The sequence below is a fragment of the Cellulosimicrobium sp. BMG9.22 genome (assembly GCF_059159975.1).
The window spans coordinates 1-56,277 of record NZ_JBZGBY010000023.1; the positions used below are offsets into that span (position 1 = coordinate 1).

The 56,277-nt window shown below is 72.9% G+C and carries 51 protein-coding genes and 1 pseudogene; 22 read left to right on the plus strand and 30 right to left on the minus strand.

Translation table 11 applies throughout. The features are described from left to right. Positions 1-66: 66 nt before the first annotated feature. The 5 genes and pseudogenes from AC4H2H_RS14715 to AC4H2H_RS14735 form a co-directional block, all read right to left on the minus strand. A complete protein-coding gene (locus AC4H2H_RS14715) occupies positions 67-1,203 on the minus strand; it encodes a bifunctional 2-methylcitrate synthase/citrate synthase (protein WP_494371560.1) in 1,137 nt (378 codons plus the stop codon). 142 nt (positions 1,204-1,345) lie between these two features. Then, the gene (gene prpB / locus AC4H2H_RS14720; protein WP_494371561.1) at positions 1,346-2,263 is read right to left on the minus strand and encodes a methylisocitrate lyase; all 918 of its coding nucleotides are present in this window, start codon (positions 2,261-2,263) and stop codon (positions 1,346-1,348) included. 152 nt (positions 2,264-2,415) lie between these two features. Then, a pseudogene (locus AC4H2H_RS14725) lies at positions 2,416-3,930 on the minus strand (MmgE/PrpD family protein); the annotation flags it as partial. 57 nt (positions 3,931-3,987) lie between these two features. After that, positions 3,988-4,695 carry a GntR family transcriptional regulator gene (locus AC4H2H_RS14730; RefSeq protein ID WP_494371617.1) on the minus strand — a complete coding sequence of 236 codons (708 nt, stop codon included), beginning with the start codon at positions 4,693-4,695 and terminating at the stop codon, positions 3,988-3,990. A gap of 81 nt (positions 4,696-4,776) precedes the next feature. After that, on the minus strand, positions 4,777-5,373 hold the full coding sequence (locus AC4H2H_RS14735; RefSeq protein WP_494371562.1) for a TetR/AcrR family transcriptional regulator: 597 nt from the start codon (positions 5,371-5,373) through the stop codon (positions 4,777-4,779). Between the two features lie 87 nt (positions 5,374-5,460). Here AC4H2H_RS14735 and AC4H2H_RS14740 point away from each other — a divergent pair, with 87 nt between their 5' ends. The 3 genes from AC4H2H_RS14740 (at position 5,461) to AC4H2H_RS14750 (ending at position 7,462) form a co-directional block, all read left to right on the plus strand. Next, positions 5,461-6,396 carry an aldo/keto reductase gene (locus AC4H2H_RS14740; RefSeq protein WP_494371563.1) on the plus strand — a complete coding sequence of 312 codons (936 nt, stop codon included), beginning with the start codon at positions 5,461-5,463 and terminating at the stop codon, positions 6,394-6,396. A gap of 68 nt (positions 6,397-6,464) precedes the next feature. Further along, positions 6,465-6,779, plus strand: a complete 315-nt coding sequence (locus tag AC4H2H_RS14745; RefSeq protein WP_494371564.1) for a DUF2316 family protein — start codon at positions 6,465-6,467, stop codon at positions 6,777-6,779. A 110-nt stretch (positions 6,780-6,889) separates the two neighbouring features. Beyond that, the gene (locus AC4H2H_RS14750; protein ID WP_494371565.1) at positions 6,890-7,462 is read left to right on the plus strand and encodes a hypothetical protein; all 573 of its coding nucleotides are present in this window, start codon (positions 6,890-6,892) and stop codon (positions 7,460-7,462) included. 81 nt (positions 7,463-7,543) lie between these two features. Here the strand turns inward: AC4H2H_RS14750 and AC4H2H_RS14755 are convergent, their stop codons facing one another. Continuing rightward, a complete protein-coding gene (locus AC4H2H_RS14755) occupies positions 7,544-8,284 on the minus strand; it encodes a DUF2625 family protein (RefSeq protein ID WP_494371566.1) in 741 nt (246 codons plus the stop codon). A 213-nt stretch (positions 8,285-8,497) separates the two neighbouring features. Between AC4H2H_RS14755 and AC4H2H_RS14760 the strand changes: the two genes are divergently transcribed. Then, positions 8,498-9,979, plus strand: coding sequence for a DUF4232 domain-containing protein (locus tag AC4H2H_RS14760; protein ID WP_494371567.1), 1,482 nt, complete (start codon positions 8,498-8,500; stop codon positions 9,977-9,979). Positions 9,980-10,049: 70 nt separating this feature from the next. Here the strand turns inward: AC4H2H_RS14760 and AC4H2H_RS14765 are convergent, their stop codons facing one another. Then, positions 10,050-11,996, minus strand: a complete 1,947-nt coding sequence (locus tag AC4H2H_RS14765; protein ID WP_494371568.1) for a cytochrome c biogenesis protein DipZ — start codon at positions 11,994-11,996, stop codon at positions 10,050-10,052. 141 nt (positions 11,997-12,137) lie between these two features. Here AC4H2H_RS14765 and AC4H2H_RS14770 point away from each other — a divergent pair, with 141 nt between their 5' ends. Further along, positions 12,138-12,833, plus strand: a complete 696-nt coding sequence (locus tag AC4H2H_RS14770) for a fasciclin domain-containing protein (protein WP_494371569.1) — start codon at positions 12,138-12,140, stop codon at positions 12,831-12,833. A 108-nt stretch (positions 12,834-12,941) separates the two neighbouring features. Here the strand turns inward: AC4H2H_RS14770 and AC4H2H_RS14775 are convergent, their stop codons facing one another. The 3 genes from AC4H2H_RS14775 to AC4H2H_RS14785 all read right to left on the minus strand — a co-directional run bounded on the left by AC4H2H_RS14775 (position 12,942) and on the right by AC4H2H_RS14785 (position 15,590). After that, the gene (locus AC4H2H_RS14775) at positions 12,942-13,745 is read right to left on the minus strand and encodes an NAD-dependent epimerase/dehydratase family protein (protein ID WP_494371570.1); all 804 of its coding nucleotides are present in this window, start codon (positions 13,743-13,745) and stop codon (positions 12,942-12,944) included. A 142-nt stretch (positions 13,746-13,887) separates the two neighbouring features. Further along, positions 13,888-14,955: a magnesium and cobalt transport protein CorA gene (locus tag AC4H2H_RS14780; protein ID WP_494371571.1), complete on the minus strand. Its 1,068-nt coding sequence runs from the start codon at positions 14,953-14,955 to the stop codon at positions 13,888-13,890. After that, complete coding sequence (locus AC4H2H_RS14785) at positions 14,952-15,590, minus strand: TetR/AcrR family transcriptional regulator (protein ID WP_494371572.1); 639 nt, start codon at positions 15,588-15,590, stop codon at positions 14,952-14,954. The genes AC4H2H_RS14780 and AC4H2H_RS14785 overlap by 4 nt, the downstream gene beginning before the upstream one ends. A gap of 119 nt (positions 15,591-15,709) precedes the next feature. Here AC4H2H_RS14785 and AC4H2H_RS14790 point away from each other — a divergent pair, with 119 nt between their 5' ends. After that, a complete protein-coding gene (locus AC4H2H_RS14790; RefSeq protein WP_494371573.1) occupies positions 15,710-17,458 on the plus strand; it encodes a CocE/NonD family hydrolase in 1,749 nt (582 codons plus the stop codon). A gap of 127 nt (positions 17,459-17,585) precedes the next feature. Here AC4H2H_RS14790 and AC4H2H_RS14795 read toward each other — a convergent pair whose 3' ends face one another. Genes AC4H2H_RS14795 through AC4H2H_RS14805 form a run of 3 tightly spaced genes read right to left on the minus strand, consistent with a single transcriptional unit; the run spans position 17,586 to position 19,732 of the window. Next, entirely contained in the window at positions 17,586-18,245 is a 660-nt protein-coding gene (locus tag AC4H2H_RS14795) for a class I SAM-dependent methyltransferase (protein ID WP_494371574.1), read from the minus strand. 24 nt (positions 18,246-18,269) lie between these two features. Next, positions 18,270-19,550, minus strand: a complete 1,281-nt coding sequence (locus AC4H2H_RS14800; RefSeq protein WP_494371575.1) for an MFS transporter — start codon at positions 19,548-19,550, stop codon at positions 18,270-18,272. Continuing rightward, positions 19,547-19,732, minus strand: a complete 186-nt coding sequence (locus AC4H2H_RS14805) for a hypothetical protein (protein ID WP_494371576.1) — start codon at positions 19,730-19,732, stop codon at positions 19,547-19,549. Before AC4H2H_RS14805 ends, AC4H2H_RS14800 begins: the two co-directional genes overlap by 4 nt. 131 nt (positions 19,733-19,863) lie before the next feature. On the opposite strand from AC4H2H_RS14805, the gene AC4H2H_RS14810 reads away from it, so the two are divergent. Beyond that, a complete protein-coding gene (locus AC4H2H_RS14810; protein ID WP_494371577.1) occupies positions 19,864-20,454 on the plus strand; it encodes a helix-turn-helix domain-containing protein in 591 nt (196 codons plus the stop codon). A 117-nt stretch (positions 20,455-20,571) separates the two neighbouring features. On the opposite strand, the gene AC4H2H_RS14815 is transcribed toward AC4H2H_RS14810, so the two are convergent. The 5 genes from AC4H2H_RS14815 to AC4H2H_RS14835 all read right to left on the minus strand — a co-directional run bounded on the left by AC4H2H_RS14815 (position 20,572) and on the right by AC4H2H_RS14835 (position 25,179). Continuing rightward, positions 20,572-20,910 (minus strand): hypothetical protein, encoded by a 339-nt coding sequence (locus AC4H2H_RS14815; RefSeq protein WP_494371578.1) that lies wholly within the window; start codon positions 20,908-20,910, stop codon positions 20,572-20,574. Between the two features lie 79 nt (positions 20,911-20,989). Beyond that, positions 20,990-21,757: an anti-sigma factor gene (locus AC4H2H_RS14820; protein WP_494371579.1), complete on the minus strand. Its 768-nt coding sequence runs from the start codon at positions 21,755-21,757 to the stop codon at positions 20,990-20,992. Further along, on the minus strand, positions 21,750-22,328 hold the full coding sequence (gene sigK, locus AC4H2H_RS14825) for an ECF RNA polymerase sigma factor SigK (protein ID WP_494371580.1): 579 nt from the start codon (positions 22,326-22,328) through the stop codon (positions 21,750-21,752). Before sigK ends, AC4H2H_RS14820 begins: the two co-directional genes overlap by 8 nt. Positions 22,329-22,406: 78 nt before the next feature. After that, on the minus strand, positions 22,407-23,936 hold the full coding sequence (locus AC4H2H_RS14830; RefSeq protein WP_494371581.1) for a glycoside hydrolase family 76 protein: 1,530 nt from the start codon (positions 23,934-23,936) through the stop codon (positions 22,407-22,409). 139 nt (positions 23,937-24,075) lie between these two features. Next, on the minus strand, positions 24,076-25,179 hold the full coding sequence (locus AC4H2H_RS14835) for a 3-deoxy-7-phosphoheptulonate synthase (protein ID WP_494371618.1): 1,104 nt from the start codon (positions 25,177-25,179) through the stop codon (positions 24,076-24,078). A gap of 381 nt (positions 25,180-25,560) precedes the next feature. Here AC4H2H_RS14835 and AC4H2H_RS14840 point away from each other — a divergent pair, with 381 nt between their 5' ends. Further along, positions 25,561-26,058 (plus strand): NUDIX hydrolase, encoded by a 498-nt coding sequence (locus AC4H2H_RS14840; RefSeq protein ID WP_494371582.1) that lies wholly within the window; start codon positions 25,561-25,563, stop codon positions 26,056-26,058. Here AC4H2H_RS14840 and AC4H2H_RS14845 read toward each other — a convergent pair. Together AC4H2H_RS14845 and AC4H2H_RS14850 are read right to left on the minus strand one after the other, a co-directional pair. After that, a complete protein-coding gene (locus AC4H2H_RS14845) occupies positions 26,032-27,597 on the minus strand; it encodes a PP2C family protein-serine/threonine phosphatase (RefSeq protein ID WP_494371583.1) in 1,566 nt (521 codons plus the stop codon). The genes AC4H2H_RS14840 and AC4H2H_RS14845 overlap by 27 nt on opposite strands. Then, positions 27,597-28,397, minus strand: coding sequence for an alpha/beta fold hydrolase (locus AC4H2H_RS14850; protein WP_494371584.1), 801 nt, complete (start codon positions 28,395-28,397; stop codon positions 27,597-27,599). Before AC4H2H_RS14850 ends, AC4H2H_RS14845 begins: the two co-directional genes overlap by 1 nt. 86 nt (positions 28,398-28,483) lie before the next feature. Between AC4H2H_RS14850 and AC4H2H_RS14855 the strand changes: the two genes are divergently transcribed. Then, positions 28,484-28,942 (plus strand): RrF2 family transcriptional regulator, encoded by a 459-nt coding sequence (locus AC4H2H_RS14855; protein WP_494371585.1) that lies wholly within the window; start codon positions 28,484-28,486, stop codon positions 28,940-28,942. A 456-nt stretch (positions 28,943-29,398) separates the two neighbouring features. After that, positions 29,399-30,349 carry a sulfite exporter TauE/SafE family protein gene (locus AC4H2H_RS14860; RefSeq protein WP_494371586.1) on the plus strand — a complete coding sequence of 317 codons (951 nt, stop codon included), beginning with the start codon at positions 29,399-29,401 and terminating at the stop codon, positions 30,347-30,349. A gap of 102 nt (positions 30,350-30,451) precedes the next feature. Here AC4H2H_RS14860 and AC4H2H_RS14865 read toward each other — a convergent pair whose 3' ends face one another. The 3 genes from AC4H2H_RS14865 to AC4H2H_RS14875 are packed head-to-tail and all read right to left on the minus strand — an operon-like array spanning position 30,452 to position 31,962. Beyond that, the gene (locus AC4H2H_RS14865) at positions 30,452-31,186 is read right to left on the minus strand and encodes a glutamine amidotransferase (RefSeq protein WP_494371587.1); all 735 of its coding nucleotides are present in this window, start codon (positions 31,184-31,186) and stop codon (positions 30,452-30,454) included. Between the two features lie 10 nt (positions 31,187-31,196). Beyond that, a complete protein-coding gene (locus AC4H2H_RS14870) occupies positions 31,197-31,394 on the minus strand; it encodes a hypothetical protein (RefSeq protein WP_494371588.1) in 198 nt (65 codons plus the stop codon). Continuing rightward, positions 31,387-31,962: a dihydrofolate reductase family protein gene (locus tag AC4H2H_RS14875; RefSeq protein ID WP_494371589.1), complete on the minus strand. Its 576-nt coding sequence runs from the start codon at positions 31,960-31,962 to the stop codon at positions 31,387-31,389. The genes AC4H2H_RS14870 and AC4H2H_RS14875 overlap by 8 nt, the downstream gene beginning before the upstream one ends. A 124-nt stretch (positions 31,963-32,086) precedes the next feature. Here AC4H2H_RS14875 and AC4H2H_RS14880 point away from each other — a divergent pair, with 124 nt between their 5' ends. Continuing rightward, positions 32,087-32,977, plus strand: coding sequence for a LysR family transcriptional regulator (locus tag AC4H2H_RS14880; protein WP_494371590.1), 891 nt, complete (start codon positions 32,087-32,089; stop codon positions 32,975-32,977). Between the two features lie 21 nt (positions 32,978-32,998). Here the strand turns inward: AC4H2H_RS14880 and AC4H2H_RS14885 are convergent, their stop codons facing one another. The 5 genes from AC4H2H_RS14885 to AC4H2H_RS14905 form a co-directional block, all read right to left on the minus strand. Beyond that, positions 32,999-33,829: an ABC transporter permease gene (locus AC4H2H_RS14885; protein WP_494371591.1), complete on the minus strand. Its 831-nt coding sequence runs from the start codon at positions 33,827-33,829 to the stop codon at positions 32,999-33,001. Continuing rightward, positions 33,826-34,893 carry an ABC transporter ATP-binding protein gene (locus tag AC4H2H_RS14890; RefSeq protein WP_494371592.1) on the minus strand — a complete coding sequence of 356 codons (1,068 nt, stop codon included), beginning with the start codon at positions 34,891-34,893 and terminating at the stop codon, positions 33,826-33,828. The genes AC4H2H_RS14885 and AC4H2H_RS14890 overlap by 4 nt, the downstream gene beginning before the upstream one ends. A 103-nt stretch (positions 34,894-34,996) precedes the next feature. After that, on the minus strand, positions 34,997-35,788 hold the full coding sequence (locus AC4H2H_RS14895; protein WP_494371593.1) for a hypothetical protein: 792 nt from the start codon (positions 35,786-35,788) through the stop codon (positions 34,997-34,999). Beyond that, complete coding sequence (locus AC4H2H_RS14900; RefSeq protein ID WP_494371594.1) at positions 35,785-36,756, minus strand: ATP-binding cassette domain-containing protein; 972 nt, start codon at positions 36,754-36,756, stop codon at positions 35,785-35,787. The genes AC4H2H_RS14895 and AC4H2H_RS14900 overlap by 4 nt, the downstream gene beginning before the upstream one ends. 5 nt (positions 36,757-36,761) lie before the next feature. Next, positions 36,762-37,160 (minus strand): GntR family transcriptional regulator, encoded by a 399-nt coding sequence (locus tag AC4H2H_RS14905; protein ID WP_494371595.1) that lies wholly within the window; start codon positions 37,158-37,160, stop codon positions 36,762-36,764. 305 nt (positions 37,161-37,465) lie between these two features. On the opposite strand from AC4H2H_RS14905, the gene AC4H2H_RS14910 reads away from it, so the two are divergent. Further along, positions 37,466-38,149: a hypothetical protein gene (locus AC4H2H_RS14910; RefSeq protein ID WP_494371596.1), complete on the plus strand. Its 684-nt coding sequence runs from the start codon at positions 37,466-37,468 to the stop codon at positions 38,147-38,149. 141 nt (positions 38,150-38,290) lie between these two features. On the opposite strand, the gene AC4H2H_RS14915 is transcribed toward AC4H2H_RS14910, so the two are convergent. Further along, positions 38,291-40,123, minus strand: coding sequence for a hypothetical protein (locus tag AC4H2H_RS14915; RefSeq protein ID WP_494371597.1), 1,833 nt, complete (start codon positions 40,121-40,123; stop codon positions 38,291-38,293). A 352-nt stretch (positions 40,124-40,475) separates the two neighbouring features. Here AC4H2H_RS14915 and AC4H2H_RS14920 point away from each other — a divergent pair, with 352 nt between their 5' ends. The 5 genes from AC4H2H_RS14920 to AC4H2H_RS14940 all read left to right on the plus strand — a co-directional run bounded on the left by AC4H2H_RS14920 (position 40,476) and on the right by AC4H2H_RS14940 (position 46,561). After that, positions 40,476-40,982, plus strand: coding sequence for a GNAT family N-acetyltransferase (locus AC4H2H_RS14920; RefSeq protein WP_494371598.1), 507 nt, complete (start codon positions 40,476-40,478; stop codon positions 40,980-40,982). 104 nt (positions 40,983-41,086) lie between these two features. Next, positions 41,087-41,413 carry a type II toxin-antitoxin system TacA family antitoxin gene (locus tag AC4H2H_RS14925; protein ID WP_494371599.1) on the plus strand — a complete coding sequence of 109 codons (327 nt, stop codon included), beginning with the start codon at positions 41,087-41,089 and terminating at the stop codon, positions 41,411-41,413. 104 nt (positions 41,414-41,517) lie between these two features. Continuing rightward, a complete protein-coding gene (locus AC4H2H_RS14930; protein ID WP_494371600.1) occupies positions 41,518-44,829 on the plus strand; it encodes a DEAD/DEAH box helicase in 3,312 nt (1,103 codons plus the stop codon). A 221-nt stretch (positions 44,830-45,050) separates the two neighbouring features. Next, on the plus strand, positions 45,051-45,629 hold the full coding sequence (locus AC4H2H_RS14935) for a DUF6318 family protein (RefSeq protein ID WP_494371601.1): 579 nt from the start codon (positions 45,051-45,053) through the stop codon (positions 45,627-45,629). Then, positions 45,626-46,561: a hypothetical protein gene (locus AC4H2H_RS14940; RefSeq protein WP_494371602.1), complete on the plus strand. Its 936-nt coding sequence runs from the start codon at positions 45,626-45,628 to the stop codon at positions 46,559-46,561. Before AC4H2H_RS14935 ends, AC4H2H_RS14940 begins: the two co-directional genes overlap by 4 nt. 97 nt (positions 46,562-46,658) lie before the next feature. On the opposite strand, the gene AC4H2H_RS14945 is transcribed toward AC4H2H_RS14940, so the two are convergent. Then, positions 46,659-47,378 carry an LAVTG motif-containing sortase-dependent surface protein gene (locus AC4H2H_RS14945; protein WP_494371603.1) on the minus strand — a complete coding sequence of 240 codons (720 nt, stop codon included), beginning with the start codon at positions 47,376-47,378 and terminating at the stop codon, positions 46,659-46,661. A 309-nt stretch (positions 47,379-47,687) separates the two neighbouring features. Between AC4H2H_RS14945 and AC4H2H_RS14950 the strand changes: the two genes are divergently transcribed. The 5 genes from AC4H2H_RS14950 to AC4H2H_RS14970 are packed head-to-tail and all read left to right on the plus strand — an operon-like array spanning position 47,688 to position 56,017. Beyond that, positions 47,688-51,560 (plus strand): TIGR03773 family transporter-associated surface protein, encoded by a 3,873-nt coding sequence (locus tag AC4H2H_RS14950; protein ID WP_494371604.1) that lies wholly within the window; start codon positions 47,688-47,690, stop codon positions 51,558-51,560. Beyond that, entirely contained in the window at positions 51,557-53,173 is a 1,617-nt protein-coding gene (locus AC4H2H_RS14955) for an anchored repeat ABC transporter, substrate-binding protein (protein WP_494371605.1), read from the plus strand. Before AC4H2H_RS14950 ends, AC4H2H_RS14955 begins: the two co-directional genes overlap by 4 nt. A 29-nt stretch (positions 53,174-53,202) precedes the next feature. Continuing rightward, positions 53,203-54,234, plus strand: a complete 1,032-nt coding sequence (locus tag AC4H2H_RS14960) for a choice-of-anchor M domain-containing protein (RefSeq protein WP_494371606.1) — start codon at positions 53,203-53,205, stop codon at positions 54,232-54,234. Next, positions 54,231-55,076, plus strand: a complete 846-nt coding sequence (locus AC4H2H_RS14965; protein WP_494371607.1) for an anchored repeat-type ABC transporter ATP-binding subunit — start codon at positions 54,231-54,233, stop codon at positions 55,074-55,076. The genes AC4H2H_RS14960 and AC4H2H_RS14965 overlap by 4 nt, the downstream gene beginning before the upstream one ends. Further along, on the plus strand, positions 55,073-56,017 hold the full coding sequence (locus tag AC4H2H_RS14970) for an anchored repeat-type ABC transporter permease subunit (RefSeq protein WP_494371608.1): 945 nt from the start codon (positions 55,073-55,075) through the stop codon (positions 56,015-56,017). The genes AC4H2H_RS14965 and AC4H2H_RS14970 overlap by 4 nt, the downstream gene beginning before the upstream one ends. Positions 56,018-56,277 lie beyond the last annotated feature (260 nt).

The following is a 56,277-nucleotide window of genomic DNA, read 5'->3' on the forward strand; positions in this document are numbered from 1 at the left end:
CACCACGCGCCGTCCGACACGAAGAACCACGGTTCTACTTCGACAGACCAGAGTTCTCCCTCGACGTCAGGGCAGGTCGCGCTGGTCCGGGCCGACGTACTCGCTCAGCGGGCGGATGAGGGCGTTGGCGGCGCGCTGCTCCATGACGTGCGCCGTCCACCCGACGACGCGCGACGCGACGAACAGCGGCGTGAACATCGGGGTGTCGAAGCCCATGAGGTGGTAGGCCGGACCGGCCGGGTAGTCGAGGTTGGGCAGGATGTTCTTGCGCTCTGTCATCGCGGACTCGAGCGCGGTGTACAGGTCGAGCAGGTCCTGGCGGCCGTAGTGCTCGACGAGGCCGTCGAGCGTCGCGCGCATGGTCGGGACACGGGAGTCGCCGTGCTTGTAGACGCGGTGCCCGAAGCCCATGATCTTGCGCTTGCTCGCGAGCGCGTCGTCGAGCCAGGCCTCGGCGCGGTCGGCCGTGCCGATCTCGGCGAACGTCGCCATGACGGCCTCGTTCGCGCCGCCGTGCAGCGGGCCCTTGAGCGCGCCGACGGCGCCGGTCACGGCGGAGTGCAGGTCGGAGAGCGTCGAGGTGATGACCCGGGCGGCGAACGTCGACGCGTTGAACGAGTGCTCGGCGTACAGCACCATCGACACTTCGAACGCCCGCACGACGGCGGGCTCGGGCTCCTCGCCGAACGTCATCCAGAGGACGTTCTCGGCGTAGGTGAGGTCGTCGCGCGGCTCGACGAGCTGGAGGCCGCGACGGCGGCGCTGGTCGAGCGCGACGACGGCGGGCAGCACGGCCCACAGGCGCAGCGCCTTGGCCTGCTCGGCCTCGGGCGAGGAGTCCTCGGCGTCGGGGTCGTGCGCGCCCAGCTGTGAGATCGCGGTGCGGCACACGTCCATGGGGTGGCACGTCGTCGGGAGCTCGAGGATCGCGTTGCGCACGTTCCCGGGCAGGGCGCGGTGCGCGCGCTCGACGGCGGTCTGCTCGGCGAGCTGCTCGGGCGTCGGGAGCTCGCCGTGCCACAGGAGGTGGGCGACCTCCTCGAAGGTCCGGTGGGCGGCGAGGTCCTGCACCGGGTAGCCGCGGTAGAGGAGCGAGTTCGTGTCGGGGTTGACCTTGGAGATCGACGTGACGTCGACGACGACGCCCGCGAGCCCCTTGCGGATCTCGGGCCCGTCGGTGGTCGCTGCGGTGGAGGTGGTCATGCGGTCACTCCTTCGTGAAGCACGGGACGCGGGTCGTCAGCACTGGGTTCCCCCGGGGTGCCGTCCACGTCTGACAAGTTGTCGAGGCGCCGGGGTTGTCAGCACCACGAGTCACCTGGGCGGCTCGTGGTGCTGACACGGGTCAGGGTCGGTACGTGAAGATCCCCTCGTCGAAGGCGTTGTAGGCGGCGTAGTCGAGGAGCTCGTAGAGCCGGGCGCGCGTCTGCATGCCCTCGACCTGGCCGGCCTGGGTGCCGGTCGAGGCGATCTCGTCGAGCGCGCGTTCGGCCGCGCCCATCGCGACCCGCAGGAGCGTGACGGGGTAGATGATCAACCGCACGCCGGCGTCCCCGAGCTGGCGGCGCGTGAAGAGCTCAGACTTGCCGAACTCGGTCATGTTGGCCAGCACGGGCACGTCCACGGCCGACGCGACGGCCTCGAACTCCGACAGGTCCTTCATGGCCTCCGGGAAGATCGCGTCGGCACCGGCGTCGACGAGCGCCTTGGCACGGTCGATCGCGGCGCGCAGCCCGGCGTCCCCCGGGATCGTGCCGCGCACGTCGGTGCGCGCCATGACGAGGAAGCCCGGGTCGCGGCGCGCGTCGGAGGCCGCCCGGATCCGCTTGGTCGCCTCATCGAGCCCGACGACCTCCTTGCCGTCGAGGTGGCCGCACCGCTTCGGGTTCACCTGGTCCTCGACGTGCGCGCCCGCCACGCCCGCGTCCTCGAGCGTCTGGATCGTGCGCGCGACGTTCATCGGCTCGCCGAACCCCGTGTCCGCGTCGACGAGCGCGGGCAGGTCGGTGACCCGCGCGATCTGCTGCGAGCGACCCGCGACCTCGGTGAGCGTCGTGAGGCCGATGTCCGGGAGCCCGAGGTCCGCGGAGAGCACGGCCCCGGACACGTACACGCCTTCGAAGCCCTTGTCCTGGATCAGGCGCGCGGACAGCGGGTTGAACGCGCCCGGGAGCCGCAGCGGCTCCCCCGTCGTCTCCGCGGCGTCGAGCGCCGCGCGGAACGCGCGCCGCTTGTCCGACGGCGTCACCTGGCTGTACAGCATCACTCGCCCCCCGCGTCCGCCGTGGTGCCCGACGACGTCGCGTCGCCCGGCCCGGCCGTCTCGCCCGCGGCGTCGGGCGCCTCGTGCATGGTGAAGCCCTCGCCCTCGAACTCGGTCTGTGCCGCACCGGCGGCCTCGTCGCGGCCGAGCTCGAACAGCCCGGTCGGCGTCGGGACGGAGTCGAGAAGCCCCGGGCGACCGACGATCGTCAGCTCGCGGACCTCGTCCGCCGTGAGCGACGGGAGCCGCTCCGCCAGCGCGAGGAACCGCTCGATCTCCGCGTCCTCAAGCACGCCGGCGGCGAGGGTGCGGAACTTCTTCACGTACTGCTCGCGGCCGAAGGGCCGCGCCCCGAGCGGGTGCGCGTCGGCGACGGCGATCTCCCGGACGAGCCGACCGCCGTCGGCCAGCTCGACCTCCACGCGCCCGCCGAACGCCTTCTCGGCCGGGTCGGTCGAGTGGTAGCGGCGCGTCCACTCCGGGTCCTCGGCGGTGGTGACCTTGGCCCAGAGCGCGACGGTGTCCGGTCGCCCGGCACGCTCGGGTGCGTACGAGTCGACATGGTGCCAGCCGCCGTCCTGCAGCGCGACCGCGAAGATGTACGGGATCGAGTGGTCGAGCGTCTCGCGCGACGCGGTCGGGTCGTACTTCTGCGGGTCGTTCGCGCCGGAGCCGATGACGTGGTGCGTGTGGTGGCTCGTGTGGATGACGACGCTCGCCACGTTGTCGGGGTCCGCGAGCCACGGGTGCTCGTCGTGCAGCGCCCGGGCGAGGTCGATGAGCGCCTGCGACTGGTACTCCGCGGAGTGCTCCTTGGTGTACGTGTCGAGGATCGCGGTCTTGGGCTCGCCGGGCGCCGGCAGCACGACGTCGTACGCCGCGTCCGGGCCGTCGAGCAGCCACGCGACGACGCCGTCCTCGCCCTCGTAGATCGGCTCGGGCGAGGTCTGGCCGCGCATCGCTCGGTCGACGGCCTCGACCGCGACCTTGCCCGCGAACGCCGGCGCGTGCGCCTTCCACGTGGAGATCTGGCCCTTGCGGGACTGGCGCGTGGCCGTCGTCGTGTGCAGGGCCTGGCCGATCGCCTGGAACACGGTCTCGGTGTCGAGTCCGAGCAGCGTCCCGATGCCCGCGGCGGCCGACGGCCCGAGGTGCGCGACGTGGTCGATCTTGTGCTTGTGCAGGCTGATCGCGCGCACGAGGTCGACCTGGACCTCGTAGCCGGTCGCGATCGCGCGGACGACCGCGGCGCCGTCGGACCCGGCGTGCTGAGCGACCGCGAGGATCGGCGGGATGTTGTCGCCCGGGTGGGAGTACTCGGCGGCGAGGAACGTGTCGTGGAAGTCGAGCTCGCGGACCGCGACGCCGTTCGCCCACGCCGCCCACTCGGGGCTCGTGCGCGTCGCGGGGTCGCAGCCGAACACCGTCGACCCCGGTGAGTACGGGTGCGCGAGCGCCTGCCCGCGCGCCGCGACCGCCGGGCCGCGCGTGAGGCTCGCGGCGGCGACGGCCGCGTTATCGATGACGCGGTTGATCACCATCTCCGTGACCTCGGGCGTCACCTCGACGGGGTCCGTCGCGAGCTCGGCGAGCTTCCACGCGAGCTGGTCGGTGCGGTCGAGCGGCTCGGCGCTCGGGTAGACGCGCAGGTGGTGGGTGTACGGCATCGGGACTGCTCCGCTCTGTCGTCCGGGGTGTCCGGGCTGTCGGGGTGGGTCGGTCGGTCAGGTCGGTCCGTCGGCGCGCAGCGACTGCTCCGCGAGAGCGGCGCTGCGCTCGATGTGGGCGCGCATCGCGGCCTCAGCGGCGTCGGGGTCGCGACGCGCGACGGCGTCGGCGACCGCGCGGTGCTCGTCGACGTGGTCGGTGGTCCCGACCCGGCGACGAGCGGCGAGCGCACGGTAGCGGTCGACGTGGCCGCGGATCTGGCGCAGCAGCGCCGACGCCCAGCGGTTGTCGGCGAGCGCCTCGACCTCGCCGTGGAACTGCGCGCCCACCCGCAGCACCTCGTCCTCGTGGTCGCGCACGGCGTCCATGAGCGAGACGAGCCGCTCGAGCCGGGCGACGTCGTCGGGCGTGGCGCGCTCGCACGCGTCCCGGGCGAGCAGGCCCTCGAGGCGGGCGCGCACGTCGTAGACGCGGCGCGCGTCCGCGACGTCGAGCGGCGCGACGCGCACTCCCCCGGTCGGGAGCTCGACGACGAGCGCCTCGGCCTGGAGCAGGCGCAGCGCCTCACGCACCGGGGTCCGGGAGACGCCGAGCTCGGCGGACAGGACCGGCTCGGTGAGGCGTACGTCGGGCGCAAGTGTGCCGTCGATGATGCGGCCGCGCAGCAGGTCGTAGACCGCCCGGGCGCCGGACTGGCGCCGCGCGAGGCCCGCGTCGCCGGGGACCGTCGTGGCCCGCCCGACGGCGGCGTGCAGGTCCGGCATCGTCGTCACCTCGCCATCGTGGCACATGACTGCGCACTTGTATACAGCGCAGCCTTCGCCCGGCGGCGGGCACTCCGCCCGTCAGCTGCCCGGCGCAGTCACCGGGCGCAACGCGTCGACCACCAGGTCGAGCAGCCTGCGGGTCCCGGCGGTGGACGGGTTCGCCGCCGTCGCCAGGAAGGCCCCGAGCAGGAGCAGGGTGACGTCGTCGGGCTCGACGTCGGACCGCAGCGTGCCCTGCTCCGCCCCGGCGGCAAGGATCGGCCCGACCGCCGCGGTGATGCGCTCGCGCGTGGAGGACGTCGGCAGCTTCCCCTCCGCCAGGCCCGCCCGGAGCGTGTCCAGCATCCCGCGCTTCGCCGCGGTGAACTCGGCGTAGCGCGCGACCCACTCGCGTAGCGCGACCTCCGGGGCGAGCTCGGCGAGCAGGGCCTGCGCGCTGCCCGCGAGGTCGTCGAGCTCGGCGCCGTAGACGGCCTCGACCAGGGCGTCTCGCGTCGGGAAGTGGCGGTAGAGCGTGCCGATCCCGACACCGGCCTCACGCGCGATGCCCTCGAGCGATGCTGCGCTGCCCTCGGACGTCAGGGCGGCCCGTGCCGCGGCGACCAGCTTGTCGCGATTACGGCGCGCGTCAGAGCGCAGGGGCCGGTCCTCCGGGGCAGGTGTGGCCGTACTCATAGCGGAGGATCCTCCGTTTGTGCTAACGTCGATGAAACGGAGCATCCTCCGCTTGCCCATCGTCTCACACGGAACGAGGTCTCGACGATGCACCTGCCCGCCTCTCTCACCTCCCCCACCGAGCACACGGCACGCCGACCGGGCGGCGTCGCCACGCTCGGCGACCGCACCGTCTCGCGCATCGGGTACGGCGCCATGCAGCTCGAGCGTCTGGCCGGCGACCGGCCCGCCGCCGTCGCCCTGATCCGGCGCGCGGTCGAGCGCGGGGTCGACCACGTCGACACCGCGCAGTTCTACGGCGACGGCGTCGTCAACGGCCTGCTCGCCGAGGCGCTGCGGCCCGAGGACGGCGTCGTCGTCGCCAGCAAGATCGGGGCCGACCCGGACCCGGGCGGCCCGTTCCCCATGCGTGTCGCCCAGCGCCCCGAGGAGCTGCGCGCGAGCGTCGAGGTCAACCTGCGCAGCCTCGGTCTCGAGCACATCCCGCTCGTCAACCTGCGCCGCATGGACGGCCGCCAGCGCATCCCCGTCGCCCCCGAGCAGCAGGTCGACCTCGACGACCAGCTCGCGATCATGACGGCGATGCGCGACGAAGGGCTGATCGGGGCGATCGGCCTGAGCAGCGTCACCCTCGAGACCCTGCAGCGTGCGGTCCCCGCCGGGATCGCCTGCGTGCAGAACGACTACAACCTGCTCGCCCGCGACGACGAGCCCCTGGTCGAGCTCTGCGCCGCCGAGGGCATCGCCTGGGTCCCGTTCTTCCCGCTCGGCAGCGCGTTCCCCGGCATGCCGAAGGTCACCGACGAGCCAGCTGTCCAGACCGCCGCCGCGGCCCTCGGTGCCACTCCCGCGCAGGTCGGTCTCGCCTGGCTGCTGCACCATTCGCCGACCACGCTGCTCATCCCCGGCACGGCCAGCATCGCCCACCTCGAGGAGAACCTCGCCGTCGGCGATCTCGTGCTCGACGACGCGACGCTCGCCGCGCTCGACGCCGTCCCGCCGCGCACCGCGACGATCGGCTGACTCTGCCGGCCATCCATCCACCCGGCCCTGAGCCGTTGCCCTGCACCTCGAGACCACCGAAGGACGCCATGTCACTGAATACCGCCGAGCTCGCCCGGACCTACGCCGAGCTGCGAGCCAACCTCGCCCTCACCGGACTCACGACCGACCAGGTCGCCTCCGATCTCGACTGGACCGCCGAACGCCTCGACACCGCGCTCGGCTCGGGCGGCGCCTCCGACCACGTGGACGTCTGGCAGCTGCGCGACTACCTCAAGCGCGCCGTTCGGGACGCCGGGCGTGCGCCGGTGCCGTTCAGCATCCTCACGCCGCGGAACCGCCTCATGGCGCGCATGTGGTTCCGCCTGCGCAAGGCACCGCGCCACGACTTCGCCACCGTCTGACGTCCGACTCGACCCGACCCAACCCGACTCGACCCGACCCGACCCGACCCGACCCGACCCGACCTCGATGATCCTGCGGGTTGTCGCAGGATCGACCGAAAGGCAGTCCCATGCGCGACCCGCGCGACGTCCGCATCCCCACATGGGTGCTTGCGGTCATCCCGATCGTCCTGTTCATCCCCTCGCTCGTGTCCTTCGCCGTCTCCGAGCCCGGCGTGGTGTGGCCGGAGTACACCGGGGTGTTCTTCCACCTCGCCATCCTCCTGCTCATCGCCCGGCTCGACGCGCCGTCGTGGGCCAAGGCCGCCGGCTACGGGTGGATCATCCTTGACGTCCTGACCGGCATCCTGTCGATCAACGGCGTCGCCTACGAGATCACGTGGCCCGTGCGCCTCGGCGGGCACGTCCTCGCCGGCGTCTGGCTCGTCATGGCCTCGCTCTACGCCCGCCAGCGTTCCGTCCAGGTCGTCGGCGTCCTCACCGGGGTCTGGCTCGGCAGCTACTCGTTCATCGCCCCGAACGTCCCGCACTACGTCCTTTACCCCGCGTCACTGCTCATCGTCGTCTGGTTCGTCCTTCTCGCGGTGGTCAACCGGCCAGGCGCCTCTGTCGTCGACGGCGCGCCCGCCGACCCCGAGGTCGCCGGCGCAGCGGCGGGAGAGCCCGTCCGCGTCGAGCGCTGACGCGGAGCGGCGCGACGACGGCGTCCCCCTCGCGCGTCGGGGCGGACGTCGCCGTCACGCAACGGCGCAACGACCGACCGGCTACGGGAGGGTGCGATCGGCGGGCCAGTCGCCGTAGCCGTCGAGGTGCTCGTCGCTGTCGCGGACGTAGTCGTCGACGGGAGTCATGCGCTCGGCCATCTCGAAGTGCCAGTCCACGAGCTCGCCCAGCGGGACGGTCGTGCGCGACGACCGGGCGACGGCGCGCCCCTCCTCGGACCACAGCGGCGGGTAGATGCTCAGGCCCGCATCGAGGGGCACCGAGAGGGTCTCGTCGTACCAGCCGGGCCACCGCACGGGAGCGTAGAACTCGGTGGTCCCGCCGCTCACGGCCCACTCGAGGAAGGCCGCCTGGCCGAAGCCGAGGTCGATCCACGCGAGCGAGTCGGGCGCGAAGTAGTGCACGTTGCCCAGCGGTCCGGCGAGCCCTCCACCGTTGATCGCGAACGTCCCGCCGAGGACGTCGTACGCGACGACGAGCAACGACGGCGCGGCGCTGTCGTCGCCCGGCTCGCCGAGCCCGTTGACCGTCGCGAGGTCGGGCAGCCCCGCGCCGCCGCCGCCGATCAGGCGCAACCAGCCGCCGTCGACGAGCACGCCGCCCGTGTGCAGCGCGAGGGCTCCGAGCGTGGACCGCACCGTGACCTGCAGCCGGAAGAGGACCTCGAGGGACCATGCCGGGGCCGGCACGACCTCCACGCCGGCGCGCCCGAGCATGCGGGCCAGCGTCGGCCACGCGGGATCCTCGACCGCGGCGAGCTCCGCGGCCGTCCTCACTGTCATGGCCGGATCATGCCAGATGTTGCGGGGCACACGGAATCCTGGTATCGGCGTGGAGCGGCAGGATGCCCGGGAGTTCCCCCGATGGCCGGAAAGACCGCTTTGGCAGCGCTCCCAACACACGCCACGGCGAGGTCGTGAAGAGTCGGCGCGCACGGTGCGCAGACCCCTCGCCGGCCGCACCGGACCACCCGGCCCCGCGATAGCGTCACCGCCGTGGACGATGAGCGCGAAGCGGCACCCGCACCCACCCCGACACCCAGGGCGACCACGACACGCGCCGCAGTGCTGGTCCCGGTGCTCGCCGCGGTCGTCGGCGTCGCTCTGGCGACCACCGCGGCGCTCGTCGCGCCCGCGATGCTCCGCGACGCGGGGGCGGCTGACGTCTCTCGCTCCTCGTCCCCGACCGCGGGCTCGGAAGCCGACGCCGACGACCCAGCCCCCTCACGCCCCGACCCGAGCTCGCCGTCCGTCGGCGGCGAGGAGATCGCGGCACGGTTGCGCGCGCTGCCCGGCGTCGCCGACGCCGAGGCGCTGGGCACGTCCGGCGAGGCCGGGCGCGTCACGCTCATCACGCCGCTCCCCTCGCCCGAAGAGGCCCAGCGCACCGCCGACGAGGCGCGCGCAATCGTCCAGGGCGCTCCCGACGGGGCGACGTGGTCGCTGCGGGTCGAGGGCGCCACCACGGCCGGAGCGACGCTCGCGGTCGACGACGGGTTCCATGAGCGCGCGAACCGTGGCGTCGACCCGTCGACCGGCCAGCCGCGACCGGATCTCCTGGGCACGGACGCGGTCGCGGACGCCGTACGCCTCGTCGGCCACGAGCCTGTGCGCACCGTGCACCTCGCGCCGGACTCTGCCTCGGTCGGCGTCCGCGTGGCGACGGACCTGGTGGCGGCCGCGGGGCTCGTGCGCGCGGAAGGTCGTGGGCTGACGAGCCTCGGCCTCGAGGGGTACGGGGTCGGCACCTACGACGGCGACGGCCTCACCGTCCCAGACGACGCCCTGCTCACCCTCGTCGCCGACGCCGCCGTGCAGCCGTCCGTCACGCAGGTCGCCTACGAGGCCGTGCGCGACACCGTCCCGAACGATCCGCTGCTGACCGTCATCACGTCCGCGGACGCGGCGACCGTCGCCCGCTGGCTCGACGGCGTCGCGTACGGCGGGCCGGCGCTCGCCTACCAGGTGCACGGTTCGACCGACGACGGCGCGGCGGCGACCCGGTCCGGGTTCGTCGCAGGCGCCGCGCCCACTGCCGCCGGACGGCCCACCGGAGCGTGCGCCCCCGCCGACCTCACCCTCCGCGCGACCGGGTTCGACGCCGCCCTGGGACGCCGGTTCCTCACCCTCACGGCCCGCAACGACGGCGCCGGCGCGTGCGTGCTCGCGGGCGCCCCGGGCGTGCGGTTCGTCGCGGACGACGGCACCGAGTCGGACGTCCTGCTCGAGCCCGACGAGACGGCTCCGGCGCCCGCGCCGCTCACCCTGGAACCGGGCGGCTCGGCGTGGGCGCAGCTCTCGTGGCGCGGCGGCTCGACCGCCGACGACCCCGCGCTGGTCACGACGCTGCTCGTCGCCCCGCACCCCGGCGACCCGGAGGGGGTCGTCGCCCTCGCCGGGATCCCCGGCGTGAGCCACGGCCTCGACCTGCTCGACGGCGGCACCGCGACGATCGGCCCGTGGGTCGCCGCGGGATGAGCGACTGAGTGCTGGACATCTGTCGCGGAGACGTCGGACGGACGACGAATGCCCAGCACGCAGCAGGAGGTCAGCCGAAGGTCGCGGTGAAGACCTGGACGCCGGGCGGGACGTCGAGCTCGACGAGGCCCTCGGTCGGGCCGTCGCCCTCGAGCACGGGGTAGAGCGTCGGGTTGCCGGAGACGTCGATCTCGCGCTCCGTCGTCCGGCCGTCCGTCGTGACGCGTGCGGTGACGGTGCCCTCGCCGCCCAGGACGGCGAAGACGTCGGTGGACCGGTACGCGAGGCGCACGCGCGCGTCGTCGGACACGGCCGTGGCGCCCTGGAAGTCGACCTCCCACGTGCCGCCGAGGGAGAACGTGTCCCGCGGCTGGTCCTGCGTGAGCGCGAACTCCTGCTCGCCGGCCGCGTAGCGCGGCTCGCCCGCGTAGTTCACCACGCGCTTGATGGAGAAGTACGTCTCGGGCGTGGTCTCGTCCTGCGGCGTGGTGTCGCCGAGAGACGTGGGCTCGGGCAGGGCGACGCCCGGGTTCGCGTCCGCGAGCAGCTCGCGCACGAGCCGCTCGGTGTTCTCGTACCCGCCCTCACCGAAGCGGATGTGCCGCACGGTGCCCTCGGCGTCGACGAGGTACTGGGCGGGCCAGTACCGGTTCCGGTAGGCGGTCCACGTCGCGTAGGAGTTGTCCTGCGCCACGGGGTAGGTCACGCCGAGGTCCCGCGCCCCCGCGACGACGTTGCGCGTCTCGCGCTCGAACGCGAACTCGGGCGTGTGCACGCCGATGACCTCGAACCCCTCCCCCACGTCGCCGTAACGCTCGTACCAGGCGTTGACGTGCGGGATCGCGCGCTGGCAGTTGATGCACGAGTACGTCCAGAAGTCGACGAGGACGACCTTCCCGCGCAGCCCGTCGAGCGACAGCGCAGCGCCGTCCGGGGTGTTGAGCCAGGCGTCGATCCCGCGGATCTCCGGGGCGGGCCCGCAGTCCTCGAGCACGGGCGCGCCGTTGGAGCAGTTCGACAGCTCGCGGTTCTCGTCCGTGACGAGACCGCCGAGGTCGAGCGCCTCGCGGACCGTGTCGTTCTCGTCCACCCGCTGCTGGAGGGCGCCCGTGTAGTCGGGCAGCGCGCGCTGCAGCGCCGCGGGGAGGTTGAGGGCGAGCGCCCCGGCGAGCGCGATCATGACGACGCCGCCGGTGACGCGGATGGCGCGCGTGTGGCGCTGGAATCCCTTGACCCGCTCGGCCACACGGCGGCCCGCGAGGGCGAAGACCAGGAGCGGGATCGCGGCGCCGACGGCGAACGACACCGTGAGCGCGACGGTCCCCGGCCCGATGTTGCCGGTCGCGCCCGCGACCGTGATCGCCGCGAGCACCGGCCCGGCGCACGGCACGTAGAGCACGCCGAGCCCCAGCCCGAGGACGAACGCCCCACGGTCCTGCCGGGCGGCGCCCCGACGCGCACCCAGCGCCGCGATGCGCTGGAACGGTCGCTCGAGGACCTCCTCGAACCGCGGCACGATCATGCCGACGCCGATCGTCGCGAGCAGGACGATGCCCGCCCACCGCAAGAGGTCCTGCGGAAGTCCCAGAGCGGTGAGGAGCAGCGAGCCGAGCAGCGTGAACACGCTGAAGCTCAGCACCAGCCCTGCGATGACGAGGTAGGGCCGCCACGAGCGCCGTGCGCCGTCCGGCCTGCCCGACGACGCACGCCCGGCCCGGTCGACCGTGTCGCCTGCGGCTTCCGGTCCCGTGAGGTCGATCGCGAGCGCGCCGCCGCGCGTCGGGCGCGCGTCCACGGTCCTGCCCCGGCCGCCGGCCGCGACCGCCTGCGGCAGACCCGTGAACAGGGCGGGCGACACGGCGGTCGACTCGGTATCCGACGGGGTGTCGGGCTGACCTGGCGTGCGCGCGCCCTGCACGCCGCCCGCGAAGAAGATGACGGGCAGCATCGGCAGGATGCACGGCGAGATGCCCGTGATGAGGCCGCCGAGCAGGCCGATGAGGATGAGAGTCTCCATGGCCCGGGTTCGGCGCGCAGCGCGCCGCGGATGGGTCGGGGCAGACGACCGGATGTCGCACCCATCCGTCCGGTCGACCGCTCCGAACCACCGTCGAGACGCCTCGCAGACGGTGAGGCGACGACCTCCGAGGAGAGACCGATGAACGCTCGAACCCGCACGTCGTACGCCGTGGCCGGCATCGCCACCCTGGCAGTCCTCGGCCTGACCGCCTGCAGCTCCGACTCGGACACGGGCGCCGACTCGACCACGGCCGACTCGCAGGAGTCGACCGAGGACGCGATGCCCGAGGAGACCGAGGACTCCATGGCCGACGAGACCGAGGGCGCGGAGATGGACCCCGCCGCGAACCTCGTCGGCCCGGGGTGTGCCGCCTACGCGGAGCAGGTGCCTGACGGCGCCGGCTCGATCACCGGCATGTCGACCGACCCGGTCGCGGTCGCGGCGTCGAACAACCCGATGCTCACCCAGCTCACCGCGGCCGTGAGCGGTGGCCTCAACCCGGACGTGAACCTCGTCGACACGCTCAACGGCGACGAGTTCACGGTGTTCGCGCCGGTGGACGACGCGTTCGCGGCGATCGACCCGGCGACGATCGAGTCGCTCAAGACCGATGGCGACACGCTGACCTCGATCCTCACGTACCACGTGGTGCCCGGCCAGCTCACGCCGGACCAGGTCGTCGGCGAGCAGACGACCGTCCAGGGCGGCATGCTCGAGGTCACCGGCGAGGGCGACGAGCTCATGGTGAACGGCGCGAACATCGTCTGCGGCGGCGTCATGACGCAGAACGCGACCGTCTACCTCGTCGACGCGGTGCTCATGCCGACGATGTGACCCTCCCGGTGCGTCAGCGCACCACCGAGCGACCGGCGCCCGGTCCTGGCCTCACCGGCCGGGGCCGGGCGCCGCGCCGTCGGGCGCCCGGCCGCGACGGCCCCGCGCTCAGAGGCCGAGTGCCCGCCAGTCCACACCGACCGGGTGGCCCGCCTCGGTGAAATCCCCGCCGAGCACGTGCGGCGACGACGGCGCCGGCAGGTCGAGCAGCGCGTCCGCCCAGTCCTCGGCGTCGTCCACGGGGTGGTACCCGATCGCCTCGCCCGGCGCCAGGTCCACGACGCGTCGGGTGTTGCGCGAGACGCCCCACACGACATGGTGGCCGGTCGCCGACGTCGTGAGCGCCGCCTCGACGAGCCGGGTCGCGTCGCCGGGCGAGAGCCACGCGGCCAGGTCGAACCGGGCACCCGGTCGCCCGGCCAGGTGCATGATGCGCGCCGAGATCACCGTCATCCCGAACCGGTCGGCGTACAGGCTCCCGAGCGCCTCGAGCGCGGCCTTCCCGACCCCGTAGTAGGTGTCCGGCCGGGGCGCGGGCGTCCCGACGATCGGCACGTCCGTCGGGAGGAAGCCGGTGGCGTGCGCCGAGCTCGCGAGGAGCAGGCGTCCGACCCCGGCTCGGCGGGCCGCCTCGCACACGACACGCGTCCCGTCGACGTTCACCGCGAGGATCTCGGCCCACTCCCTCTCCTGCGGGTGCCCCGCGAGGTGGACGACGAGGTCGGCCCCGGCGCACGCCTGGGTCATCGCCTCGAGGTCCGTCACGTCCGCCGTCACGACGCGCTCCCCCGGCGCCACGTCGCTGGGTTCCACGCGGTCGACCAGCACGAGCCGGTGCCCGGCCGAGACGAGCCCAGGGCGCAGAGCCGAGCCGACGAGTCCTGACGAACCCGTGACGACGATGCGGGCCACGTTGCTCCTGCCGGTCGGGGTGGCCGCGCACCGGGCCGCGACGACTGTAGCGGCGTCAGGCGTCGAGGACCAGGTCAGACGGAGGCCCGGAGCCAGACCAGGGCGGCCGGGTTTCGCGGCCGGCCCTGCACGTCGTCGTCCCTCAGAGCCAGCGGCGCCACTTGAAGATGCCCCACAGCCCGAAGCCGAACCCGGCCATGAGGGCGAGCGCGAACGGGTAGCCCCAGGTCCAGTGCAGCTCGGGCATGTGGTCGAAGTTCATGCCGTAGATGCCCGCGACCAGGGTCGGGGTGAACAGGATGGCCGCCCAGGAGGAGATCTTCTTGACCTGCTCGCCCTGGTCGATGGTCTCCTCGGCGAGGCGGCGGCTCTCCTCGCCCTGGGCGAGGCTGGCGCTCGACATGCGGCGCATGGCGTCGTTCTGCTCGAGCGTGACGAGCGTCGAGTGCACGGTGAGCGCGTTCTCCAGGACGGACCGGATGCCGTCGACCCGTTCGGACACGCGGATCGTGTGGTCGAGCACGTTGCGGAGCCGGTGCTGCACCTCGTCGCCGGTGCCGTACCGGTCGGCGCCGCGGAGCAGCCCGCGGACCATGTCCGGCAGCGGGTCGACCGCGCGCTGCAGCGCGATGACCTGGGACAACAGCTTGTAGATCCGCTTCGACAGCGCAGGGTCGGAGTTGCCCTGGCCGAACAGGCTGTCCTCGACCTGGTCGATGTCGTGCAGCAGCCCGGAGACGACGGGCGCGTAGTCGTCGACGACCACGTCGAGGAACGCGGTGAGCATCGCCTCGGGACCGGTGCCGAGGAACGACGGCTCCGCCTCCAGCGCCTCGCGCGCGGAGGTGAGGTCCGGGGTGGTCCCGTGCCGGACGGTGATGACGAACTGTGGTCCGACGAACAGGTGGACCTCGCCGATGTCGACGCGCTCGGCCCGGTCGTCGTAGCGCGCCGGTCGGAGCACGACGAACACCGTGTCGCCGTAGCGCTCGAGCTTGGCGCGCTGGTGGCCCTTGCGCGCGTCCTCCACGGCGAGCGGGTGCAGCCCGAACCTGACCTCTGCGGTCTCGAGGCCCTGCGGACCGGGGTCCAGCAACCCGATCCAGGCGACGCCGTGGGACTGCTCGAGCTCGTCGGCGGCGTCCTGCAGGTCGGGCGGGCACGGCGTGCGGCGCCCGTCGACGTAGAGGTGGCCGTCGATCGCCGTCATCGGTCCGCCCTCCCGTCCCCGACGTCCGCGTCGACGAGGACGCTCTGCACGGCCGTGCCCGCGAGCGCGACGAGCGTCTCGTGGTCCGCCCCGGCCAGCGTCGGGACGCCGACGACGCCTCGGCCGACCATCAGCCCGACCAGCATCGACGACACGATCCCGGCGCGGAGCGTCGCGTCGTCGACGTCGCGCGTCGCCACGGCGTCGACGAGGAGGCGCTGCTCGAGGAACTCACGCAGCAGATCTTTCGCTTGATCGTTGACGATCGCACCTCGGAGCATCGCCATGAGCGGCGCCGAGCTGCGGGCGTCCTCCTCCCAGATGGCGAGGAAGGCGCGGACCACGCGCTCGCCGAGGCCGCGGTCGGGGCCGTCGAACGCGTCGCTGAAGCGGCTCAGCGCGTCGGCGGGGACGGACATGACGGCGGCGAACAGCTCGTCCTTCGACCGGAAGAACTGCATCACCAGCGACGCGTCGACCCCGGCGTCGGTGGCAACCCGACGGATCGTCGTCGCGGTGAACCCGTCGGTCGCGAACCGGGCGCGGGCGGCGTCGAGGATCGCCTGCCGGGTCGTGCTGGTCCCCGGTCGGCGTCCGCGCCGAGAGGCGGGGGTGGCGTTCGTGTGCGCGGGCATGGCTCGAAACTACCTCTTCGTTCCGCATTTCTCAACGCATGTTGATTTTTACGGGACGCGGTCGTACGGTCGAGAAGCCGGCACAGCCCGTGCCGGAGGCCCACGACGAGGAGCGCACGATGAGCGCAGCCCAGAAGACATACCTGCCGTCCCGCCCGATGACGCCCGAGATCGACCGCTACGGCGTCCTGACCGGGTTCGACCCGGGGACCCGCACGCTGGAGGCGGGGTTCCAGATCGCTCCGCAGTTCAAGCCGTTGCCCGTGGACGTCGTGCTCGACAAGGACGTCCCGGTCACCCTGCGCGACGGCGTGACGATCCACGTCGACGTCTTCCGCCCGGCAGGGTCCGAGCAGGTGCCGGTGATCATGGCGTGGAGCCCGTACGGCAAGGGCCAGGGCACATCCGCCAGCGTGATGGGCGTGTTCGGCCTGGTCGGGCTCGACAACTCGGTCGTGTCCGGGCTGGAGAAGTTCGAGGGCCCCGACCCCGCGTACTGGTGCGCCCACGGATATGCCATCTGCAACCCCGACATCCGCGGTGTCATCGACTCCGACGGCGACAGCGTCCTGTGGGACCGCCAGGAGGGGCGCGACGCCTACGACCTGGTCGAGTGGCTCGCCGTCCAGGACTGGTGCACCGGCAAGGTCGCGATGAGCGGGACCTCCTACCTCGCCGTCTCGCAGTGGTTCACCGCCGCCGAGCAGCCCCCGCACCTCGCCGCGATCAACCCGTGGGAGGGCGTCAGCGACGTCTACCGCGACCTCGTCCTGCGCGGCGGCATGCCTGATCACGGGTTCGCCCGTCAGCTGCGCGACTACAGCTACTGGGGCAACGCCCGCAAGGAGGACATCCTCGCGGAGGTCGACCAGCACCCCCTGATGGACGAGCTGTGGCAGCAGAAGATCCCGGACTTCGACAAGATCACCGTCCCGGCCTACGTCGTCGCCAGCTACTCCAACACCCTGCACACCGCCGGCACCTTCCGGGCCTGGCGCCGCATGGCCTCGCAGGACAAGTGGCTGCGCATCCACAACACCCAGGAGTGGCCCGACTACTGCGACGAGGCGCACGTCGAGGACCTGCGCCGGTTCTTCGACCACGTCCTCCAGGGCGTGGACAACGGCTGGGAGACCACGCCGCGCGTGCGCTACTCCGTGCTCGACCTGGAAGGCGGCGACCAGGTGAACATCCCCGCCGACCAGTTCCCGCCCACTGACGCCACCTCGACCAGGTACTACCTCGACGCCCGCTCCCGCACCCTGTCCACGACCGCGCCGGCCGCGGCGGCGAGCGCGGGCTACGCCGTCGACGGCAGCCCCGACCTGGTGTCCTTCGTGACGCGCTTCGAGGACGAGACCACCCTGGTCGGCTACCCCAAGGCGCGCCTGTTCGTCGAGGCCCAGGGCTCCGACGACATGGACCTGTTCCTCCTCGTGCAGAAGCTCGACCGGTTCGGCACACCCCTGCAGCAGTTCACCGCGCCCAACCACGACGCACGCGTGCACGACGCCACCGAGAACGGCGGCTCGATCCTGCGCTACAAGGGCTCCGACGGCCGCCTGCGGGTCTCGATGCGCCACCTCGACGAGACCCTGTCCACCGACGACGTCCCCGCCCACACCTTCGACCGGGTCGCCACGCTCTCACCCGGCGAGGTCGTCGCCGTCGAGATCGACCTGCTCCCCGTCGGCCTCGCGTTCCACCCCGGCGAGCAGCTCCGCCTCGTCATCAGCGGACGTTCCCTGCTCGGCACGATGATGCCCGGCATCCGCGAGTACACCTCCCCCGTGAACGCGGGCCAGCACGTCGTGCACACCGGCGGCGACCACGCGTCCTACCTCCAGCTGCCCGTCCAGGCGGCGTGACAGCCCGCCGGCCCCGCCTCAGCGTCCCGCGCGAGGCGGGCCGGAACCCGGGCCTCGCACACACGTCCTCTCCGGCGTCGTCGCCGGTCAGAGCCACGACCTCGCGGCTGTCCACGGACGGTGATCGTCAGGAACGGGTGGGCGTCGCGCGTCGTCGGACGACGACCGCGTTGTCCGTGACGGGTGCTCGCTGCCCGTCGGGGCCGGTGGCGGTGCGTCGGGGTGCGTCGCACTGCAGGGTGTCCCAGTGGTCGTCCAGCTCGAGGGATGCCAGTGTCTGATCGGGTGCGGGGAACTGCACGTCCTGGCCGGCCTGCCAGGACCAGGGTGCGACCGAGGCGTGCTCGACGACGATCAGCAGGCCCCCCGGAGCGACGGCCCGTGCGGCCCTGCGCAGAGTCTGCTCGCGCGAGATCTCGAGCGGGGTGTGGAAGTAGCAGGCGCTGACCAGGTCGAAGGTCCCGTCGGGAAACGTCTGGGTGAGGTCGTGCCGGCTCGTGCTGACACGGTCGGCCAGCCCGGAGGATGCGGCGGCTGCGTCGACCCGCGCCAGGGCGGTGGCCGAGACGTCCACCGCCGTGACGTGCCAGCCTCGCGACGCCAGCCAGAGCGCGTCGCCGCCGTGCCCGCAGCCCAGGTCCAGCGCTGTGCCGGACGAGTCCGTGTGCGCGGTCACGAGGTCGACCAGGAGATCGTTCGGCGTCGTACCCCACCCGGCGTCGAGGCGCACGTAGTGGTCTTCCCAGAAGCTCTCGGAGTCGGAGGGAGATCCGGAGGGCGTGGTCATGGTCGTCGTCCTTTCGGCGGATGGTCAGGAGGCGGAGTCGGCCGGGGTGTACCGCGGTCGGAGGACGCGCACGGCGACGAGGGCGAGGGCGAACAGGACCGCGCTCGCGAGGAACGCGACGCGGTAGCCGTGCACCATCGCATCCTGCCCGACCACGTCCGCGGTCGCGCCCTCGCTCGTCCGGAGGTAGCCGGCGAGCGCGGCGACGTAGAGGGTGTTGAGCAGTGCCGGGCCGAGCGCGCCCCCGACCTGCTGGGTGGTGCTGATCATGGCGCTCGCCACCCCGACGTCGGACGGCGCGACCCGCGACAGTGCGGCGTTGGGCAGCGCGACGAAGAAGAGCCCCAGGCCCAGCCCGGTCAGGATCATCGCGGGCAGGACCACCTCGGCGTACCCGCCGGCGGGCTCGATCCGGGTCAGCCAGAGCGTGCCGACCAGTGCCACGGCCACACCCGCCACCATGAGCGATCGCGGCCCGCTCCGGGGCACGAGCCGCACCCCGAGGGGCGCCGCGACGACGATGCCGGCGCTGAACGGCAGGAACGCGAGCCCTGCCTGCAGCGGCTGGTAGCCGAGGATGACCTGGAGCTCGTAGGTCAGGAACAGCATCAGACCGAACATTCCCGCCCCGACCAGCAGCGAGGCGAGCAGCGCGCCGCCTCGCTCGCGGTCGAGCACCACCCGGAGCGGCAGCAACGGGGAAGCCGACCGGTGCTCGACGAGGACGAAGACGCCGAGCAGGACCAGGCCGACGACCAGGAGGATCCAGGTCGCCGGCGCCCCCCATCCCGACTCGGCCGCCTGGGTGAAGCCCCACACCAGGGCTACCAGGCTCGCCGTCACGGTGATCGCGCCGGCGACGTCGTAGCGCCGGACCCCCTCGGCGCGGCTCTCCTGGATCGTCGGCAGCGCCGCCAGTGCGGCCCCCAGGGCCAGCGGGACGTTGACGAACAGGCACCAGCGCCAGCCCACGTACTCGGTCAGCACCCCACCCGCGATGAGCCCGATCGCCCCGCCGGCGCCCTGCAGCGCGCCGTAGACGCCGAACGCCTTGGCCCGCTCGCGCGGATCGGTGAAGGTGACCGCGATCAGCGAGAGCGCAGCGGGCGCCAGCAGCGCAGCGAACACTCCCTGCAGGGCGCGTCCGGCGAACAGGGTCGCCGCGTTCGGCGCGATGCCGGCGACCATGGAGGCCGCGGCGAACCCGATCAGGCCGATCAGGAAGACGCGCTTGCGGCCGACGAGGTCGACCACGCGCCCGCCCAGGAGCAGCAGCCCGCCGAAGGCGAGCGCGTACGACGTCACCGCCCATGCCGCTGCACATCACTGATGTGCAGGTCTGCCTGGGCGTGGGGAAGCGCGATGTTGATGACGGAGGCGTCCAGCACCACCATCAGCGTGGCGACGGAGATCACCACCAGGGCCAGCCAGCGGCGTGGGTCCAGGGCAGCCGAGTCGACCTCGGAGCGGGTGGTCTGGGTCGTCATGACAAGCAGTCCTCGATGGATCAGCAGAAGCGGGCGGCCGGGCGGCCTCCGATAGAGGCACGACCTTGGCAGCATGCGCGGCGCCGTGCCGAGAGCGCAAGCAAAGTTGCCGTCTTGGCATACTGGTCGACATGGCGACCTCACACCAGGACCGGCTGGAGGCCGTAGGTCCACGGCTGCGCGAGCTGCGGCGGCGTCGCGGCCTCACGCTGGCCGCACTCGCCGAGCGGACCGGGATCAACGAGAGCACGCTCTCGCGCCTCGAGGGCGGCACCCGCAAGCCGACCCTCGAGATGCTCCTGCCGCTCGCCGAGGTGTACGCGGTGCCGCTCGACGTCCTCGTCGGCGCGCCGCGCACCGGTGATCCCCGGATCCACCTGCGGCCGGTCACCCGGGACGGGCTGACCTACGTGCCGCTCAGCACCCCCGGCGGGGTCCAGGCCCACAAGCTGCTCATCCCGCCACGGCCCGGCGGCGAGCCGGAGCTCAAGACCCACGCCGGCTTCGAGTGGGTCTACGTCCTCGCCGGCAGGCTGCGCCTGGTCCTCGCTGACGACGACCTCGTCCTCAAGCCCGGCGAAGCCGCGGAGTTCGACACCCACGTCCCGCACTGGCTCGGCCCCGACGACGAGCGCACCGTCGAGCTCCTCGTCCTGTTCGGTCGACAGGGCGAACGTGCCCACCTCCGAGCCCGCACCACCCGACGCCCGACGACGTCGTAGCGAGTCAGCCGCGCGAGCCGCCGATCCCGAGGTGGTCCCGCAGCCGGGTCCTCGCCCCCTGTGCCCCGAGGGACCGGTCGACCCTCCGGTCCAGGTCGCGGACGATGCGGCTGTCCGTCAGGCGGCGGCCCAGAGCCAGAGCAGGGCGCCCAGGTTGGCGGCCGCCGTCGCGGCGGGACCGATCGTCTTGAGCCGGTCCCGGGCGACGCCGCCGACGACGGCGTCCGCGGCCTGGACGATCACCATCGCGAGGGCGACCGCGACGAGGAACGGCGTCGAGCCGACCACGAGCGCGGCGAACGCCACGACGGCCAGCGCCACGCTCCGGGCGCACGCGTACATCGACGCGGTGCGGTCGACGTCCCCGGCCGCACGGAGCCCGGCGATCGAGTAGCCGAGACTGACGGCGGCGCTGATCGCGGTCACGACGGCGCAGACCCAGAACGCGAGAGGCATGCGGCACAGCGTAGCGGCGCCGACCGCGGCCCTGACCTCCAGCGCACCCGCCGGTCCGCGGGACCGCCGCGGGCCGGCGTCAGGTGCTCAGGACGACGATCGGGTCGCTGGTCGGCTGCTCGGACCCGCCCTCGGGCTCGACCGTCACGGCGACACCGACGCCGGGGACGTCCTGGACGAGCTCCTCGACCGTGCCGTCGCGCTCGGCGAGGACACCCGCCGGGACGACTCCGCCGTCGGACCCGACGACCCACAGCTGGTAGTCCTCGTCGTCCGCCGTGCCGGGCAGCCCGGTCGCACGGAACAGGAAGTCGTCGCCCGCGAGCAGCACGGACGCCTCGCCGCCGCCCGCGACCTCGTCCCGCACGATGGTCGCCGTCGGGTCGGACAGCATCTCGGCGACCGCCTCTGCCTGGGCCTCGAGACGCGCCTGCTCCTGCGTCGCGCGGACCGCGACCGTCGTCGGGACGGCGACCGCGACGACCGCGGCGGCCGCCGCGGCGACGAGGCCCCAGCGGCGCGGCGCACGGGCGGACGACGTCGCGCCCGCCGAGGACGAGGACGCCCGCCCGCCGCCGAAGCTCGACGGCTCGCGCTGCGAGGACCCGTGCTGCGGCGTCTCGGCGACACGTGCGAGGACCGCCTCGCGCACCTGCACCGGTGGCGCGGCGTCCGCCGCGAAGGCCGCGACGACGTCGCGGTACTCGTCGAGCGCCCGGCGCGCGTCGGCGTCGGTCTCGAGCAGGCGCTCGACCGCCCGACGCTCCAGGTCGTCCACGGCGTCGAGCGCGTAGACGGGCAGGAGGTCCCACGCGTCCGTCTTCCGCTCGCGCGTCTCGTCAGCCACGGCGCACCCCCAGGCAGTCGCGCAGGCGGAGGAGACCGTCGCGGATGCGAGACTTCACGGTCGGCAGACCGGCGTCCAGGCGCTCGGCGACCTCCCGGTACGTCAGCCCGCCGTAGTACGCCTGCACGACGGCCTCGCGCTGCGTCGCGGTGAGCGAGTCGAGACAGCGTCGGACGGCGGCCCCCTCGAGCCGCTGCTCGACCTCCTCGACGACGGCGTCGCGCCGGGTCGTCGTCGTCTGCCCGTCGACGTCGCGCTGGTCGCGGACGCGGCGCGACTGCTCCGAGCGCACGCGGTCGACCGCGCGGCGCCGGGCGAGGGTCACGACCCACGTGCGCGCGGACCCGCGGGAGGCGTCGAACCGTGCCGCCGTCTGCCACACCTCGACCATCACCTCCTGGGTCACCTCCGCCGCGTGGTCCGGGTCCCGGAGGACGCCGAGCGCCGTGCCGTACACGGCGGGCGCGAGCGCATCGTAGACAGGGGCGAACGCCGACGGTTCGCCGCCGGCGCACGCGGTCAGCGCGGCGTCGACGACGCCCGGCGGGGTCGTCCTCGCGGGTGGTGGCACGCGCCCAGTCTGCCGCACACCTGCAGCCGAGGTTCGTCACGCGGGCCGTTGCGGATGGGTCGACCCGGTCCCCTGCGGTCAGTGCGCCGCGTTCACCGCGGCGAGCGCGCTGCTCTGGCACCCGGTGCCGGTGTCCCCCGGCGCCGGCCCGGACCAGGAGAAACCGTACTGGTCGAAGGCGTTGCGCGCGTTCGCGTACGCCGTGCTCGCCTGGTGGTCGAGGTACTGCTCGTACGGCCGGTCGGGCAGGACCCGGTCGAGCTCGACGAGGCCGCGGACCGCTCCCGCCTTGAACGACGCGCCGTCGTTGCGGCACGTGTCCCAACCCTCGGCCGGGTCCCGCAGCACGCCCGCCGAGGTGGTGAGCCCGCCACCGGGGCGGGTCATCGCGTCCGCGGTGCGCCGTGCCTGGTCGAGCAGCGCGCCGTCGCCCGTCGCCTCGTACAGCTCGACGAGGCCGGAGACCAGCACGCCCTGGTTGTAGGTGAACGTCGCGCCACCCGGCGTGCACCCGTTCGCCGAGAGCCCGTCGACGACGAGCCCGTCCGAGCGGATCAGCCCGGTCCCGCGGAACCAGTCCCACTCGGCCTGAGCGCGCGCGAGGTACGTCGAGTCGCCCGGGAGACGGTTGTGCAGCGAGGCGTTGACCTGCAGGTAGAGCACGTTCGCGATGGACGCCTTGTTGACCCGGTCCGTCTTCCAGTAGACGCCGCCCCCGCACGCGCCGTCCCAGTACGCGTGCATGTGGTCGGCCGCGACCCGGGCCGTGTCCAGGTAGCGCTGCTCGCCCGTGAGGTCGTAGGCGTCGAGCCACACCATGGCCCACCAGCCCGTGTCGTCGATGTACTCGTTGCGGAACTGGCCCTCGTGCTCCCCGTCCGTGCGGTTCACGTTGCGGTCGTAGGTGCGTCCCAACGCGTACCGGTAGCTGCCCATCCCGGTGACGCGGGCGTTCTCGATGACGGCCGAGAGCGCGGGCGCCGACGTCCACCAGTCGTGGCCGTTGAAGAGCCCGGTGTCGACGTCGTAGGTCGCCATCATCGCGGTCGCCGCCGCCGTCGCGCGGTTCCCCGCGTTCCACGTGGTGCGGGCCCACGGCGTGCACGCGATCGCGCCGGTGTCCGTGGCGCGCCCGCAGGCGCGCAACGCCCCGACGCCGAGGTTCGCCCAGTCGTCGTTGTTGTACATCTGGGTGCGCCACCCGGCGCCGCCGGCCGGGACCGACGTCGCGCCGAGCAGGCCGTCCCAGGTCTTCCCGCCGTCGAACGACCGGTCGAGCCATACCTCGTCGCCGCCCCGGCCGCCGTCGATCGACGCCCACCCCATCGGGTCCGCGTCGCTCAGGTGCAGGACGACGGTCCGCCCGGACACCGTGGCGCTCACCGGCGTCCGGTCCCCGCTCGCGAGCGCCGGGTCGCGCGCGTCGCAGTGGAGGTTGCAGACGGGCGCCGCCGCGGCGGGTGCCGCGGTGGCGACCACGCCCACCACCCCGAGCGGCACCGTCAGCCCGAGGGCGGCGAGCACCGCGACAGGTCCGCGCCGGCGGGCCCCCCTCGGTGCTCCGTCGGGGGTCGTGCTGTGGACCGTCGTGCGGGACGTGCCGTTCACGGGACTCACCTCGTCGTGTCGATCCGCGGACCGTCGGCAGCGCTGCCGGACGTCGGCACCAGACTGCCCGCCGACAGCGCTGTCCGCAAGGGTGTGACGCCCAGCAACGTGCCGTCGGACCACAGGACCGCGCTCGGGCTCAGCGCTCCCGGCGCATCCGCACGGCCCCGGCGAGCTCGCGCAGCAGGCCGGCCGTGGTCTCCCAGTCGATGCACGCGTCAGTGACCGACTGCCCGTACACGAGCCCGCTCGGCGCGGGCTTCTGCGCGCCCGCGACGAGGAAGCTCTCCATCATGAGGCCCGTGATCCCCTGCTCGCCGTCGGCGAGGCGCGCCGAGAGCTCGCGCACCACCTCCGCCTGGCGCACGTGGCTCTTGCCGGAGTTGCCGTGCGACGCGTCGACGACCAGCCCGTGCTCGGCGACCCCGCCGAGACCCGACGTGCGCGCGACGGCGAGCGCCGCCGCGACGTCGTCGGCCCCGTAGTTGGGGCCGGACCGCCCGCCGCGCAGGATGACGTGGCAGTCGGGGTTGCCCGCGGTCTCGACGGCGGCGGCCCGCCCGAGGGAGTCCATGCCGAAGAACGTGTGCTCGCTCGCGGCGGTGATGCAGCCGTCGACGGCGATCTGCACGTCACCGTCGGTCGCGTTCTTGAACCCTATCGGCATCGACAGGCCGGACGCGAGCTGGCGGTGCACCTGCGACTCGGCGTTGCGCGCGCCGATCGCGCCCCACGACACGGCGTCGGCGATGTACTGCGGGCTCGTGGGCTCGAGGAACTCGCACGCCGCGGGCACGCCCGCGTCGAGGACGCCGAGCAGCACCTCGCGCGCGAGGCGCAGGCCGTGGTGCACGTCGTGCGACCCGTCGAGGTGCGGGTCGTTGATGAGGCCCTTCCACCCGACCGTCGTGCGGGGTTTCTCGAAGTACACGCGCATGACGATCATCAGGTCGTCCGACAGGTCACGTGCGAGTGCGCCGAGCCTGCCCGCGTAGTCGAGCGCGGCGTCGGGGTCGTGCACGGAGCACGGGCCGACGATGACGAGCAGGCGGTCGTCGTCGCCCGCGAGGACGTCGCGGACCTCGCGGCGCGAGGTCATGACGAGGTCGCTGCGCGTCGCGCCGAGCGGCAGGTCGGCGAGCATCGCACGCGGGGCGGGGAGCGCGTCGAGCGCACGCACCCGCAGGTCGCTCGTGCGCGCCTGCAGCTCCGGGCTGTCCACGGGGTCGACGGTACTCGTCACGTCGTCCGACGACGCGTCGGGCGACACCGCGAGCGACGGCGTGGACGTCGCGCGTCCGGGCGGGGTGGTCGTGCTGGTCACGGGAGGCTCCTGGTTCGTGCGGCGGGGTTCTCGGTCCGTCGTCCGACGGAAGCCCTCACCGGCCTGCTGCCGCCCGTGATCCCCGGAGCGGCCCGTCTCACGACGAAGGGCCCGGACGCGGTCGCGTCCAAGGCCCTGTGCTGGCTCCGGGTGGAAGTGGTCAGGCGAGCGCCCGCACGGCTCCACCGGGAGCCTGCGTAAAGCGCCGATACCACTGAGAAGTCACGAGGGGACCGTAGCACAGGGGCTAGGAGGCGCGGCCGACCCGTCTCGCGTCCCGGTCACCCCTATGCTCGGCCCATGCCGATCCCCGACTTCGTCGCCGCCCTCCGGTCCCGGATCGGGACCGACCTGCTGTGGATGCCGGGGGTGTCGGCCGTCGTCGTGGACGACGACGGCCGGCTGCTGCTCGGGCAGCGCGCCGACACGGGCCAGTGGGCCGTGATCAGCGGCATCCTCGAGCCGGGTGAGGACCCGGCCGTCGGGCTCGCACGCGAGGTGCTCGAGGAGACGGGCGTCGACGTCGTCGTGGACGCGCTCGTCGCGGTCACCGTCACCGAGCCGATGGAGTACCCCAACGGCGACCGGTCGCAGTACCTCGACCTCGCGTTCCTGTGCCGGCCCGCCTCCCCGGCCGCCGCTGCGCAGGCCCGCGTCGCCGACGACGAGTCGCTCGACGTCGCGTGGTTCAGCCCGGACGCGCTTCCCGACGACCTGGCACGCTCGACCGTCGATCGGCTCGGGCACGCGCGCGCGTGGCTCGCCGAGCCGTCAGCCGGACCGTTCTTCGTGCGCTGACCCCGGGCCGAGCCAGCGGACCGCGAGGACGCACGCGTCGTCGTGGGACACCGCCCGGTCGACGAGCGCGCCCAGCACCTCGTCGACGGGCACGCGCGCCGCGAACGCGTTCGCGACGACCTCGGCGAGCTCGTCGAGCCCGGCCGTGAGGGAGCGGTCGCGCCTCTCGACGACGCCGTCGGTGTAGAGCACGAGCGTGTCGCCCGGGGCGAGCGAGACGAGGTCCGCGGCGCGCGGCGTCGGCCCCCGCACCCCGAGCGGGGTGGAGCGCGCGAGCCAGAGGAAGTCCGCGTCGCCACCGGCCCGGACCAGCAGCGGCGGGAGATGCCCCGCGCACGAGTACCGCAGCGACCCTTCCACGAGGCCGAGCTCCGCGTACACGAGGCTCGCCATGAAGCCCGTCCCCGTACGCTCGACGAACCGGTCGAGCCGGTCGACGACGCGTTCGGGCCCGAGCCCGGCGTCCGCCCCCGCACGCGCCGCGGTGCGGAGCTGCCCCATCGCCGTCGCCGCCCCGAGCCCGCGCCCGACGACGTCGCCCACCGACACCGCGAGCGCGTCGGGCGCGACGAGGAAGGTGTCGTACCAGTCCCCGCCCACGTGGAGGTCGTGCACGCCCGGGCGGTAGCGCGCCGCGACGCTCACGCGCGGGTCGCTGACGATCCCACCGGCGAGCATCGCGCGCTGCAGCTCCGTCGCGACCGACATGCTCTGCTCGTGGGTCTCCGCGCGTGCGAGCGCGAGCGCCGCGAGCTGCCCGGCGGCGGTGACGGTGCCCAGGTCCAGCGCCTCGGCGCCCGGCGCTCGCCGCGGTCGCAGGACGAGCACCCCGAGCAACGTGCCGGCCGTCCGCAGCGGTACGACGACGTCGCCGTCCGCCCGAGTCGTCGTCGCCGTGAGCTCGTCGGTCGCCGGAGCGTCGACGACCCACTCCGCCGCCGACGGCACACTGCGCGCGACCCCGCCGACGGCCCCGCCCCAGCGGCGCAGCCGGCGGCTGTCCTGAGCCACCCACAGCGCGGCGTCCTGCGCCCCGAGCACCGTCACCGCGGCATGCAGGAGGACGCTCGCCACACCCTCGAGCCCCGCCGCGCTCGCCAGGTCGGCAGCGGTCCCGTGCAGCGTCCGCACGCGCCGCTCCGCCGCCTCGGCCGCGCGGCGCGCAGCGACGAGCTCGTGCTCGAAGCGTGAGCGCTCACGCGACGAGAACATCGCCACCTCGACGAGCCGCTCCCCGCGCACGTCGCGCTCGATCGCGGTGAGCAGCATCGGCTCCCGGCCCGTGGGCGTCCGCAGCTCGACGGCGACCTCGTCGACACGGCCCGCCTCGCGCAGCCGAGGACCGAGGTGGGTCTCCCAGTAGATGCGGCCGCCGACGGTGAGCAGGTCGGCGAGCCGCCGACCCGCGATCGCCTCCACGTCCGGGACGTCGAGCAGGCGCAGGAACTCGTCGTTCACGTCCAGGACGCGCGCCTCCGCGTCGAGGAGCAGCAGGGCGACCGGGGCGAGCCGCCAGCGCTCCGCCCGCGACGTCGGCATCAGCCCGCCCTGAGCCAGCCGCGCATCGCGCCGATCAGCAGGTCGGGATGCGAGAGGTTCGGGCAGTGGCCGACGGAGTCGATGACGACGAAGTCGCTGCCGGGGACGTGGTCGTGGACGAAGCGCCCCACCTCGAGCGGCGCGATGACGTCCTCGCGGCTCTGCACGACGAGGCTCGGGGTGCGTACCCGAGCCAGGTCGGCCCGGTTGTCGCCGAGGAACGTCACGCGCGCGAACTGGCGGGCGACCGCCGGGTCGTTGCGGCGGAATACCTCGACGAGCTCGTCACCCAGCGCCGGCCGGTCGGGGTTGCCGACGATCACCGGCGCCATCGCCTGGGTCCAGTCGAGGTAGTTCACGTCCATCGTCTCGAGCAGCTCGTCGATCTCGACCGCGCTGAAACCGCCGCGATAGCCGTCGTCGTCGATGTACCGCGGGCTCGGGCAGACCAGCACGAGCCGGTCGATGAGGTCGGGCCGCTCGACCGCCACGAGCAACGAGATGATCGCGCTCACCGAGTGGCCGACCAGGACCACAGGCTCGTCCGCCACGTCCTCGACGATCTCGATCGTGTCGGCGACGTAGCCCGCGAGGTCGGCGTGGCGACCGGGGTCCCACGACGCGGGATGGGACGCGCCGCACCCGGAGTGGTCGAAGAGGACGACGCGGTGGTCGACGGCGAACGCCGGCGTGACGAAGCGCCACATCGACTGGTCGCAGCCGAACCCGTGCGCGAAGACGACCGTCGGTCGGCCCTCCGCCCCGACGACCCGCACGTTGTTGCGTTCGCGCACGTCCACGCGTCACAGCGTAGGGCGTGGAAGAGGGCGCTGAGCAGTGCGCGGCCGGGTGAGAACCCGCACGCGGTCCACGGCACAATGTCCTCATGCGTGTCTCGGCGAAGGCGGACTATGCCGTGCGGGCCTGCGCCGAGCTCGCGGCGTCGCCCCACGGCGACCCGGTGCGCGCCGAGGACCTCGCCACGGGTCAGGGCCTGCCGGTGAGCTTCCTCGAGCGCATCCTCGGCGACCTGCGACGCGCGGGCATCGTCGCGAGCGTCCGCGGTCGGTCCGGCGGGCACCGCCTCGCCCGACCGGCCTCCGAGATCACCCTCGCCGACATCTTCCGCGCCGTCGACGGCCCGCTCGTCACCGTCCGCGACGAGCGCCCGCCGAGCCTCGAGTACGACGGCTCCGCCGCCGGGCTGCTCGACGTCTGGGTCGCGCTGCGCGCGAGCGTCCGCGACGTCCTCGACCGCGTGAGCGTCGCGGACGTCGTCGCCCGCGACCTGCCCCCCGAGGTCCAAGCACTCGCAGCGCGCGCCGACGCCTGGGAGAACCCCTAGTCGTCCGGCGGCGCGTGGTTGCGTCCGCGACGCCCGTGGTTGCGTCCGCGCTGGGGTGGGGCCGTGTGCTCGGACTGGCGCGCCGTCACCCCGGTCTCTCGTCCTCGCTTCTGGGAGCGCGCCTTTGACGTCCTTCGCACACAGCCCCACCCCACCGCTCGTCCTGCCCGTCACCTCCGGGCGCCGCACGCGGACCGACCGACCGCACCCCTCAGGACGCGGACGCGCTGCCGAGAAGTGAGTTTCCGCCCGAGGCGCAGCGGCTCGGGCAAGAGGCGCACCGACCAGGGCGAGACGGACCCGCCCCGGCCACCCAGCCCGACCACTGTCGCAACACGAGCAACACCTGTTAACACTGGCCCACGATGTGGTTGGTGCTTTTGAAACTGGACTCGTTCGGTCAACCTTGTCGGGACTTGCCGGCCCGTCCGGCGACCCTGAGCTCGGAGGACTGCGGTGCGGACACTCATCTTGCTGGCCCTCGTCGGTCTCGGCGCGCAGCTCGTCGACGGCAGCCTCGGCATGGCGTACGGCGTCACGTCGACGACGCTGCTGCTCGCGATCGGGACCAACCCGGCGGCGGCGTCGGCGACGATCCACCTCGCGGAGATCGGCACGACGCTCGCGTCCGGCGCGGCGCACTGGCGGTTCGGGAACGTCGACTGGAAGGTCGTGCTGCGCATCGGCGTGCCCGGCGCGGTCGGCGCCTTCGCGGGCGCGACGTTCCTGTCGAGCCTCTCGACCGAGCTCGCCGCTCCGGTCATGTCGCTCCTGCTGCTCGCACTCGGCGTCTACGTGCTGTCGCGGTTCACGTTCGTCGGGCTGCCGAAGGGGCGACTCGGTCTGCCGCTGCGCAAGAGATTCCTGACCCCCCTCGGACTGGTTGCCGGGTTCGTCGACGCGACCGGCGGGGGCGGGTGGGGTCCGGTGGGGACGCCCGCGCTGCTCGCGTCGGGCCGCATCGAGCCGCGCAAGGTCATCGGGTCGATCGACACGAGCGAGTTCCTCGTGGCGATCGCGGCGTCGCTCGGCTTCCTCGTCTCGCTCGGGTCGCGGGGCATCGACCTCACCTGGGTCGCGGCGCTGCTGCTGGGCGGGTTGATCGCTGCCCCGATCGCCGCCTGGCTCGTGCGGCTCCTGCCTCCGCGCATCCTCGGTTCCGCCGTCGGCGGGGTCATCGTGCTGACGAACGTCCGCACCCTGCTGCGGTCCGACTGGGTCGACGCGAGCGGCACCGTCCAGGGCGTGGTGCTCGCGTTCGTCGCGGTGGTCTGGGCCGCGGCCGTCGCATGGTCCGTCCGTGCCCACCGCCGCGCCGTCGCGCTCGACGCGGCGCACGCAGAGGCGCCGGTGCCCGACGAGGTCGCGACGCCGTCGGGCACGACCCCGGAGCCCGCCACCCGCTGACGACTCCGCCGAGCATGTCGTTGCGGCCCGTCACGAGCTCGGGACGGTCGACGACGACATGCTCGACGGGCGACGATCGCATGCTCGGCAGGGTGCGCGGCGTCAGTCGCGCGCGTAGCGACGGACGAACGCCGCGAGGATCCGGTGCGGCGCCCACACGACGCCGCGCCGCACGACGTCCTCCACCTCGCCGGCCGCCTCGGGCGGGAAGTACCCGTAGCTCCGGTAGACGCCGATGCGGGTGAGGATCCCGTCGAGGTCGAGCTCGGGGTGGAACTGCGTCGCGTACAGGTTCTCCTTGACCCGGAACATCTGGACCGGGCACGTGTCCGACGACGCGAGCAGCACCGCGTGCGGCGGCAGCTCGCGCACGGCCTCCTTGTGCCCGACGTACGCCTCGAACGCGTCGGGCACGTCGACGAGCAGCGGGTCGGCCCGGCCCTCGGCGGTGAGCCGGATCGTCACGGGCGAGATCGGCTCGGCGAAGGTGTGGTCGAGCACGGCGCCCTGGTGCAGGCCGAGCGTCCCGACGCCGTAGCACGCGCCGAGGAACGGGAAGTCCCGCTCGACCATCTGGTCGAGCAGCGGCGCGAGCTCGCGCTCGACGCGGCGCTGGGTCGCGGACTTGCGCGCGTCCGGGAGCGTGGAGTCGAACGGGCTGCCGCCGACGATCACGCCCGAGTAGTCGTCGAGGTCGATCGCCGGCAGCGGCCCGGCCTCCATCCGCACGCGGTGCAGCTCGTCCGGCCGGAGGCCCGCGTGACGGCACATCGCGTCGTGCTCGCCGTCGGCCGCCGGGTCCTCCGCGCGCGACGCAAGCAGCAGGAACGGCCTCATGCCGGTCAGGCTAGGCGCGCGTCCCTGCTCTCGCCTGCCAGCGCCTCCCCGCCGGCTCCTCCTCCTCGCCCGACGACGCCACGACGCCGCGCTCGGGCAGCATGCGACGCCGGACGCGCACGCGCAGGAGCCGGACCGTCACCACGCCGCGCGCCGCGAAGATCGTCGCCCGGCGCGTGAGCGCCCGGACGGCGGGATGGTCAGCCACGGTCGTAGGTGAGGACGGCGTTGCCACCGTCGAACGTCGTGACGTCGGCCAGGTCGAACGTCGTGGGGCGGAAGCCGACCGACCCGAAGGCGGTGCGCCCGGCGCCGGCGACCACGGGGTACAGCTTGACGACCAGGCGGTCGATCTCGCCGAGGAGCGACCCGGCGAGGACGCCCCCGCCCGCGAGGTAGATGTCGAGCGGCGAGTCCTCGGCCTTGAGCGCCCGCACGAACCCGACCGCGTCGTCCCGCACCACGGTCACGGCGGGGTCGAGCTCGGGCTGCGACGTCGACACGACGTACTGGCGCAGGTGCTCGTACGGGCTCGTGATCCCGAGGGCGAGCGCGGGCTGGTACGTCCGGCGGCCCATGACGACCGTGTCGAACGTCCGGTTCGGCTCGTCGTCGATGCCGAGCTGACGGCGGCCGTGCGTCGGCAGCACGTCCGGGTGGCTCTCGATCATGCGGGCGCTGTAGGAGTCGGAGGACGGGTAGAAGTCGACCTCGTCGTCGGGACCGGAGATGCGGCCGTCGATCGACAGGGCGACGAAGTAGGTGAGTCGTCTCATGGCTCGAGCCTCGACGAACCCCGAGACGGGATCAATGAGACTTCCTGGGACAATCGATCACGCCAGGTGAACGATCCCGGCCCCGGACGACGACGTGCCCGGGCGGAGTGACGAGAGGTGACGGGTGGACCTGCGGGACATCGAGATCTTCCTGACGCTGGCCGACGAGCTCCACTTCGGGCGGACGGCGGAACGGCTCCACGTCTCCCCCGCGCGCGTGAGCCAGGCCATCAGCCGGCAGGAGCGGCGCATGGGCACCGTGCTGTTCGAGCGCACGAGCCGGCGCGTGGAGCTGACCCCCGTCGGGGCACGCCTGCGCGACGACCTGCGCCAGGGGTACGAGCTCATCCAGTCGGGCCTGGCCGCCGCGAGCCGCACGGGCGAGCGACCGACCGGGACGCTGCGGCTGGCGGCGATGGGGATCGTCGGCCACGAGATGCTCCCCGTGGTGAAGGCCTTCACCGAACGCCACCCCGCGTGCTCGGTCGAGCAGCGCGAGTTCCACTTCTCCGACCCGTTCGGGGCCCTCCGCGACGGCGAGGCCGACGTGCAGGTGACGTGGGCGCCCGTCCGGGAGCCCGACGTCGTCGTCGGGCCCCGTGTGCTCACGGAGGGCCGCGTGCTCGCGGTGGCGGCGGGGCACCCGCTCGCAGGCGAGGACGAGGTGTCGATCGAGGTGCTCGGCGACCACACCGTGGTGGACGTGGGTGCCGCCGTCCCCGGCTACTGGGAGGAGTCGATGGTGCCCCGCCGGACGCCGTCGGGCCGCGCCGTGCTGCGGGGACCCGTGGCGCGGTCGTTCCACGAGGTGCTGACGGCGGTCGCCGCCGGCGAGGCCGTCACGCCGCTCAACGCCCACGTGCGGCGCTACTACTCCCACCCCGGCGTGGTCTACGTGCCGATCACCGACGTCCTCGACACCGAGTGGGTCCTGACGTGGCTGCGGGAGCATGAGACCCCCGAGCTGCGCGCGTTCGCCGAGATCGCCCGCGAGCTGGGCTCGCGGGCGATCTGACGGCGTTCGCGAGGTCGCCGCTCAGCTCCAGCGGAAGAGCTTGATGCCCAGCGGGAGCAGCACGGCGGTCCAGACCGCCATGACGACCATCTGCAGCGTCGGGAACCCGGGCTCGAACCAGCCCGCCGTCATGGCCTGGGCGGCGGCGCCGAGCGGCGTGAACTTCCCGATCTGCTCGATCACGTCGGGCATGATCGGCCCCGGCGTCCACAGGCCGGAGAGGAACAGCAGCGGGAAGTAGATGAGCGTCCCGATCGCCGACGCCGTGCTCGCCTTGGGCACGCGGGCCGCGACGAGCGTGCCGAGCGAGTACATCGACGCGACGCCGAGCACGAACGCGAGCACGACCGTCCCGACGTTCTGGGGAGCGGTGAGCCCGAACACGAGCTGCCCGACGACGAGCGCGATCGCCGCCGCGAGGACGACGGCCACGAGGTTGATCAGCAGGTGCGCCACCACGATCCCCTGCGGGCGCATCGGCGTCGTCGAGAGCCGGCGCAGCAGCCCCTTCTCCCGGAAGGTCGCGAAGTAGACGGGCATCGTCGTGAGCGCCGGCGTCGCGATCGCGGCCGCCAGGACGACCGGCACGTACGCCGCGATCGCGGTGAGCCCTTCCCACTCGGCGCCCATGCCCTCGATCGGGTCGCGCATGCCCGGGATGGCGAAGCCGATCCCGACGAGCAGGACCGTCGGGAACGCGAGCGAGAAGAACACCGTGCCCGGGTCGCGCAGCCACAGCCGCGCCTCGGTGGTGAGCAGGGTGGGGAACCCGCGCCACCCCGACCCGCGGGCCGGGCTGCGCGGGGCGCGTGCGGTCGACACGCCCCTGGTCGTGGTCGTCGTGGTGCTCATCGGTCCTCTCCTCGGTTCGTGCGGGTGGTGGTGCGGACGGCGGTCGCCGCGGGGTCGTACGTGCGGCCGGTCACGGCCACGAAGACGTCCTCGAGGGACCGGGAGACGGTCCGGACGTCGTCGGGCACGATCTCGTGCTCCGCGAGCGCGAGCACGACGGCGAGCAGCACCCGGCGCGAGCCCGTCACCTCGATCTCGCTGCCAGTCACCTCGACCCGCTCGACGTCCGCGAGACCGGCGAGCGTGTGGAGCGCGAGGTCGTGGTCCGCGGCAGGGGCGCGGAGCCGGAGGGTGCGCGAGGTGTCCACGGTGTCGATGAGCTCCGCGGGCGTGCCCTGCGCGACCACGCGGCCGCGGTCGATGATGACGAGCCGGTCGCACAGGCGTTCCGCCTCGTCCATGAAGTGCGTGACGAGCAGGATCGTCACGCCGCGGTCGCGCACCCGCTCCACGAGCTCCCAGGTCGCACGCCGGGCCGCCGGGTCGAGACCCGTGGTCAGCTCGTCGAGGATCGCGACGCGCGGGTTTCCGACGAGCGCGAGCGCGATCGACAGGCGCTGCTTCTGCCCGCCCGAGAGCTTCGCGAACCCGACGCCGCGGTGCTCGGCGAGGTCGAGCAGCTCGAGGAGCTCCTCGACGTCCGCCGGCGACTCGTAGAACGACGCGAAGAGCCGCAGCGCCTCGTCGACCGTGATCTTCTCGTTGAGGGCGGCCTCCTGGAGCTGGACGCCGACGGCGTCGCGCACGGCCGCCGGGTCCGCCTGCGGGTCGACGCCCAGCACGCGGACCGTGCCGCCGTCGGCCTCGCGCAGCCCCGCGAGGCACTCGACCGTCGTCGTCTTCCCGGCGCCGTTGGGGCCGAGGATGCCGAAGATCTCGCCGGGAGCGATCGAGAAGCTCACGTCCTCGACGGCGACCTTGCGCTCGGTGCAGCCCTTCGGCCCCGGGTAGGTCTTGCGGAGGTTGCGGACCTCGACGACGGGCGCCCCGGCGTCGGGCAGGGTGCGCGACGGCGTGGCCGCAGTGGTGGTGGACCCCCCGGCGGGGGGTGATGCGGTGCTCATGGTGGTCTCCTCGAGGGTGTGCGGCACCCACGGACGGCGCGGCGCGCCGCCCGGTGGACGGTGAGGGAGGGGCGTGCTGGAGGTCGTGCGGGACTGCTGCCGGTCAGCCGCCGGCGCTCGCGGCGAAGTCGACCGGACGGATCGCGGCGCCCCGCAGGACGGCGCGGAGGAGGAGTGCGGCGAGCACGATCCCGAGGAGCCCGCCGAGGGCGGCGAACCAGACGGGCGTGCCGTCGAGTGCGACGAGGCGCGCGAGGGCGTCGCCGAAGTAGCCGGAGCGGAGGGAGACCTCCGCGACGACGACCGGGACGAGCGCGACGAGCGCGAGCGGGACCCCGCGCGCGAGTCCGAACCCGTAGAACCCGGCGGCGATCACCATGCCCGCCAGGTAGTAGACGACGCAGGAGAGACCCTCGACGAGCATCACGAGCGGCACCTGCGAGCCGTCGGTGTAGAGCTGGGTCGTCGCGGGCTCGGTCGGCCAGCCGTTGCTCCGGAACAGCCACCACGCCCCCCAGTGGACGAGGCCGGACGCGATCCCGAAGGTCACGCCCGAGACGACCGCGCCGATCCAGAGGCCCTGGGTGTAGGACCGTCGGGTGCCGCCCGCGGCGACGTGCACCCCGATCGTCATGAGCGGCAGGATGATGCCCAGCACGAAGAGGAAGAACCTCCCCGAGCCCGCGACGCCGCCGACGGCCGTGGCGTCGGCCTCGTCGTTGAGCCGCATGATCCACAGGACGAGCGCGCCCACGGCGAGCGCGATGACCCAGAACCACACGCCGATGTACCACGTCCCGCCGATGTAGTACCGGGCGACCGCGCGGACGCCGCGCCGGTGGGCCGCGGCCTCGATCGCGCGACGGTCGGCGGTGTGCTGCGTCGTGGCGGTCATCGTTCCTCCTCCTCGTCCGCCCCGGTCCCGGCGCGGTCTGTGCGCGTGAGGTGCACGAACAGGTCCTGCACGGGCACCGCGCCGACCTCGAGCCCTGCCTCGACGGCCGCCGCACGCTCGCCGTCGGCGAAGGCGCCGAAGAGCGTCACCTGCGCCGTGCCGCCGAGCCGCTGGCGTGCCAGCACCTCCCGCCCGACGACGTGCCGCTCGACCACCTCCGCCGGGCCGGTGAGGCTCACCCCGCGCGAGCGGACGTCGTCGGCGTTCTCCGCGAGGAGCACGCGCCCCCGGTCGAGGATCACGACGTCCTCGAACAGCCGCTCGACCTCGCTGATGAGGTGGCTCGACAGCACGATCGTGCGGGGGTGCTCGGTGTAGTCGGCCACGACGGCGTCGTAGAACGCGTACCGGCTCGGGGCGTCCATGCCGAGGTACACCTCGTCGAAGATCGTCAGCGGCGCCCGGGACGCGAGGCCGATCACCGCGCCGAGCGCCGAGCGCTTGCCGCGCGACATCGCGGCCGGCGTCTTGCGGGGGTCGACCTCGAACTGGTCGAGGAGCCGCTGGGCGAGCTCGGCGTCCCAGTGCGGGCGCAGGTCCGCGTAGTACGCGAGCGTGTCCTTCGCCTTGTCCGTCTGCCACACGTCGCCGCTCTCGCGGACGAGCTGGGTGTGCATGGTCGTCCACACGTTCTCGAACGGGTCCTCGACGCCCCCCTCGGGGCCGACGAGGACCTCGCCCGCGGTGGGACGGCGGAACGCCGCCAGCAGCGCCGCGAGCGTCGTCTTCCCGGCTCCGTTGCGGCCGAGCAGTCCGGTGATCACGCCCGGGCGCACGGTCAGCGTGACGCCGTCGAGCGCGGGATCGTCGTCGCGGGAGTAGCGCATGACGACGTCGCGCAGCCGGGCACCGAACGGCTCCGGCGCGGTGGCGATGCCTGCGGGCTGGCTGGCGGTCCGGGCGGTCACGGGTCTCACCTCGGGGAGGGGTCGGTCGGGCCGGCGGGAGCGGCGTCGGGTCGCGACCGGCCGAGGACGTGGTCCACGATCTCGGCCGTCGGGATGTCGAGGAGGTCCGCCTGCGCGAGCGCGGGCGCGAGCACCTCGTCGAAGAACCGGGCGCGGTGGTCGGCGAGGAGCTTCTCGCGTGCGCCGGGCGCGACGAACATGCCGAGGCCCCGCCGCTTGTAGAGCACGCCCTCGTCGACGAGGCCGGCGAACGCCTTGGCCGCCGTCGCCGGGTTGATGCGGAACGTCGTCGAGAACTGCGTCGTCGACATGACCTGCTCCTCCTCCGCGAGCTCGCCCGCGAGCACCTGCGCCCGGATCATCTGCGCGATCTGGAGATAGATGGGCTCAGGTCCGTCGAACATGGTGCCCATCCTCTCGCGGTTCGTGTGTTCGGTGGTTCATTACTCCACTAATGAACCACAGGTGCTGCCGCTCCCGCAACCCCTCCGCCGAGGAGAAGCGTGGAGCCGCGAGGTAGCTTCCCGGGTGCCGGTGGCCCCGCCGTGGTGGGGCGGAAAGCGCACGCCAGGGCATGGCGCGTCTCCCCAGGTGAGAGCGGTGGAGCGTTCTTTTTCCGAGCCAGAACCGTGGTCCGGCGAGGTAGAACCGTGGTCCGGCGAGGTAGAACTCTGGTAGACGACCACGGTTCTACTTCGCGGGAGGCCACGTGGACGGTGCATGCGAGCTCGCGGGTGGGACGCCGTGGGCCGAGCCGCTGAGCACGTGGACGAGCCTCGCGTTCGTCGTCGCGGGCGTCGCGATCCTGGTGGCGGCGCTCCGCGCCCGTCCAGGGTCGCCGTCGGGCGCCTCGCCCTCCCTGCCCGACGACGCAGCGGCCACGCGCGTCCGGCTCGCTTTCGGCGCCCTGGTCGCGCTGATCGGCGTGGGCTCCGTGATCCAGCACGGACCGTCGCCGGCGTGGAACCCGGTCGTCCACGACCCGCCGCTGCTCGGCGCGCTCGCGCTCGTCGCGGCCGACGCCGTCGCGGACCTCGCCGGGCGCCGGCAGCGGGCGTGGTGGTGGCTCGCGCCCACCGTGGTGAGCGTGGTGCTCGCCGCGGTGTCGATCCCGGCGTCGACGGCGACCCAGGTCCTCGTCGCCGTCGTGGCGGTCGCGGCGAGCACCTGGCGCGCGTGGCGACGCCCCGCCGTCCGACGGCGCACGGTCACCGCACTGGTGCTGCTCGCCGTCGGCGGGACGATCGGCACGCTCACCCGGCCCGGTTGGCCGCTGTGCGACGCGGACGGGCCGCTCGGCGTGACGCTCCAGGGCCACGCCGTGTGGCACGTGCTCGCAGCGCTGGCCCTGTGGACGCTCGCTCCGATGCTCGGCACGCGCACCGCGCCCTGAGATCATCCGCTCCGGGGTGTCCACCGACGCCGGACAACATCGTCGGCCTCGCGGACGGCGAGAACATGGCGCGCATGGTCGAGGGCTGACGACCGGGCCGCGACTCGTCGCGGATGCCGTCCGCGGTGGCCCAGGCGCGACCTACCAGCGATCGCGGTCGTGAATGAGTCGCGCGCGCCGAGACCCGACGAGCAGGCTCGGGTCGGCCAGAGACAGCCACGGCCCGCCGGCGCTACCTCCGACGGCCTCCGCGAGCGTCGTCCCCCGCTCGGACAGCGACCCCTTGATCCCGAACCACGCCGTGAGGTCCTTCACGGCGACGCCCCCGCCCCACCCGACGGTCTCGTTCGCCCGGCCGACCGCCCACACGACCGCGGCGGCACCCCGCACCGGCGAGGCGTTGCGCCGTCGGAAGATCGCAGGGTCCACGGCGGCGAGCCGCGCGAGCAACCGGCGGAACGCGGTGCGGTGCTCGACGTCGAACAGCGCGTCCGCGCACCGGTCGCAGAGCTCGAGCCACGCCGCCACCGTGTCGTGGACGTCGTCGGGGACGCCCGACCAGTCGAAGCCGTCGTCCGGCAACGGCGCGTCGTCGAGGGACTCGAGCGCCTCCTCGCTGCCGACGGCGGCCACGAGCATCCGGCGCATGTACGCCTCCGGGGACCACGGCTCGCCCTGGGCAGCGTCCAGCATGGCCTGCAGATCCTCGGGCTCGTACTGTGCGAGCTCGTCGACCGAGTCGAGCCCCAACGTGTCGAGGAGCGCCTGCAGCCCGGGCGTGGGCTCGCGGTCGTCGCTGATCGCTCGCGAGTACACCGGCACGAGGTGTGCGATCGCGATGAGCGTGTCCCTCGTGAACGTGGACTCCACGCAGCGCACCCGGTGCGCGTACGGCACGAGCGCCGCGAGGACGTCGGGGAGCGGCTCCAAATAGTCGGCCCCGGCCATCACCTTCCGCGGCACCCAGTCGGTGAGGAAGATCTCGACGTTGACCGGGCTCCAGCGCAACGGGTCGCCGCCGGTGTAGTCGGCGCTGAAGCGCAGCGCGAGCTGCGCGAGCCCTCGCGCGTCCTCGACCGCGAGGTCGCGACCCTCGGGAGATGCGAGGAAGTCGTCGAGGACCGCGTCGACGTCCTCGTCGGCGACAGGCTCGACGTCGGGCGCGACACCGCCGTCGGGCAGGAGGCCCACCGCCCACTCGACGAGCGGGCGCTGCATCGGCCATGTCTCGGACTCGATCGGCGGGACGAACGACGCGCCGAACGCGAGCGCCTGCTCGACGACGGCGCGGGCCGTCGCCGCGTCTGTGGGCTCGAGCTTCTGGCCCGGCTCGAGGATCTCGACCATCTGGGCGGAGACCGCGCGCAGCGTATCGGGGATGACGAACGCGTCCTTCACCGCGCCGTTGAGGTTGTGGTCGACGTACACGAGCACCGTGATCTCCGCGCCGTCGGCGAACCGGACGCCGAACAGGTAGTCGTCCCCGTCGCCGAGCACGTGCGTGAGGTGCAGGACGTCCCCGGCCGGGCGCGCCTCCTCGAGTCGCGCGAGCCACGTGGGCAGAGGATGACGGCGGCCCGCGAGGATCTCGTCGACCCGCCCTCGCAGGGAGGCCTCCCGGGTGAACGCGCGGATCGCCTCGAGCACCGCCGTCGTCTCGGCGAACGGGGTGTGCGCGAACGACTCGACGAGGAGGTCGAGCGTGACGGGAACGTCCAGGTCGTCGTCGTCATCGTCGTCGAGGCCCAGGAAGCCCGGGACTGACGGCGAGCGCGGCTCACCCACCTCGACCATTCCCGAGACCCAGGCCAGCAGGTCGAGCGGCGATTCCGCGCGCAGCGCGGCCCGGATCTCCTGGAAGAGCTCCAGCTCTTCGGGGTCCGGCTCGTGCGCCGGGCGGGTCGGCACGGCGGACAGGTGCCGTTGCTGGTGCGGACGTCGGTGCGGTCGGCGGTGTCGCTTGTCGCGGGCCATCGGTCCAGCGTAGTGACCGCGATCCCGCGTGAGCGACCCCGCCGACGCCGATCCCTCCTCACACGGTTCAGGCCGAGCGGTTCCAGCGCGGTCTCGTCGGGCACAGATCAACCGTTGTCGGCAGACCCCGCTACTTTCTGCCATGTACGCATGGCCTTGTGGACATGGTGGACGCGCGCCGACCCTGGAGCCGCGCCGACGCCTGCCGACCGAGCAGTGGAGCACACATCCTGATGGCACCGTCCGACACAGCCTCGGCGGTGAGCGACGAGGTCGCGACGAAGGTGTCGTTCCTGTTCTATGCCGACGCGAAGGACGCGCTCATCAAGGCGCTCGACGAGTAGGGGGAAGCATGTTGATCACACGCCCGTTCGACAAGCTCTTCGTCCAGCGCAGCGAGTTCGACTGCGGCGAGCCGGTGCTCGACGACTGGCTCAAGCACTACGCCGGCCAGAACGAGAAGCGCGATGCCACACGAACCTTCCTCATGCTCGACGAGAAGGAGGGGTGCATCGCAGGCTACGCGACGACCGTGACGCACCGCCTTGACCCGCACGAGGCGAGCGCCGCGCTCGGCAGAGCCCGTCGCTACCCGTTGCCTGCGGTCCTCGTTGCGCGCCTCGCCGTCGACCGTCGATACCAGGGCGCAGGGGTCGGGCGTCTCCTGCTGATCGACACGCTGCAGCGTCTGGAGCGCGCCTCGCACGACATCGGGTTCGAGCTCGTCGTCGTGGACGCGCTGCACGAGGACGCGGCTTGCTTCTACCTGAAGCACGGGTTCCAGCGTTTTCAATCTCATCCCCTCAGACTCTTCATGACGACCAAGACCTTGCGGGTGACGTTCGCGGATCTCGATTGACCGGTACACACCTCGTGCGTACAGTGGGTGCACGAGAGACCAGCCACAGCCCGGCTCACCACCGGGCGTTGTCCGGCTCACCACCGGTTATGTGAGGAACCACCATGACCTCGTCTGCTCAGAATCCGGCTACCACCGATCGCACCGCACGCCTCAACGTGCGCATCTCCCCCGAGGCGCTGGACACCATCCGCGAGGCGGCCGCCGCGCAGCAGCAGGACGTCACGTCGTTCGTGCTCGGCGCGGCGATGGAGCGTGCCCGCGACGTCCTGATGAGCGATCGCGTCATGCGGCTCACCGCCGCGGAGATGGACCAGATCGAGGCGGCCCTCGACGAGGAGCCCCGCGTCATCCCCGAGCTGGCAGCGGCGATCCGCAAGGTACGCGAGCAGTTCGGCGAGCAGGGGGCGCGCACCACGGTCGCACACTGACCTGCTCGACGTGACGAGCGCGCACCCTTGCCGCGCGCCGAGGAGGGACACCTTGGCCGCGGGACCCCGGCCCGACCCCGTCGAGGCCGTGACATCATGTCGCGGTGGCTGTTCTCTACCGCGCTGTGAAGACGGCCGACATCGCGCGGATGGTGGGATCACGCTCCGCCCAGCGCGGCGCGGCCTACCAGCGGGAGGGGCGGGTTCTCGAGGTGCACTGGGACGGCCGCGAGCTCGTGCTGGAGGGCCGCGTGCGCGGCCAGGGTCGCAACGTCTACCGCTGCTCCGTCTACTTCGACCGCATGGGGACAGCGCTCCACCTCGCCGGCGCAGACTGCTCGTGCCCCGTCGGCACGGACTGCAAGCACGCCGCCGCCGTGCTGCTCGAGGCGGGCGAGCTCGCCGCGGGGGGCGCGCTCCCGGGTGCGGCGTCGCCACGGGCCGGGCGGGCCGCCGTCGTGCCGGCGTGGCGACAGACCCTCGACCGGCTCCCCCTCGCCTCCGCCACGCCCACCCCGGCCCGGCCCGGGACTACACCCGTAGGGCTGCAGGTGCGGGTCGACGGCATCGGACGCAGCGCCTCCGGGCCGTGCTCGTTGTCGGTGCGTCCGGTCGAGCAGGGGGCCAAGGGCGGGTGGTCGTCCACGTACCGGATGTCGTGGTCGGCCCTCGGATACGGCGGGGAGCGGTGGGAGCCGCAGGCGCACGAGTGGCTGCGCGAGCTCGCGGGGATGCGCGGCGCGGGGTCGCACCGGTACACGGTGAGCGACTGGGAGGACCTCGGTGCGTTCACGCCCCGGCTGCTGTGGCCGCACCTCGCGCGGGCCGTCGAGCTGGGCGTGCCGCTCGTCGGCACGGCGAAGAAGACCGACGTCGAGGTCGCCGCGGAGGCGCGCGTGGTGCTCGACGTCGGCGACTCGGGTTCGGGCCTGCGCCTCGCCCCGGTCCTGGAGATCGACAGCGCGCCCGTCACGAGTGCCGTCGCCTACGGCCCCGCCGGCGACGAGGGCTGGTTCGCGCTCGAGGCCGACGGCGCCCGGCAGGTGCTGCGCCTCGGCCGCGGCCCCGGCGTCGTCACCGATCTCGCGACCGGGCTGCTCGACGCCGGCGCGCTCACCGTGCCCGCCGCGGACACAGCGCAGTTCTGGTCCGAGTACTACCCTCGCCTGTCCCGCCACGTCACCGTCGCGAGCACGGACCGCACCGTGACGCTGCCCGAGCCCGTGGTGCCCGACCTCGTCGTCCGGGCGTCGTTCGACTCCCCCACGGCCGCGCGTCTCGAATGGTGGTGGGACTACCCGTCGTCGGGCAGCCCGGTGCGCCGCCCGGTCGAGGCGACGGCCCTGGACGCCGACTCGCGGGAGGTCGAGTCCGAAGCACGCGTCCGCGCCGCCGTCGAGCGCGCGATCTGCGCGCTCCCGGCCCTCTCGACGCTGCGTCCGCAGGACCAGCAGGTGCTCACGGGCCTCGACGCGCTCGACGCGGCCGAGGTGCTCCTGCCCGCGCTCGAGGACGTCGAGCACGTGCGCGTCGAGCGGGGCGACGTCCCCGACTACACCGAGCTGCACGACCCGCCGAGCGTCCGGGTCAGCGCCGCCGAGACGGACCAGGTCGACTGGTTCGACCTGGGCGTGACGGTCGACGTCGACGGTCGGCCCGTCCCGCTCCCCGCCCTGCTGCGCGCCCTCACCGCGGGTGACGACCGCCTGGTGCTCGACGACGGGTCCTGGTTGCGCCTCGCGCACCCGGCCCTCGACCGCCTCCGTGAGCTCCTCGACGAAGCCGCGCGGCTCTCGGACCAGATCGGGAGCACGCGTATCAGCCGCCACCAGGCGAGTCTGTGGGGCGAGCTCGAGGAGCTGGCCGACGTCGTCGAGCAGTCCGAGCGCTGGCGCGCCTCGGTCGGTGGCCTCCTCGCCCTGACCACCGGCGAGGGTGCGGCGCACCCGGAACCGCTCGCTGCGCCGTCGGGCCTGAAGGCCGAGCTGCGCCCCTACCAGCGCACGGGCTTCGAGTGGCTGGCGTTCTGCTACGACCACGGGCTGGGCGGCATCCTGGCCGACGACATGGGGCTCGGCAAGACCCTGCAGACGCTGGCTCTGATCGTGCACACGCGCGAGCGGACGGCGTCCGCACCGTTCCTCGTGGTCGCGCCCGCGTCCGTGGTGGGCAACTGGGCGGCCGAGACGGCGCGGTTCGCGCCCGGGCTCCGCGTCGCGGTGCGCGACACGACCGCCGCCCGCGCCCCGGTGCCGCTCGCCGACGACGCCGCGGACGCGGACGTCGTCGTGACGTCGTACGCGATCTTCCGCCTCGACTTCGAGCTCTTCGACGCGCTCGAGTGGTCGGGCCTCGTCCTCGACGAGGCCCAGTTCGTCAAGAACCACGCGACGCGGGGCAACGCGTGCGCCCGCGCGCTGCGCGCCCCGTTCAAGCTTGCGATCACGGGCACGCCGATGGAGAACACCGTCGTCGAGCTGTGGTCCCTGCTCGCCGTCGTCGCGCCGGGCCTGTACCCGTCGCTGCAGCGGTTCCGCGAGGACTACGCGAAGCCGCTCGAGGTCGCGTCGCGACCGAACGCCGACGCCGACACGCGCAGCCTCGCCCAGCAGCAGGTCGAGCGGTTGCGGCGACGCGTGCGACCCCTGCTGCTGCGCCGCACCAAGGAGCAGGTCGCGCCCGAGCTTCCCGAGCGGCAGGAACAGGTGCTGTCGGTCGAGCTCGCGCCCAAGCACCGCCGCGCCTACGACACCCGCCTGCAGCGCGAACGGACCCGAGTGCTCGGGCTGCTCGACGACTTCGACGGCAACCGCATCGAGATCTTCCGGTCTCTCACGACGCTGCGCCGGCTCGCGCTCGACGCGACCCTCGTGGACGCCGAGGCGTACGCGGGCCTTCCGTCGAGCAAGCTCGACGTGCTGTTCGAGCAGCTCACCGAGGTCGTCGCCGAAGGTCACCGCGCCCTCGTCTTCTCCCAGTTCACGAGCTACCTCGCACTCGTCGCCGACCGGTGCCGGGCGCTCGGCATCGAGTTCGCCTACCTCGACGGGTCGACGCGGCGTCGCGCGGACGTCGTGCGCGGGTTCAAGGAGGGCACCGCGCCGGTCTTCCTGGTCAGTCTCAAGGCCGGCGGGTTCGGGCTGAACCTCACCGAGGCGGACTACGTGTACCTGCTCGACCCCTGGTGGAACCCTGCGACCGAGGCGCAGGCCGTCGACCGCACCCACCGGATCGGCCAGACCCGCAACGTCATGGTGTTCCGGCTCGTGGCCACCCGGACCATCGAGGAAAAGGTCATGGCGCTCAAGGAGCGCAAGGCCCGACTCGTCGGGGCCGTGCTGGGCGACGGCGAGGACGTGTTCTCCCAGAACCTCACCGCCGACGACGTCCGCGGGCTCTTCGACGCCGACACCTGATCGGGACGGGTGAGGGCGCCAACTGCCGCTCACGATCGTGCCCGGCGGCAGCGCAGCGACCGCTGTCCACAGGACGGGACGAGAGGTTCCGTCCACCACGAGATTTCGCTAGGTTCTGGGGCAGTCCGCGCGACGCCGCCGTCAGGCTGGGTCGCCGTCGTCGACCTGCAGGGGGTCTCGTGTCTCAGCGTGTCCGTGTCTCGTCCCGCGCCCGACGGCGCGTGCTCGCTCTGGGCGCCGCCGTCGCCGTGGGGATGGTGGTCGCCGGGTGCACCGGCGACGAGCCGGACCCGGCGCCGTCGGTCGAGGAGAGCGTCGAGCCGTCGCCGACTGAGACACCTGAGCCGAGCCCCACCGAGACCGGGCCGATCAAGCCCGAACGTCCGGCGGCGATGGACCGCGACGACGTTGAGGGTGCCGCCGCCGCGGCGGAGTACTTCCTGGAGCTCTACCCCTTTGTCATGGCCACGGGCGACACATCCGAATGGGAGACCATGTCGCACGCCGAGTGCGGCACTTGCTCGAGCCTGATGGATCAGGCCCAGACAATCGCTCAGCGAGGCGATGTCCCAAGCGGTGGCGAGGTGACGGCCACTGTCGATGACCCGGGGAAGTACGTACGGGACGAGGGCACCGGAATCCAGCCACTTGATCTGGAATTTCGTCAAGAGGCGAGCGTCATCGTCGACGCCGAGGGGACCGAAGTGTTCTCTTCAAAGGCCAGCACTTCTAGCAAACGCGTTGAGATGGGAACGCGAGACGGCGCATGGATCGTCGTGACGATCGGAGAAGCGCCGTGAGGATTGCGTCCTTCCTCAACGCTTCGCGGGCACCGCTGCCACTTCGATCGGTATCCCTCGCGATCACCGCCACGGCACTCTCGCTCGTCGCGGAGACGACGCCGCCGCCCGACTACGCGGACGTGAACACATGGGCGCAGGACAACCAGTTCGTCACTGAGGCCGAGACCGCAACGCGTGGCGGCAGGACGTACGAGACGGGTGACGACGGGGGTCCCGCGACCGAGAAGTACTTCCGGGCCGAGCAGACGACCTGCGCGGTGTTCCACGGCCTCGACGACCCGACGTCCGACCTTTCCGGACGCTGCGCCGAGTGGGAGCGGCTCCAAGCCGAGAACCTCGAGTGCGACGCCAACTCCTACTACCTCGGCGCGCTCTACCGCCAGACCCGCGAGATCGGCGCCGACGGCACCCCCGGCGACTGGTCCGCCGCCGGTGACCCCGTCGCCGACCAGTCGTGCGTCACCCCCGCCGACCTCGCCGGAGAGGCCGAACGCGCGCTCGCCACGTTGACCCTCACCCCGTCACCCATCGTCGTGCAGCCCCCGAACGGGTGGACGCTGGTCAACGTCCCGACCATCACGTACACCGAGCCCGGCGAGCAGATCCTGGACACGACGTTGCTCGGCATCCCGGTCCAGATCCGCGCCGTTCCCGACACCTACACGTGGGACTACGGCGACGGCACGGACCCGCTCGTCACCACCGACCCCGGCGCGGCCTACCCGCACGAGACCGTCGCCCACACCTACGACCAGCCCGCCGACGTCGTGCACATCACGCTCACCACGACCTGGACCGGGCAGTTCCGCATCACCGGCACCCCGACCTGGACCGACGTCACCGGCACCGCCACCACCACGACCACCGCCGACCCGCTCCAGGTCTACGAAGCCCGCTCCCGCCTCGTCACCGACGACCTTGACAGCTGAGCACAGCGGCGAGACACCGACATCAGGGCGCAGGCGACCGGCGTGCCTCATTGAGCGGAGTGCGGGGCGCGGTGTGCCACGCCCCACCCGATTAGGGCTAACCCTTCGCGGCGGCGTGCCGTCGGCGGCGGATCGCCACCAGGTCCACGCCCGCGAGCGTGAGCATGGTGGCGAGGACGATGACTGCGAGCGGCACGTATCCGCCGGTGCTGGCAAGACCGGCGGTTCCTGGAGCCGCGTCGCGGTCCTCTGCGACGGTGACGTCTGCCCATCCGATCAGTGAGCCGTCGGAGGCGAAGACCGCCATCCTGTGTGCACCGGGCGGGGTGTCGGCCGGGATCTGGACCGTGATCTCGCCGGTGGCGCTGCTCTGCGTCCAGTCGTCACCCAGCAGCGTCGGTGTGGAGAACAGCCAGGCGGCCACCCACGCGTGCGCGTGCTTCTCCGGCAGGTTCACCAGTAGGAAGTCCCCGGGCGCGATCATCGAGGATTCGAGCTCGATCCCCCCTTCCGGCGCGCCGTCGAGGTCAGCTGCCGTGCGGCCGGCCGGAGCACCGTCCGGCTTGCCGGGGCGTGGGTCCTCGATCGCGACATCGACGGTCACGGTGGCCGCGACGGACTCGGCGATGACCGCGTGGTCGTGGTCGTAGAGCCGGGCGATGATGCTCGCACCGTCGTCCGCTGCCTCGACCGTCCTGGTCAGCGACGCCGTCAGCTCGCCCGGGATCTCGGTGTACTCGTCGGAACCGGCCGGCTTGATGAACCAGTGCCAGCGGTCCTCACCCGTGTCCGGGTCCTGCTTCGCGGTCAGCGACAACGTGTCACCGAGGTGGTCGTGTCGTCGTCGATCCCTGAGTGTTCATAGAGACTCCTTTCGAGACGGTGTTAACGATAGTAGTGATCATTAGCGGACGATCCAGAGGTCTCGTCCATGCCGGCGCAGTCGCCGGGGGTACGTCGTCGTGCGGGTGGAGCCCTGCGGCTCAAATCCGCGGCAGCAGGCGCCGCGCCGGTCGAGCGTTGTTGAGAACGAGTATCGGTATGTATAGTCCGGCGAGGTTGCGTCGTGCCAGAGCGAGCGGCCCGTCACCGCCGCCCTCCTCGGCGGCCTAGAGAGGAACACCTCGTGTCACCCACCACCCGCAGCAGACCTTTCATGGCCGTCCTGGGCGTGCTCGCCCTGGTGGCGTCGTTCGTGGTCCCCGTCCTCGGCGGCACTCTGGCGACAGCGTCCGCCGCGCCGGCCGACCGCGAGCACGTGCTCACGCACGGCCACGTCGACGGTTTCGAGACGACGTACGACCCGGCGACCCGCAAGGTCGTCCTGAGCATCAAGGACGACACCCGGATCTACGAGCCCGGCTCCGTCTACCGGGCGCCCGAGACCACGACCATCGCCTACGAGGACGCGCGCCTCGTCCAGACGCTCCCGCCGGCGAGCGGTGCCTGGGCCTTCCTCGGCGTCCACGGCGGCACCGACGCGTGGATCGCGAGCCAGACCGGCAGCGACCAGACCTACGCCCCCTGGGTCGGCTGGAGCACCGAGCGGCTGCTGGGCAGCCTGACCGGCACGGGCATCACGCCTGCACCCGGGCAGCCGGTCTCGCTCGACGTTCGCATCGAGGGCCCCGGAGACGTGCTCGCGTTCCAGAACGGGTCGTTCGGCGAGCCGATCAACCGGTACGTCGACACGACGACGTCGGCCGGCGGGACCATCCCGGTGACCGCGAACGCGCACGTCCACACCAACTGGATCTACACCGCCGAGGGCGACTACACGTTCGTCGTCACGCCGTCCCTCACGACCACCGAGCACGGCACGATCACCGGTGACCCTGCGACGTACCACGTCCGCATCGGCGAGCAGGCGCCCGAGCCCGTGACGACCTCGCTGTCCGTCGCGACCGACGCCGCCGAGCACGTCGAGGGCTCGACGGCGACGTTCACGGCAACCCAGGAGCCCGTGACCGAGCTGTCGACGTACCGCTGGGAGGTCGCGGCCGCGGGCAGCGACGAGTACGCGCCGGTCGACGGCGTCACGGGCGCCACGTACGAGCGCCGGATGGCGCTGACCGACGACGGCGCCCGCGTGCGTGCCGTGCTGCTCGACGGCGATCGCGCCGCGGGCACGTCCGAGCCGGTGGCGCTCGCCGTCGCCGCCGCTCCGTCGACGCACACCGTGACGCTCGCCCCGCTCGAGGACGTGTACGCGCTCGACAGCACGATCTACCTCGAGGCCACGCTCGAGCCCGCGGTCGAGGGAGCGACGTTCCGCTGGGAGAGCCGCGACGCCGGCGCGACCACGTTCACCCCGGTCCTCCCGACGGTGTTCACCGAGGCGTCGCTGGCGCTGCGGGCGAACGACGAGGTCGAGGGCGACTCGTGGCGCGTGGTCGCGCTCGACCTGTCCGGTGCCGAGCTCGCCACGTCCGAGCCGGTCGTCGTCCCCGAGGTCCGGGAGATGCCGTGGGAGGCACCCGTCCGCGACGAGACGCCCGTCGTGCTCAGCGAGGGCCACATCGACCTGTTCAACCTCTACCTCGACGCCGGTCGTCTCACGCTCGCCGTCGTCGACGACTCCCGTCAGCACTCGAACCGGTCCGTCGACCGCACGCCCGGCGCCGTGACCGTCTCCGTCGACCCCGTGCTGAGCGCCCTGGCAGTGCCCGTGGAGGGCTACGACTTCCTCGGGACGGCGGGCGAGCAGGTCTACGTGCTGCCGTCGTCGCAGACGGACGGCCTGCCCTGGCCGGGCTGGACCACCGAGCGCCTGGAGAAGAGCCTGCCCGAGGGCGTGACGGCGTCCGACCTGCGCTACGAGATCGAGGCCGAGGGCCCGGGCAGCGTCTCCGCGTGGGCCGGCGGCCTCGGCGGGTCGCCGCAGGTCCACTTCGACAGCGGCGACGACGAGCCGGACGTGGTGCCGGTCCGCGTCGGTGCCCACGTCCACACGAGCTGGGGTTTCACCGAGCAGGGCACCTACACACTGCATGTCACGGCGAAGGGCTCGCTCTCCGACGGCACCCCGCTGGTCAGCGACACGGAGACCTACACCTTCCAGGTCGGCGAGGAGCAGCCCGGGCCGGTTCCCTCGCCGGGCGCGTCGGAGCCGAACCGCGAGTTCGTGCTCTCCCGCGGCCACGTCGACGGGTTCGAGGTGACGTACGACGACGCGTCGGGCGCTCCGGTGCTGTCCGTCAAGGACGACACCCGGATCTACGGCCCGGGCTCGGCGTATCGCTCCCCGGCCGACGTGACGATCGCGTACCAGGACGAGCGCGGCCTGCAGCGGCTGCCCGCCGCCGAGGGCGCGTGGTCGTTCCTCGGCGAGCACGGCGGCCAGGAGGCGTGGGTCGGCTCGCAGACGGGTGCCGAGCAGGAGTTCCTGCCCTGGGTGGGCTGGAGCACCGAGCGTCTGCTCCCGTCGCTCGAGGGCTCCGGGATCAGCCTGGCCGCCGGCTCGCCGGTGGAGCTCGACGTGTCGGTCGAGGGGCCGGGTGACGTCTTCACCTTCCAGAACGACTCGTTCGGCAACCCGGTCAACCGGCACGTGGACACCACGGCGTCGTCCGGCGGCACCATCCCGGTCACGGCCGACGCCCACGTCCACACGAACTGGGTCTTCACGGCCGCGGGCGACTACCACCTCACCGTGACGCCGAGCCTGAGGACGGTCGACGGCGGGAGGATCGTCGGCGCGGCCGCGGACTACCACGTCCGTGTCGGGGCGTACGCACCGTCGTGGACGCCGCTCCCGGACGAGGAGCTGACCGACGCGAACCGCGGCGGGCTGACGCTCGACAAGGCGTCGTACGCGCCCGGTGACCCGGCCGTCGCGTCCGCTCCCGCACTCGTGGACGGGCAGGAGGTCGTGGCGTACGCGTACTCCGAGCCCACGAGCGCGGGCACGGCGACGGCGCGGGCCGGCGCGGTGCGCGTCACGGTCCCGACGTCCCTCGACGTCGGGCCGCACAAGCTCGCCGTGTACGACGCGACGTCGGGCGACCTCGTCGGCTGGGCGCCGTTCGCCGCGACCGCGGCCGTCGTCCCGGGTCCGGGTGCCGGTCCCGGGGGCGGTGCGGACGACGACGGACCGGGCGGCACGGGCGGCGGTGGTGGCCAGGGCCCGAACGGCGCCGGGACGTCGGCGCCCGAGCCGTGCCTCCCCTCGCCCGTCACGAACGCGGTGAAGACCCCGGCGCTCGCCGGGGTGACCGACGGTCACTTCGACTTCGGCTCCCGCGTCGAGGACGGCGACCTCGTCGCCACGGTGAAGGACGACCGCGAGCAGCCCCCGACATGGGTCGCGCCGGGTGCCGTGACGTTCCGCCTCGGCGACGCGGCGAAGGACGAGGTGCCCGCCGGTGGCGAGTTCGCGTTCCTCGGCGAGCCGGGTTCCCCGATCTGGTCGATCGGTCAGGTCCAGGAGGCCGGCGTGCCGTGGCTCGGGTGGAACACCCAGCACCCGACCCTGGTCGAGGCGGCGGCGGGGCCGGTCACCTACACCCTCGACTCGGTCGACGGTCCGGGAGAGCTCGGCGTGTACGCCACCGGGAACTTCGGGGGCGTGGGCACCAGGTACTTCGGGACGCTGGACGGCTTCCCGAAGAGCACCGCGGTGCCGCTCAACCAGCACGTCCACGGCAACTGGGCGTTCACCGAGCAGGGCGTGTACAAGGTGACCTTCACGCTGTCCGTGCCCCTGACGAGCGGCGGGACGGTCTCGGACACGACGACCCTCACCTTCTCCGTGGGGGACAGCTCCGGCATGGCGACGAAGACGACGTACGTCGGGAAGACGGCGTCGGGCGAGAGCTGCGAGCTGAGCGCCGACCAGAAGGCCGCCCTGGCCGCCACGGGGGCCGACCCGGCCTCCGCGCTGGCCCTCGGCGTGCTGCTGCTCGGCACGGGCGGCGTGCTCGTCGGCGTCGCTCGCCGGCGCGGCGCGACACCGTCTCTCGACCGACCGACGCCGACCGCACGGAGAGCAGGAGCATGAACCTCGCCGACCGCGCGCGTCGTGCGCGTCACGGCACGACGCCGGGCCCACGTGCCGCCGGCGCGCTCGCGAGCGTCGTCGCCGGCGTGCTGGTGGTCACCGCCGGGTGCGCTCCGGCGCCGGATGCTGCGGACCCCGCCGACGGGTTGAGCGTCGTCGCGACCACCGGGGTCCTCGCCGACCTCGCCCGCAACGTCGGCGGTGACCGCGCCACCGTCACCTCGCTCGTCCCCGAGGGCGGCGACCCGCACTCCTACGAGCCGTCGCTGCGCGACGTGCGCGACGTCGTCTACGCGGACGTCGCCTTCAGCAACTACATGCTGCTGGAGGAGCACAACATCATCAAGATGCTCGACGCGAACCTGCCGGAGGGTGTTCCGAACGTCTCGCTCGCCGAGTCGGCCGTGAAGTACGCGGCCGAGGTCATCCCGCTCGTCGAGAACGTCAACCTCGACACGATCTGGCTCGGGCTCGCCGTGAGCGGCACGGGGACGGAGCACGGCGCGACGCGCTCGTCCGACGTGCGCCTCCGTGCCACGGGCCTGGACGGGCCCGGGCAGCTCACCGGCTACCTCACGGAGACGTTCGGGAACCCCCGGGTGTACTTCGACTCGGCCGACGGGTTCGACAGGTCGACCGGCGACGGCGGGGGTGACGCGGTGACCCTGCCCACGGACGCCCACACCCACATGAGCTGGACCTTCTCCGAGCCGGGCGTGTACCGCCTCGACCTGGAGGCCGAGCTGCTGCCGACGCCGGAGGCGGACCCCGTGCCGTCCGGCGCGTCGACGGTGACCTTCGCGGTCGGCGTCGACCCCTACTCGGTGCCGGGCATGGAGGGCGCCGAGGTGCTCGACGGCGGGCACGCCGACCTGGCGGTGCAGCTCGACACAGGGGAGATCGTCATCTCCTCCGACTCCGCCGAGGACGTGGGCGGCCACCACCACGTGCACGACCTGCACGACACCGTGATCGCGGTCCCGAACAAGGCGCTGGCGCCCGTCCCGGTAGGCCCGGACTTCCGCTTCCTCGGCCGGGCCGGGGAGCAGGTCTACCAGCTGCCCCAGGCGGTCCTCGGCAAGCACGTGCACGGCGAGATCGACCCGCACCTGTGGCAGGACGTGCGCAACGCGCAGGCGTACGTGGAGATCATGCGGGACACGCTCGTCGAGGTGGACCCGGCGGGCGCGGAGGAGTATCGCGCCAACGCGGAGGCCTACCTGCGGACGCTCGACGAGACCGACGCGTACGTCGAGCACACCCTCGCGGCCATCCCTCGCTCGCACCGGTACCTCATCACGACGCACGACGCGTTCGCCTACCTCGGCAAGGCCTACGACGTCGAGATCGCCGGCTTCGTCACCCCCAACCCCGCGACCGAGCCGAGCGTCGCCGAGCGCGCGAAGCTCACGCAGACGGTCCGGACGCTGCAGGTTCCCGCCGTGTTCCTCGAGCCGAACCTCGCCGCGCGGTCATCCGTGCTCACCGAGGTCGCGACGGAGAACGGCGTCCAGGTGTGCCCCATCTACTCCGACGCGTTCGACCACGACGTCACGACCTACGTCGACATGATGCGCGCGAACGCCGACTCCCTGCGCCGCTGCCTCACGTGAGCGCGCCCCACCCGACACGAAGGACGATCATGACTCCCCGCCCGATCCTCATCGCGGTCGCGCTCTCCGGCGCGCTCCTGGCCGGAACGCTCGTGGCCACCTCGGCCGCCGCCGTCCCGCCCCTGCCGGCCGACACGCAGGACGACCCGGGCCTGCAGCAGCGCGTCGGTGCCGACGAGGCGAGCGTCGGGGGGCGCGAGGTCGTGACGCAGGGGCACGTGGACATCGGTCCGCGGTTCGTCGACGGCACCTGGACGCTCCAGGCGCGCGACGACCGGACGATCCCCGCCGTGTGGCGCGCGCCCGAGGAGACCGTCATGCACGTCCTCGACGAGTCGGTCCTCCCAGCACCGGACAGCCCCGACTTCGCGTTCCTCGGCGTGGATCCGGGTGCGCCGCTCTACGTCGTGCCTCAGGTGCAGAACCAGGACGTCGTCTGGATCGGCTGGAACACCCAGGACCCGGAGGTGACGCAGCGCATCGACCGCGGCGCGACCCTGCGCCTCGACGGCGTCGAAGGGCCGGGAGCCTTCCACCTCTTCCTGCAGGAGGGTGTCACCGGCCCGCCGAACGTGCTCTGGAGCTCGGACGTGGACGGACCCCAGGACCTGTGGATGGAGGTCAACACCCACGTCCACGCGAACTGGGTGTTCACCGAGCCCGGCGTGTACACCATCGACGTGACCGTGCTCGCCGACCTGACCGACGGGACGACGGTCGAGGACCCGGGCGTGCTCCGGTTCGCCGTGGGGACCGCGACCGACCCGCAGACGGTCTTCGCCGCCGCGGACCAGGCAGAGCAGGAGGCGTCGGAACCTGCCGACGGCCCGACGGGCGCCGAGCCCTCCGGACCCGCGACGCCCGACGACGCGTCGACGGACGTGGCGGAGGCGACCGACGACGGGGAGACCGGTACGCCGACCTCGACGGTCGCTCTCTGGGTCGGCCTCGCGGTCGTCGCCCTGCTCGCCGGGGTCGTCGTCACGGTCGTGCGCGGCCGGCGCGCGCGGGCGGTCGCTGAGCGGGAGGCGGACTCCGCCCCCCGTGGGGACGCGTCGTGAGCGCGTCCACGAGCACGAGCGCCGCGGTGAGCCGGCCGGCGGAGCCGGTCCCGGCGTCCCAGGGCGTGGCGCCGATGCTGAGCGTGCGCGGCGTGGCCGTCGAGCTCGGCGGCCGGCTGGTGCTCCACGACGCCGACCTCGACGTCCACGCCGGCGAGCTCGTCGGTCTCATCGGGCCCAACGGCGCGGGCAAGACGACCCTGCTCCGTGCCGTGCTCGGCCTCGTGCGACGTCGGTCCGGCGAGATCTTCGTGGATGGTGCGGGCGGCCGGCGCGCGTCCGCGGCGATCGGCTACGTGCCGCAGCGCCACGAGTTCGCGTGGGACTTCCCGATCTCGGTCGAGGACGCCGTGATGTCGGGGCGGGCGCGTCGCATCGGGTGGCTGCGCCGCCCGGGCGTGCCCGACTACCGCGCCGTGCGCGAGGCGCTCGACCGCGTCCGCATGACCCACCTGCGCTCGCGCCCCGTCGGCGAGCTGTCCGGCGGGCAGCGCCAGCGCGTCCTCGTCGCGCGTGCTCTCGCACTCGGGCCGCGCGCGCTGCTCCTCGACGAGCCGTTCACCGGCCTCGACGTGCCGACCCAGGAGCTGCTCACCGACCTCTTCGCCGAGCTCGCGCACGACGACGGCAAGGCCGTCCTCATGACGACCCACGACCTCGTCGCCGCCATGCACGCGTGCACCCGCATCTGCCTGCTGAACCGCACCGTCGTCGCGACGGGCACACCGGCAGAGCTCGACGACCCTGACCTGTGGATGCGCGCGTTCGGCATCTCCCCGTCCTCGCCGCTGCTCGCGGCCCTCGGGCTCACCACCGCCACCGACCCGAAGGGGGACGCGTGATCTCGATCGGCGACTTCGTCCAGGACCTGCTCAACCCCGACCTCGCGTTCCTGCCCAAGGCGCTCCTCGTGGCGGTGATGTCGAGCGTCGTGTGCGGGGTGATCGGCTGCCACGTCGTCCTGCGCGGGATGGCCTTCATCGGGGACGCCGTCGCGCACGCCGTCTTCCCGGGCCTCGCGGTGGCGTTCGTGCTCCAGGGGTCGCTCGTCGTCGGAGGCGCGGTGGCCGGGATCGTGACGGCGGTCCTCGTGGCGGTCTTCTCGCAGAACCGCCGCCTCAAGGAGGACTCGATCATCGGCGTGTTCTTCGTCGCGGCGTTCGCGCTCGGCATCGTCGTCATCTCGACCGCGCCGGGGTACGCCGGCTCGCTGCAGCAGTTCCTGTTCGGCTCGATCACCGGGATCCCCGACGAGGACGTGGTCGTCGTCGCGGTCGCCGGCACGGTCCTCCTGCTGCTCGCGTTCCTGTTCCACAAGGAGTTCGTCGCGGTCAGCCTCGACCGGGAGATGGCCCGGTCGGCCGGGCTTCCCGTGTTCCGGCTCGACCTCCTGCTCTACGTGCTCGTGACGATCGCGATCGTCATCTCGGTACAGACGATCGGCAACATCCTCGTCCTGGCCCTGCTCATCACGCCCGCCGCGGCAGCACGCCTCCTCACCGACCGTCTCGGCGTCATGATGCTCCTCGCCCCCGTCATCGGCGGCTCGTCGGCGCTCGTCGGCCTCTACCTGTCCTGGAGCCTCGACCTCCCGGCCGGCGGCACCATCGTGCTCGTCGCCACGGCTGTGTTCCTGCTCGCCTGGTTCCTCGCCCCGCGCCACGGCCTGCTCGCCAGACGCCGCATGCATGCACCCGCCCGCACGCCTGAGGAGGTCGAGCCGAACGGCATCCTGGGGGTGCCTCGTGGGGGTGCACGGGAGGCAGAAGGAGCAGTGCGTTAGCGACTACCTCGACACTCCTGGCTGAGTGGCGCGCTCGGCACTGCGCGAGCAGGGGTTCACCACTCCCGACGAGAGTCGTAGACGCCGTGCCACATGGCAAGCAGCCTTGCCCGATGGAGCTCGAGATCCGGCCAGTTCGAACACCGCATGGGCCGCGGAGGCTGGTGAGGGAGCGCCCACCGTCGCCCGACCGCCCGAGGGTCGGACCACGGTTCTACGTCGGCAGACCAGAGTTCTCTTTCGTCATCACCGAGGCACGG

Coding starts and splice junctions, on each gene's coding strand:
- AC4H2H_RS14715 (WP_494371560.1), bottom strand. CDS start 1,203: ATGACCACCTCCACCGCAGCGACCACCGACGGGCCCGAGATCCGCAAG.
- prpB (WP_494371561.1), bottom strand. CDS start 2,263: ATGCTGTACAGCCAGGTGACGCCGTCGGACAAGCGGCGCGCGTTCCGC.
- AC4H2H_RS14730 (WP_494371617.1), bottom strand. CDS start 4,695: ATGCCGGACCTGCACGCCGCCGTCGGGCGGGCCACGACGGTCCCCGGC.
- AC4H2H_RS14735 (WP_494371562.1), bottom strand. CDS start 5,373: ATGAGTACGGCCACACCTGCCCCGGAGGACCGGCCCCTGCGCTCTGAC.
- AC4H2H_RS14740 (WP_494371563.1), top strand. CDS start 5,461: ATGCACCTGCCCGCCTCTCTCACCTCCCCCACCGAGCACACGGCACGC.
- AC4H2H_RS14745 (WP_494371564.1), top strand. CDS start 6,465: ATGTCACTGAATACCGCCGAGCTCGCCCGGACCTACGCCGAGCTGCGA.
- AC4H2H_RS14750 (WP_494371565.1), top strand. CDS start 6,890: ATGCGCGACCCGCGCGACGTCCGCATCCCCACATGGGTGCTTGCGGTC.
- AC4H2H_RS14755 (WP_494371566.1), bottom strand. CDS start 8,284: ATGACAGTGAGGACGGCCGCGGAGCTCGCCGCGGTCGAGGATCCCGCG.
- AC4H2H_RS14765 (WP_494371568.1), bottom strand. CDS start 11,996: ATGGAGACTCTCATCCTCATCGGCCTGCTCGGCGGCCTCATCACGGGC.
- AC4H2H_RS14770 (WP_494371569.1), top strand. CDS start 12,138: ATGAACGCTCGAACCCGCACGTCGTACGCCGTGGCCGGCATCGCCACC.
- AC4H2H_RS14780 (WP_494371571.1), bottom strand. CDS start 14,955: ATGACGGCGATCGACGGCCACCTCTACGTCGACGGGCGCCGCACGCCG.
- AC4H2H_RS14785 (WP_494371572.1), bottom strand. CDS start 15,590: ATGCCCGCGCACACGAACGCCACCCCCGCCTCTCGGCGCGGACGCCGA.
- AC4H2H_RS14790 (WP_494371573.1), top strand. CDS start 15,710: ATGAGCGCAGCCCAGAAGACATACCTGCCGTCCCGCCCGATGACGCCC.
- AC4H2H_RS14795 (WP_494371574.1), bottom strand. CDS start 18,245: ATGACCACGCCCTCCGGATCTCCCTCCGACTCCGAGAGCTTCTGGGAA.
- AC4H2H_RS14805 (WP_494371576.1), bottom strand. CDS start 19,732: ATGACGACCCAGACCACCCGCTCCGAGGTCGACTCGGCTGCCCTGGAC.
- AC4H2H_RS14810 (WP_494371577.1), top strand. CDS start 19,864: ATGGCGACCTCACACCAGGACCGGCTGGAGGCCGTAGGTCCACGGCTG.
- AC4H2H_RS14815 (WP_494371578.1), bottom strand. CDS start 20,910: ATGCCTCTCGCGTTCTGGGTCTGCGCCGTCGTGACCGCGATCAGCGCC.
- AC4H2H_RS14840 (WP_494371582.1), top strand. CDS start 25,561: ATGCCGATCCCCGACTTCGTCGCCGCCCTCCGGTCCCGGATCGGGACC.
- AC4H2H_RS14845 (WP_494371583.1), bottom strand. CDS start 27,597: ATGCCGACGTCGCGGGCGGAGCGCTGGCGGCTCGCCCCGGTCGCCCTG.
- AC4H2H_RS14855 (WP_494371585.1), top strand. CDS start 28,484: ATGCGTGTCTCGGCGAAGGCGGACTATGCCGTGCGGGCCTGCGCCGAG.
- AC4H2H_RS14865 (WP_494371587.1), bottom strand. CDS start 31,186: ATGAGGCCGTTCCTGCTGCTTGCGTCGCGCGCGGAGGACCCGGCGGCC.
- AC4H2H_RS14875 (WP_494371589.1), bottom strand. CDS start 31,962: ATGAGACGACTCACCTACTTCGTCGCCCTGTCGATCGACGGCCGCATC.
- AC4H2H_RS14885 (WP_494371591.1), bottom strand. CDS start 33,829: ATGAGCACCACGACGACCACGACCAGGGGCGTGTCGACCGCACGCGCC.
- AC4H2H_RS14890 (WP_494371592.1), bottom strand. CDS start 34,893: ATGAGCACCGCATCACCCCCCGCCGGGGGGTCCACCACCACTGCGGCC.
- AC4H2H_RS14895 (WP_494371593.1), bottom strand. CDS start 35,788: ATGACCGCCACGACGCAGCACACCGCCGACCGTCGCGCGATCGAGGCC.
- AC4H2H_RS14905 (WP_494371595.1), bottom strand. CDS start 37,160: ATGTTCGACGGACCTGAGCCCATCTATCTCCAGATCGCGCAGATGATC.
- AC4H2H_RS14915 (WP_494371597.1), bottom strand. CDS start 40,123: ATGGCCCGCGACAAGCGACACCGCCGACCGCACCGACGTCCGCACCAG.
- AC4H2H_RS14920 (WP_494371598.1), top strand. CDS start 40,476: ATGTTGATCACACGCCCGTTCGACAAGCTCTTCGTCCAGCGCAGCGAG.
- AC4H2H_RS14925 (WP_494371599.1), top strand. CDS start 41,087: ATGACCTCGTCTGCTCAGAATCCGGCTACCACCGATCGCACCGCACGC.
- AC4H2H_RS14955 (WP_494371605.1), top strand. CDS start 51,557: ATGAACCTCGCCGACCGCGCGCGTCGTGCGCGTCACGGCACGACGCCG.
- AC4H2H_RS14960 (WP_494371606.1), top strand. CDS start 53,203: ATGACTCCCCGCCCGATCCTCATCGCGGTCGCGCTCTCCGGCGCGCTC.